The organism is Lysobacter sp. Root604 (assembly GCF_001427505.1).
Lineage (GTDB): Bacteria > Pseudomonadota > Gammaproteobacteria > Xanthomonadales > Xanthomonadaceae > Lysobacter.
Genome location: NZ_LMGS01000009.1, coordinates 179,608 through 236,090 on the forward strand (window position 1 = coordinate 179,608; position 56,483 = coordinate 236,090).

The window sequence follows — 56,483 nt, forward strand, 5'->3', positions numbered from 1 at the left end:
ATCATGGCCAGCAAGACCCCGTTTACGCTGGACGAGCAGCTGTGCTTCGCGCTGTACGGCGCCGGCATCGCGATCAATCGCGCCTACAAGCCGCTGCTGGACGCGCTGGGACTGACCTACCCGCAGTACCTGGTGCTGAGCGCGCTGTGGGAACACGACGGGCTCACCGTCGGCGCGATCGGCACGCGCTTGGCGCTGGAGCCCAGCACCATCACCCCGCTGGTCAAGCGCCTGGAGCTGGCCGGCCTGGTCGAGCGCCAACGCAGCGCGCAGGACGAACGCCAAGTGCATGTGCGCCTGACCACCGCCGGGCGCGAGCTGCGCGCGCGCACCCGCTGCCTGGCCGAGACCCTGGGCGAACGTTCGGGCATGAGCGCGCAGGAGTTGGGTGCGCTGAACAAACAGGTGCAGCGCTTGCGTGACGCACTGTCTAGCCCGCTGGAGTAGTTGCTCCAGCAATATAGTCTCCAAAGAACGCACACCACAGCGCGGCATGGCTTGAGCTCCATCGATCAGGCCAAAGCAAGCAGGAGACCTCTTAGATGAAGCTCGATTGGGAAGAACCTAAAGGCGAGGCTGGAAATGCTTACCAAGCAACCATTGAAGCCACTTCATCCTTCCAACGTAAAGCAGCCCCTCTCGTATTCACCTGGCTTGAATGGTGCGCGTTACTAGCCCTGATTCAGTACGTCGAACAGCGCACCGGCCTATGGCCGCTTACGATCTTGAAAGCGATACTCGGCCTCCTCTTATGGGGCTACTTCATTAATTTTTTCTCTCCTCGCAGCATCAAATGGCTATCAAAGTCCGAGTATTTCTCTAAGACAAACATTGTGCAGATGGTTATAGCTGCAAGCGCTACCGCCGGCATGGTTGCAGCGAGTTGGTGGTTCGCTGATGTGTTCACGAGGAATCCTTTCTAGATCTCACCGTGCTGCCCCTTCAATTTATGCGGCACTGCGATGCATGCAGCTACGCTAGTCGCCGAGCGTGAGGATCAGCATCATCCGGCGCTCGGGCTCTTAGGTCTGAATGCCACTCGTGCCGGCGATCCACACCTGTTTGTCGCCGGCGTCGTTGACGCGCAGGCGCAGCGCGGCCGGCGTGCCACGTCAGTCGAATTGGTAGCGCGCATCGACGTGCAGCAGTGCATGGCCCGGCGTCTGGTCGCGATTGAGCGCGTCGGCCGGACGCGTGCCGTAGTAGTTGGCGTCGGCGTGCACCGACAATCCGCGCACGTGCGCCGTCGTCGACCCGGTGTCGCGCGCCTCAGAGCTCACTCAGCATCACGTAGTAGCCGTCGGGATCGCGCAAGGCGAACTCCTCGGTGCCGGTGTTCGGATTCACGCCGGGCTCCTCTTCCAGGGCCGCGACCAGCGCACGCGCGCGCGGCAGCGCCGCGGCGAAATCGTCGACGCGGAAGAACAGCAGCAAGCCGTTGCCGGGTTCGGCGCGCTCGCGGCTGGCCAGAGTCGGATGCTCGTGCGCGCCCCACTCGTGCAAGCACAGCAGCACCGTGCCGTCGGTATCCAGGATCTGTCCGAAGTAGCGATGCGCCGGCTCGGTGGCCGGCAGGCCCAGCAGCGACTGATACCACTTGAAGCTGGTGGCTACGTCGGTGACGCCGATGATGGTCCAAGTGCGTTTCATGCGACCCTCCTTGTTGCAACGGTTATTCGCTGCGCCAGCGCACCCGTCCCGGCAGCGCCGCAGGCAGCGGCATGGCTATCGGGGGCGACGCCCGTACACGCGATGGAGCGCATCCCGCCAGTCCAGCAGGTCGGCGAATTCCGCGGCCAGCGCGGCATCGTGCCAGCACTGGCGCTGGACCGGACCCAGCGCTTCGGGTCCGGCGCTGGGCACCACCGCTTCCAGCAGCACCGACATGCTGATGTCGGCGTAGCCGAAACGATCGAACAAGTAGCCCGTGCCCGCGCGCGCGAGCCCCGCACGCAGCGCGAGCAGCGATTCGCGGTGCGCGTTGGCTTGCACCAGATGCGCGTACTTGCGATCCAGACGTCGCGCCACCCGGCGCGCGACCGGCCTGAGCAACGCGCGACTGCCGCCGCGCAGCAGCGGCACCGACTCGTCCAGGGCGCGGTCGTCGGCGAGCACCGCGCGTACCACTCGCGTTCGTGCGGCGGCCAGGCCGCGTTCGCTGATCTCGTCCCAGGGCCGCGCCTCGGCGAGCGCGCCCAGACGTGCGTCGCCCGCGCATTGCGCCGCGTACTCGGCGATGTTCCAAGAACCGCGGATCGCCTGCGCAGGCGTCAACAGCACCGGCACCGACACCGGCTGGCGCCAGAGTCCCAGCCGCCAGCGCAGCCAGGGCTCGCTGATGCCGGGCGTGTATTCGCGATAGGCGTAGTCGACGCCGCAACGGTCCAGCGCCCAGCGCGCCTTAAGGGTCCATGGAGAGAATGCCTCGCCTACCAGCAGCGCCATATCGTCCACCTGGAGTCGTCCCGCCGCCGGTCTTCACCGCAGCCGACACGTCGGCCAACCCGTCCCGCCACGAGTATGCGCCTTGTCTTGCGGGCGCGATCGTCGCATCCTGATCCGGTGAAGAAATCGCCACCGACCGCCGCCGAACTCGCCATCCTGCGCATCCTGTGGCGGGACGGGCCGGCGACGGTGAAACAGGTGCATGAAGCGGTGTACGCCGGCACCGACACCGGCTACACCAGCGCCTTGAAGATCCTGCAGAACATGCTGGCCAAGGGCTTGGTCTCGCGCGCCACCGACGCGCGCCAGCATGTCTACAAAGCCGCGGTGTCCGAGCGCCCCACCCTCAACCGGCTGGTGCGCGGCTGGATGGACAGCGCGTTCTCCGGTTCGTCGCTGGCCTTGGCCATGCAGGCCCTGGACGCGCGCCCGATCGATCAGCAGGAGCTGGCCGAACTCAAGGCGGTGATCCAACGGCTGGAAGCCGGTTCCGACTGAGCATGGCCCCGGCGACGCTGGCGTACGTCTTCGAGCTGCTGGCGTTCGCTCTGGGCGGGACGCTGCTGCAAGGCGTCCTGCTGTGGTCGTCGTGGCGCCTGTCCAGCCGGCTGATTCCCGTTGCCCGCCCCGGCCTTCGCTATCGCGTGGCCAGTGCGCATTTCGCGCTGCTGGCGGCCCTGCCCGTGCTCACGATCGTGTCGTTCCATCTGTTGTTCGCGACCATGGGCGGCGAGATTTCGCGCGAGAAGCCGGCCATCGATCTGCCGCCGCCGACGGTGAGCGCGGCCTACCTGGGCCTGCTGACGTCGGTCGCGGCATGCTGGCTGTGCGGCGCCGGCTGGCAGGCGATCGGGTTGTTCGGCGAACTCGCGCGCCTGGCGGCCATGCCGCTGCACGCGGCGCCGGCCGCGTTGGTCGCTACCGTGGATCGCTTGCGCGTCAACGACGGCGGGCACCGTCGGCTGGAGACGCGCATCGCCGCGGTCGCCGGGCCGCAGGTGATCGGCTTCCGGCGCGCGGTCCTGATGGTGCCCGCGGATTTCATGACCCGCCTGCCGGCGGCGGAGCGCGAGGCCGTCCTGCTGCACGAGCTGGCGCACGCGCGCCGGCAGGATTTCGCCTGCAACCTGCTGCAGCGCCTGGGCCTGACGCTGGTGTGGTTTCACCCCGCAGCCTGGGCGCTGTATCGCAGCCTCGCTTTCGAGCGCGAGGCCGCCTGCGACGCGGCCGCGGTGCGTCGGGGTGCCGCGGCGAAGACGCTCGCGCAGGGACTGCTGCGCCTGGCGGAAGACCGCCATGCGCATCCGGTCGCGATGGCGTCTTCCGGTGGCGCCGCGCTGAGCGTGCGCCTGCATCGGTTGCTGTCGCCCGAGCGCGCCGCGCCGTCGCTGCGCGCACGCGCGGGCGGCGCCTTCGGCGTGCTGGCGGTGCTTGGCGCCGCGCTGGCCCTGGCCGCGCCCGGCCTCAACGCCGCGCGCATGCAGGACCGCTATATCGCCAGCGGGTTCGGCCCCACCGTGGTCGTCAACGCGCGCGACCCGGCCGGCAGCTTCGCCTTGCGCATCCGCCAGGGCCGGGTCGTGCAGGCCTCGATCGAACGCCAGGCCGTGCCCAGCGAACGCATCATCCAGCAGGGCGATACGGTCCTGCTGCTGGGCGCGAACCGACGCCCGGCGGTGTCCTTGCGGGTGTTCGCGAATGGGCGAATCCGTTGGAATGCGCGCGGCTAGCCACCCGCCCGGCCCTGATATACGATGCGCGTCGTAGATAAGTACGACAACCATCGTAGAGGGATCGCATGGACCTGCTCTCCGGCCTGACCCGTTCCGCCCTGGCCGTCGCCCTGGCCGCCTTGTTGCTGCCGTCGCGCGCCACCGCCGCTCCCGACCCCGCCGACGCGGCCCGCGTGTTCGCCGAGGCGAAAGCCCTGTGCGAGCGCGACGAGGGCGCGCTGTGGGGAACCTCCTTGTGCGGCCCGATCCTGCTGGTCGACTACACGGATCGTTCGGTCGTGGCCAACGTCGCCGACAAGGAAGGCCGGCTGGTGGCGTCCGGCGCGCTGTTCGCCGGGACCTTGCCCGAGAGCGTGATCATCGCCAACACGCCCACCGAATGGGCGGGCGTGCGCTGGACCCAGCTGCTGTGGCCTTTGCCCACGGAGGCGGACAAACGCCAGGTGCTGATCGCGCACGAGCTGTTCCATCGCATCCAGCCGACGTTGGGCCTCACTCGCAACGAAGTCGGCAACCGGCACCTGGACACGCTGGAAGGCCGCTATCTGTTGCAGCTGGAATGGCGCGCCCTGGCGCAGGCCCTGAAAGCGACGACGCCCGCGCTGCGGCAGGCGGCCCTGAGCGACGCGCTGCTGTTCCGGCACGAACGCTATCGCCTGTTCGCGCAGGCCGCGCTGGAAGAAGGCCAGCTCGAGATCAACGAGGGCGTGCCCGAATACACCGGCGTCAAGGTCGGCCTCAACGATCCCAAGGCGCGCATCGCCCACGCCGAGTACGACCTGTCCGCGTTCGTGCAGGCGCCCAGCTTCGTGCGTTCGTTTGCGTACGCCACGGGCCCGGCCTATGGCCTGCTGCTGGACGAGGCCGATCCGGCTTGGCGCGACAAGCTCGGTTCCGGACAGCGCCTGGACCAGTTGTTGAGTGCGGCGATGCGCCTGCCCGATCCGGACCCGACGACGCTAGCCGCGCGCGCCACGCACTACGACGACGGCGCACTTCGATCGGCGGAGGAGGCGCGCGACCGGCAAAAGCGCGCGCAGGCGGCGGAGCTGACGGCGCGCCTGGTCGACGGCCCGGTCCTGATCATCGCGCTCAAGAAGAGCAATCGTCAGTTCAATCCGCAAACCCTGATCCCGCTGGGCGAGCTGGGCATGGTCTACCCGACCCTGCGCTTGACCGGCGAATGGGGCGCGCTGCAGGTCGACAGCGGCGGCGCGTTGCTGAGCGCCAAACAAGCGACGGTGTCCGTAAAAGGCGCGGACCCGTCCGGAATCAAGGGCGAGGGCTGGCGGCTCGATCTGGCGCCCGGCTGGTCCGTGCGACCGGGCGCGCGCGCCGGCGACCTGATCGTGGCGCAGACGCCGACGGATGCCGCCGGCACACCATAGCCGGCGCGGCGACGAGCGCTGCGAGCGCCTCGCGGTCGGGGCGCGCTGCACGGCGCCGCGGCCGAGCGCGGACCTCCACTACTCCCTGAGGTAGTAGGTCACCGAATCCGTTTCCGGGATCGCCACCGTCAGGCCGCGCACCTTGCCCCAGGCGTCGCGACGGAAGTCGAAGACGATGGTGTAGAGCCCGGCATACACGTAGCGCGCCGGCCCCAGCGACTGCAAGCGCACCGGCTGCTCGCGTCCGGCCATCAGCAACTCGACGGTGTCGCCGGCGACGTTCACGCGGAAGCCCGGGTAATCGAAGTTGTCGGCGGTGGCGCGGCGCAGATCCATCGGCGTCTGCGGGTCGAGCCGATAAGCGCCGACAAAATCCGGCGACGGCGGCAGACGCGGGGCCACCGCCCGTACCGGCGGGCGAGCGCCCGGCATGATCGCGTCGGCCAGGGCATTGCGGATTTCGTCGATCAGCACGCCGCCGTTGCTGGCGTTGGTCAGCACCACGTAGCCGTCGCCGGTTTCCGGATAACCCTCCATCAGGGCCAAATAGCTTTCGTTGGCGCCCATGTGGAAGAAGTAGCGGCTCTGGCCCGAACCGCCCAGACGCGGCCCCAGGCCGAATACGCTGGGCGAGACCTCGGTCATCATCGCCGTCGCCAAGGGCTGCGGCAGGAAATCGCCGCGCCCCTGATAGCTCTTGATCAAAGCGCCGACCAAGCGGCCCAGATCGTTCGCGCTGGTCCATAGCCCGGACGCGCCGCCCTCGCCGAAACTCTCCCAGCCGCGCGGCAGCGCGACCCGGTCGCCATCGAGGTCGTGGGCCTTGGCGATGTTGCCGCGCGCGGCCGACAGCGGGCTTTCGAAGGTGCTGCGGCGCATGCCCAGCGGCGCGAACACCTGCGCCTGCGCCAGCGCCTGCAAGGACTGGCCGGACACGTCTTCCAGCGCGAGTTGCTCCACGGTGACGCCGCCGCCGGAGTAGTCCACGACCGCACCGGGCGCATGCTTGAAGCGCACCGCTTCGCCCTTGGCCGGCGCCTGGCCGTCCAGCACCTGCACCAGCGTCGGCAGCGCTTCGTGCGGCTGGTAGTCCGCGAAGCCGTGCACGCCCAGGCCCGAGGTGTGCGACATCAGCATGCGCAGGCTCACCCGCGGCGGCGGTGCGTCCGCGGCGGCGGCCGGCAGCTTCCAGCGCCGCAGGTAGTCGCCGACATCGCGGTCCAGATCCAGCCGCCCCTGCGCGACCAGGCGCAGGGTGGTGGTCGCGGTGGCGACCTTGCTGATCGAGCCCACCGAGAACAGCGTGTCGCCGTCCACCTTGTCCTGGGTGCCGGCCTCGCGCACGCCGTAGCCGGCTGCGCGCACCACTTCGCCGTTCTTCACCAGCGCGATCGCCACGCCGGGCACGTGGTAATGGCGCATGCGCTCGGCCAGCGACCAACGCGGCGGCGCCTGGCCGGCGGCGATCACGCTGGGACGCAGGCCGTGATCCAGAGCGGCGAAGGGATCCGGTTCGGTCGGCGGCTGCGCGTGCACCGTCGCCGCGACGACGCACGCGGCCAAACCCAAGCAACGCAGGCGCAGACCGATGCCGGTGCCGCGCGCAGAGTTCGAGGGACGACAGGCGGACTCGACGGGCATGGCGGCTTCCTTCTTGCGAGCTGACAGGCGGCCACCCTAGGTGCCGCGACGAGCTAGCCTACGGGCCGCGAGGCGTGGGCGCGCACCGGCCCGTCGCAACGCCGGAACTTTGCGCTAGGTCGCCGGCACGGCCGCGCGCCGCGATGCGCGCCGTCCGTACATCACCACTACCGCGGCCGGCAGGTACATCATCATTCCGTACATCAGCGCCGGCACCGCGATCTGCTCGGACTTCATCAGGCTCAGCGCCAGCAGGGCGGCCAGGGTCGCGTTCTGCACGCCGACCTCGATGCCGATGGTCAGCGCATCGGGCAGATCCAGGCGCAGCAGGCGGCCCAGGGCGACGCCGCCGGCGGTGGCGCCGCAGGCCAGCGCGAACGCGGGCAGGCCGACGCCGCGCAGCAAGGTCGGCAGATTCGCCCATTGCTGGACGATCAGCGCGACGATGATCGCGAACAACACCAGCAACGCGAACGCGCCGGTCCATTTCTCGATCCGCAGCGCGAACGCCGGCGCCAGGCGGCGCACGCCCATGCCGACCAGGATCGGTACCAGCACCAATGCGGCCAGATGCAGCGCGGTGCTGCGGAACGGCACCTGCAGATCGGCGCGCTCGCCGGCGAACCACTGCAGTGCCAGATTGACCAGCAACGGCACGCTCAGGAAGGTGACCAGGCCGCTGATCACGGTGAGGCTGACCGCCAGGGCCACGTTGCCGCGCGCCAGGTAGGTCAGCGCATTGGAGGAAGAACCGCTGGGACAGGCCGCGACCAGGACCAGGCCGACCGCGAATTCCGGCGGCAGCGCGAACGCCCAGGCGATGAAGAAGCCCAGCGCCGGCAGCCACAGATAGTGACCGAGCACACCGACCAGCACCGGCTTGGGCCGTTCGCCTATGCGCAGGAAATCCGCGAGCGTCAACGACATGCCGATGCCGGTCATGATCAACGCGATCGCGATCGGCAGCAGCACCTGCAACAAACGGCTGTCTTCCATGCCTGCTTACCCTTGGGCCGGAGAGTGGGAATCCGCTGATTCTGGATTGACGCCCGAACCGGCCCCGAAGGTCAACTGTCGTAACCGGGGTTGAAGCGCTGCAGACGCCGCAGCAGCCCCGGCCACACCAACGCGCCGCCCAGGCCGCGCGTGACCTGCGCGGCCTGGGCCTGCATGCCGTCGACGATGGGCTGCGGCACGCGGACGAGCGCGCGATCGCCGGCCAGCGCGCGCACCTGGATCATGCAGGCCGCCTCGAAGATGTACAGCGCCAGGAAGGCATCGGCGATGCTGCGCGCGGCGGTCAGCAGGCCGTGATTGCGCAGCATGAGGAAGGTCTTGTCGCCGAGGTCGCGCACCAGCCTGGGCTTTTCGTCCTCGTTGAGCGCCAGGCCTTCGTAGTCGTGGTAGGCCAGCGACGACAGCACCAGGGTCGACTGCTGCGACAAGGGCAGCAGGCCCTGCTGCTGCGCCGAGACCGCGATGCCGTTGATCGAATGGACGTGCATCACGCACTGCGCGTCCTCGCGGGCGGCGTGCACGCAGCTGTGGATGGTGAAACCGGCCGGATTGACCGGATGCGGCGAGTCGTCGAGCTTGTTGCCTTGCAGGTCGATCTTGACCAGGGACGAGGCGGTGATCTCGTCGAACATGTAGCCGTAGGGATTGATCAGGAAGTGGTGCTCCGGGCCCGGAATGCGCGCGCTGAGGTGGGTGAACACCAGGTCGTCCCAGCCGAACAGGGCGACCAGCCGGTAAGCGGCGGCCAGATCCACGCGCAGGGCCCATTCTTCCGCCGAAAATCCGGCACTCGTAGCGTGCGTATTTGTGCTCATGGCTTCGCCTCGGACCAGAAGCGCAGCACGCTAGCAGCCGCGCTGGACGGAGTCCGTCGGATTGCCGACACTCTGGCCATGCCCTTGTCGAACGCGAACGCCGACCCGTGGTTGCGCGACCTGCCGCCCGAAGTGACGGCCCTGCTGGCGAGCATGTCGCTGCGCAAGCGCCTGCGCCACGGCGAGCTGCTGTACGCGCGCGGCGACGACGCCGACGGCCTGTACGGCGTGGTGAGCGGGCGGATCCGGATCAGCCTGACCCACGCCGACGGCCGCGAAGTGCTGCTGACCTGGTTCGAGCCCGGCAGCTGGTTCGGCGAGGTGTCGATGTTCGACGCCAGCCCGCGCCCGCAGGACGCGCATGCGGTCGGCGACACCGAGGTGATGCTGCTGCCGCGGGCCAAGTTCATGGCGCTGCTGGACCAGCACCATCAGCTCTACCGGGCCTTCGCCAAACTGCTGTGCCGGCGCCTGCGCATGTCGCTGGACTTCGTCGAAGACATGATGACGCTGCCGTTGTCGGCGCGGCTGGCCAAGCGTCTGCTGGAGCTGGCCGGCGTGTACGGCAGCGCGACCCAAGGCGCGGGCATCGTCATCGACCTGCACCTGCCGCAGGAGGATCTGGCGCGCATGATCGGCGCGACCCGCCAAAGCGTGAGCAAGGAGCTCAACCGCTGGGAAGCGCTGGGGCTGATCCGGGTCGAGTACAGCCGCATCGCGCTGCTGGACAGCGAACGCGTGCGCGCCCTGACCGGCGGCGCGAAGCCTTAGAGCCGTGGGGACCAAGCGCCGCGCGCGTGCGCGGCGATACTCAGGATTTGCCCGGTGCCGCCGGCGGCTTGATCCGCACCTTGTCGCCTTCGCCCAGCAGCGCGTTCGGCGCCTGCACCACGGTATCGCCCGGCGCCAGGCCGGACACGATCTCGATCTCGCCGCCGAGGTTGCGGCCCAGGGCGACGCTGCGGAACTCCAGGGTCGCGTCCTTGCGCAGCGCCGCCACGCGCGGGCCGGCACCGCCCTGGATCACCGCCGAGACCGGCACCAACACCGCCGGCGCGGCGCGCGCGACCTTCAGGCGCACTTCGCCGACCATGCCGGCGGGAATGCGGCCATCGGCGTTGGGCAGACGCAGCTCCACGCGCATCGCGCCGAGATCGCGCGACAGGCTTTGCGCGCTGCGCGCGACTTCGGCCTTGAAGGTCTCGCCCGGTAATTCCGGAAAGCGCACTTCCGCCTGCAGGCCGGCGTGCACCTGCAGCGCGGCGCTTTGCGGCACGTCGATCACGATCCGCAGCGGGTCCAGCGCATTGATCTCGAACATCGGCAGCGCCGAGGCCGCCGAATCGGCGACCACGCGGTCGCCGCGCTCGATATTGCGCGCCGAGACCACGCCGGCGAACGGCGCGCGCACGCTTTGGAACGCGCTGCGCTCGCGCGCGCTGGTCAGACGGGCCTCGGCGGCCGCGCGCGCGGCGGCGGCGGCGTCGCGGTTGGCCTTGCGGTCGCTGTACATCTCCTTGGAAATCGCGCCCGAGCCGACCAGCACCTGGGCGCGGTCGAAGTTGACCTGGGCCAGCTCGCGATCGGCGTTGGCCTGGTTGAGATCGGCCGCGGCCTCGCGCACGGCCTGATCGACTTCCGGCGCGGAGATCGTCGCCAGCACCTGGCCGGCGGCGACGCGATCGCCCAGATCGACCTGGCGCTCGCGCACGAAGCCGGTGGCACGCGCATAGATCTGCGCCGACTCGCCGGCGTAGGCGCGCGCCGGCAGGCGCAGTTCGAGTTCGCTGTCGGCCGGTTTCACCGCCACCGCCAGCACTTCCGGCAAGCCCTTGGCCGGCGTGGTCTCGGCTTCGCTGCGGCTGCAGCCCGCGCCCAGCGCGAGGGCGATCGCCAGACTCAAGGCGCCCGCGGCGCGGGCGGAGCGAGCGAGCGTGCGGTCGGAATGGATGAGCAGATTCATGGGGTCGCTCCTGCCTCGGCGGCGCCGGCGGCGGTGGGTACGGCGTGCGCGTGGCGCGCCGCGCGTCGTTTGATGTGGCGGCCGAGCACGGCCAGGATCGAAGGCACCAGCACCAGGGTGGCGGGGGTGCCGAACAGCAGGCCGCCGATCACCGCGCGGCCCAGCGGCGCGTTCTGTTCGCCGCCCTCGCCCAGACCGATCGCCATCGGCACGATGCCCAGCACCATCGCGCTGGCGGTCATCAGTACCGGGCGCAGGCGCACCGCGGCGGATTCGTAGGCGGCCAGTTCGGGATCGTGGCCTTCGGCGATCAGGCCGCGCGCGAAGCTGGTGATCAGCACGCTGTTCGCGGTCGACACGCCGATCACCATCATCACGCCCATCAGCGCCGGCACGCTCAGCGGCGTGCCGGTCGCGAACAGGCCGAAGGCGGCGCCGGCGATCGCGATCGGCAGGCCCGACATCGCCACCAGCGGCTGGATCCAGGACTGGAAGTTCACCACCAGCACCAGGAACACCAGCACCGCCGACATCAGCAGACCGGCCGCGAGTTCGCCGTAGGCGCTTTGCATCTCGCCGGCCTGGCCCGCGATCTCGATGCGGTTGCCGGGCTTGAGGCGGGCTTCGAGTTCGTGGGTGATCGCGGTCAGACGATCGTAGACCGAACCCAGGTCGGTGCCCTGCACGTTGGCCAGCACGCTGATGGTCGGCGCCAGGGTGGTGCGGCCGATGCTGGCCGGCACCGTGCGCGGGGTGACGGTGGCGATATTGCGCAACAGCACCGCCTGGCCGTTGGCGCCGATGCGCAGCGGCGTGTTCAACAGGGTGTCGATGTCGCCCAGGCGCGCGGGCGGCGCCTGCACCTGCACGGTGTAGGCGATCGCGTTGACCGTGTCGGTCCAGTACACCGGCGACACCGTGCCGGCCGAGCCCAGCACCGCCAGCACGGCGCGGCTGGCCTGCTGGGTGTCCAGGCCGAGCTGGGCGGCGCGGGTGCGATCGATCTTGACCTGATACTCGGGCAGATCCAGGACCTGACGCAGGGCCACGTCGACCGCGCCCGGCACCTGGCGCAGGCGCTGTTCGATCTCGCGCGCTAGGGCGAGGTTGCCGGCGCTGTCGCGGCCGACCAGGCGTATCTCCAGCATGGTTGCGGCCGAGCCGGACAGGGTGCGGCTGGTCGCGTCCGGCGGACGCTCGAACACTTTGACGTCGGGGAATTTCTGCGCGATGCGTTCGCGCAGTTGCTGCAGGTACAAGCGGCTGGGCGCGTGCGGCGAGCGCAGCTGCAGCATCACCTCGGCCTCGAAGGAGCCGACCACGGCGCTGTCGACCATCGCCAGGTTGACCGCGTCGGGCACGCCGATCTGTTCGTAGACGGTTTCCAGTTCCCGCGCGGGAATGATGTCGCGAATCTCGCGCTGGATCTGGGTGAGGCGCGCCGCGGTCTCTTCCAGGCGCATGCCCGAGGGCATCCGCACCTGCAGACGCAGCTGGCCGGCATCGACCTGGGGGAAGTACTCGCGGCCCAGCATCAACGCCGAGGCCGCGCCCACGCCGACGGTCAGCAGCGCGGCCAGGGCGAGCACGCCGCCGTGGTGGCCCAGCCGCACCAGCAGGTCGTGATGGCGCTCGCGCAGCGATTCCAGGGTGTGCTCGACGCGGTGGTTGATTGCCAGCAGCGCGCGCTCGGCGCGCCAACGCGGGCGCGCGCGGCTTTCGATGTCGGCCGGCAGCAGCAGATAGCACAGCACCGGGATCAGGGTGCGCGAGAGCAGGAACGAGGCCGCCATGGCGAAGATCACCGCCAGCGCCAGCGGCGTGAACACCCAGGCCGACAGGCCGGTCATCAGCAGGATCGGGGTGAGCACGATGCAGATCGCCACCGTGGAGACGAACTCGGGGAACACCACCTCGCGCGCGCTGTCCAGGATCGCGGTGCGCACGTCCTTGCCCAGGGCGATGTTGCGGTTGGTGTTCTCCACGTCCACCACCGCGTTGTCGACCAGGATGCCGATCGCCAGCGCCAGGCCGCCCAGGGTCATCACGTTGAAGGTGTAGCCCAGCAGGTGCAGCAGCGACACCGAGGCCAGCAGCGCCAGCGGAATGGCCGACAGCACGATCAGACTGGAGCGCCAGGAGCCGATGAACACCAGCACCACCAGGGCCACCAGCAAGCCGACCAGCAACGCCTCATGCTGGATCGAGCCGATCGCGTGATCGACGAACACGGATTGGTCGAAGATCGGTTGGATGCGCATGCCCGGCGGCGCCGAGGCTTCGATTTCGGGCAGGCGCGCGCGCACCGCGCGCACGATCTCGACCGCGGACGCGCCGCCGAGCTTGATCAGCGCCACCGACACCGCGCTGGAACCGTCCATACGCGCCACGTTGGTCTGCAGCGCGCCACCGTCGCGCACTGAGGCCACGTCGCGCACGTAGATCACGCTGCCGTTGCGCGCGGTCACCGGCAGATCGAGGAAGTCGGCCGCGGTCGCCGGGCTGGTGTCGAGCGAGATCTGCAGCTCGCGCGCGCCCTCGCGGATCGCACCCGAGGGCAGGGTCGGGCTGCCGCGTTCCAGCGCCGAGGTCACGTCGCTGGGCGTCAGGCCGTAGGTCTGCAGCGCCGAGGGATCCAGATCGACCATGATCTGCCGCGCCGCACCGCCATAGGGCAGGGTCAGGCGGATGCCGGGGATGGTCTGGATCTGCGAGCGCAGTTGCAGGCGCGCGTAGTCGTACAACTGCGCTTCGGTCAGCGAGTCCGAGGACAGCACCAACTGCAACACCGGCGTGCTGGAGACGTTGTTGCGGATCACCAGCGGCGGCGAGGTGCCCGGCGGCATGCGCCGCAGGATGGTCTGCGAGACCGCGGTGATCTGGCCCAGGGCGCGGTCCAGGCTGACCGTGGGCTGGAAGTCGATGCGCACGATGCTGGCGCCGTTGATCGACTCCGAGCGCACCTCGCGCAGGTCGTCGACCGTGTTCATGATCGCGACCTCGGAGAACGAGGTGAGCTTGGCGGCCATGTCCGCGGCCGGCAGACCGTTGTAGGTCCAGATCAGGTTGATCGAGGGGATGCCGACCTCGGGCAGGATGTCGGTGGGCATGCGCCGCGCCGACAACGTACCGAACAGCAGGATCAGGATAGCCAGCACGCCGATGGTGTAGCGGCGGTCCAGCGCGTATTGAACGATCCACATCGCGGCGTTTCCCGGTGCGAGGGAACCTCGGCCGGGGGCGTCGGGGCGAGGCGCGCGCGCGCCGCGCCGGGGCGGGCCCGGTCGGGTCGGGGGGTGAGGCGTACGTTAGGCCCCGGGGGGCGTCGGCAGTTAGTACGATGCTGTCGAATCGTTGCCCAATCCTGCAATTTCGCCAACCGGGCCTGCCGAACGACAGGATCCGCAAACATAATCGCAGCGTCCCTGCCGGATGCTGGAAGCCATGAACGCCAACACTTCCGCCGAGTCTGTCGCCCGCAACGGGGTCTGCGCCCCGCAGGCGGAGCTGGCCGACCGGATTGCCCGATTGACCCCCGAGGACGGCGTGCACCCCACCGCCGTGCCGCAGCTGTACCTGATCCGCTCCAGCACCCCGACGCCGTGCAAGCCGACCCTGTACGAGCCGCGCCTGTGCATCGTCGCCCAGGGCAGCAAGGTCGCGATGCTGGCCGGCGAGACCTATCACTACGATCCGCTGAACTATCTGGTGGTGTCGGTGACCCTGCCGATGATCGGGCAGATCACCCAGGCCACGCCGGAGAAGCCCTACCTGTGCCTGCGCCTGGACATCGATCCGGACGAGATCGCCGCGCTGATCCTGGACGCCGGCCCGCAGGCGCCGTCGACCGGCATCGACCGCGGCCTGTACGCCGCGCGCGTGAACGCGCCGCTGCTGGACGCGGTGTTGCGCCTGATGCGCTTGTTGGAAACGCCGGCCGACCTGCCGGTGCTGGCGCCGATCGCGCTGCGCGAGATCTTCTACCGCGTGCTGGTCGGCGACCTCGGCCATCGCCTGTGCGATCTGGCGGTGGCCGACACCCGCTCGCACCGGATCGCGCGCGCGGTCGAGATGCTGCGCCAGCAGTACCTGCAGCCGCTGAGCATCGACGACCTGGCGCAGTCGGTGCACATGAGCACCTCCTCGTTGCATCACCAGTTCAAGGCCGTGACCACGATGTCGCCGCTGCAGTTCCAGAAGCAGCTGCGCCTGCACGAGGCGCGCCGGTTGATGCTGATCGACGGCATCGAGGCGGTCGCGGCCGCGCACAAGGTCGGCTACGAGAGCGCCTCGCAGTTCAGCCGCGAGTACAAACGCCTGTTCGGCGCGCCACCGCGCTCGGAAATCGGCCAGGTGCGCAGCGCGCGTTTGGGTTGAGGCCGCCCGCTTAGTCCATGCACACGGCCTCGACGTTGTGGCCGTCGGGGTCGATCAGGAAGGCGGCGTAATAGGTCGGGCTGTAGTCCGCGCGCAATCCCGGCGCGCCGTTGTCGCGCCCGCCGGCCTGCACGCCGGCGGCATGGAAGCGGTCGACGCTGGCGCGGTCGGGCGCGCGTAGGGCGACGTGGCTCTGGCCCACCGCGTTGGCGTCCTCGTACAGCCACAGCGCGGGCGCGCCCTGCGGGCCCAGGCCGGCGCCGCCCTCGTAGCGCGAGTCCAGGCGATGGCCAAGCGCGCCTAAAGCGGCTTCGTAGAAACGCAGGCTGACGTCGAGATCGCGAACCTTCAGGCCGATATGGTCGTACATGGCGGAACCTCCTTGGATGGAGGCTCAGCCTGCGACGTAGGCGCCGATGCGTTCTTGGAGAATCTTGCGGTCGCCGCGCGCGGCGCGGCGGAAACCGCGCGGCGACACCCCGGCGGCGCGGCGGAAGGTACGCACGAAATTGGACAGGTCGGCGAAGCCGCTGTCGTAGGCGACCTGCGTGATCGGCCGGCCCTCGTCGGCCAGCAGGGGCACCGCACGCCGCAGGCGCGCGCGCAGCAGGTACTGATGCGGGGTGACGCCGAGGACGGCCGAGAACAGGCGCAGGAAATGGAAGGCGCTGAGGCCGGCGCTGGCGGCGGTGCGCTCCAGATCGACCGCCTCGTGCGCGTGCGCGTCCAGCCACAGCGCGGCCTCGATCGCGCGCCGGCGATCGCGCGCCTGGGTGCGTGGGGCGCCGGTGTCGCCCGCGCCGACCGCGCTCAGGTAGCGCTGGGCGAACAGCAGGCCGAGCTCGTCCACGCCCAGATCGCTGCGTCCGTCGGCGGCTGCTTGCGCCAGTTCGCCCAGCACCATCAGTTCCGGCAGCGGCGGCAGGCCCGCGGCGAGCCAGTGGCTGGCCGCGCTACGACGCGCACCGGCCAGCTCGTCGACCAGCTCCTCGGCGAAGTGGAAGGACAGGCATTCGTCGCCGCACAGGTGGTGATCGTGGCTGCACAGGTATTCGTCGCCGGGGCGGCCGACCAGCACCGAGCCGGCGATTAGTTCGTAGCGGCGCCCGCGCGTCTGGTAGCCGAAACTGCCGCGACGCACATAGGCCAGCGAATGGCGGCCGTGCACCTCGACGAAGGGCGCATCCTGCGGGCCGGACTGACAGCGGTAGTCGACCACCGTGAGCGGGCCTTGCAGCAGCGTGGTGACGTGCATGGGGGGATGCTAGCACCGCGGATGTAGTGGCGCAGGGTCGGCGGTCTTGGTGGACGCAGCGCGTGCACAGCGGGAGCAAATCCCCCTCAATCCCCCTTTTTCGAAGGGGGAGGCCGATCCTTCGCAGCAGCGGCGCGGAGCCGCGCAGGGCTACGGTTCGTGCCGCTACGGCGTTTGCAGTCGGACGCGGTCCGCGCCGCTGCTGCGAAGGGTCGGCGGCGCGCGCCGCCTGCCGGGCCGGAGGCGTGCCTCCGGCCCGTCATCGTCAATGCTCGTAGGCCGATTCGCCGTGCGAGGTGATGTCCAGGCCTTCGCGCTCGGCTTCCTCCGCCACGCGCAGGCCGAACACCAGCTTGACCGCGGCGAACGCCAGCACCGACACCAGGCCCGACCACAGCACCGTGATGCCCACGCTCAGCGCCTGCACTCCCAACTGCGCAGCGATCGTGTCGTTGCCCGCGCCCAGGCCGTAGCCGCCCAGCGAGGGCGAACTGAACACCGCGGTGAGCAGCGCACCGACGATGCCACCCAGGCCATGCACGCCGAACACGTCCAATGCATCGTCCGCGCGCAGCAGACGCTTGAGGCCGTGCACGCCCCACACGCAGACCACGCCGGCGATCGCGCCGATCGCGATCGCGCCCATCGGCCCGACCGTGCCGCAGGCCGGGGTGATCGCGACCAAGCCGGCGACCACGCCCGAGGCGCCGCCCAGCATCGACGGCTTGCCCTTGATCACCGCCTCGACCAGGCTCCAGGCCAGGGCCGCGGCCGCGGTCGCGAGCAAGGTGTTGAGGAAGGCCAGGGCCGCGCCGGCGGTGGCTTCGAGGTTGGAACCGGCGTTGAAGCCGAACCAGCCCACCCACAACAACGAGGCGCCGATCATGGTGTAGGCGACGTTGTGCGGCTTGATCGCCTCGCGTCCGTAGCCCACGCGCTTGCCGACGAAATAGGCACCGACCAGGCCGGCGACGCCGGCGTTGATGTGCACCACGGTGCCGCCGGCGAAGTCGATCGCGCCCTTGGCGAACAGATAACCGTCGGGCCCGTACCAGACCATGTGCGCGATCGGCAGGTAGGCGAAGGTGAACCACAGCGCCGAGAACAGCAGCACCGCCGAGAACTTGATGCGCTCGGCGAAGGCGCCGACGATCAGCGCGCCGGTGATGCCGGCGAAGGTCGACTGGAAGGCGACGAACACGTACTCCGGCAAGGCCACGCCGGCGGTGAAGGTCGCGGCCAGGGTTTCCTTGTTCACGCCGGCCAGGAACAGCTTGTCGAAGGTGCCGATCCAGGGGCCGCCACCGCCGAACGCCAGCGAGTAGCCATAGGCCACCCACAACAGCACGATCAGCGAGAACACCGCCAGCACCTGCATCAGCACCGACAGCACGTTCTTGGAGCGCACCAGGCCGCCGTAGAACAAGGCTAGGCCGGGCACGGTCATCAACAGCACCAGCAGGGTCGAGGTCAGCATCCAGGCGACGTCGCCCTTGTCGACCACCGGCTCGACCGCGGCGGCGGCGTCCTGCGCGCGCGCCGCCAGCGGAGCCAGCAGTGCAGCCAGGGGCAGCGCGCCCAGGGCCAGGGTTGGCAACGACCGCTCGCGCGAGCGGGACTTCAATGCATGCGTCTTCATATCGGATCTCGCGTCAGGGTCAGAGGGCGTCGTCGTCGAGTTCGCCGGTGCGGATGCGCACCGCGCTCTCTACCGGCAGCACAAGGATCTTTCCGTCGCCGACCTTGCCGGTGCGCGCGGCGTTCTGGATCGCTTCCAGCGCGGCCTCGAGCAGGCCCTCGGGGACCGCGCATTCGATCTTCAGCTTGGGCAGGAAGTCGACGACGTACTCGGCGCCGCGGTACAGCTCGGTGTGTCCCTTTTGCCGTCCGAAGCCCTTGACCTCGGTGACGGTGATGCCGGAAACGCCGACCTCGGTCAGCGCCTCGCGCACCTCGTCGAGCTTGAACGGCCGGATGATGGCGGTGATCAGTTTCATCTCGCAGCTCCGTAGGTGCGTTGGCGCATCAGAACGCCTTGGTGAGGGTGAGGGTGAACGCGTCGCCGGCGATGTCGTTGCCGTGCGCGTTGGTGTAGAGCGCCTGCTCCGCATCCGTGTCGGTGTAGGCGGCGGCGATCGAGAACCCGTGGTCGAAGGCCTTGGTCACGCCGACTTTCCAGTCGGTGTATTCGTAGGCGTCGTTGTTCTTGATCCACTGCTTACCGCCGTGCAGGTTCAAGGTCCAGCCGGGCTGGAAGGTCCAGTTGACCGAGGCGTCCAGATAGCCGCTGCCGTCCGAATCGGCGTAGCCGAACAGATCGGTGAGGGCGTGTGAGTACTTCAACCCCAGGGCGACGGTCTCCACCGGCGTGACGGTGGCGCCCACATAGAACTCGGCTGTGTTCGGGCTGTTGAAGCCGCCCGGGTAGTCGCCCGGATACCAGTAGTACAAGGCGCCGATGTCGTAGGCGAAGATGTCGCCGGCCTTGCCGCGGTAACCGGCGTAGGCGTCCAGCTCCAGGCTGCTGGAGATGTCGTCGCCGACGACGACGGTGTCGGACAGCCAACTGACGTTGCTGCCCCAGGCGCCGACGTAGAAGCCGCTGTCGGCGGCGTATTCGATGCCGCCCTGCAGGGCCGGCTCCTGGTTGGTCTGCGACACTCCCCTAAAAATGTAATCGCTGGTCAAGCTCACCGAACCCGAGGTACCGGCGTGCGCGAGTGCCGGTGCGCCCAGGCAAGCGGCGAACACGGACAGAGCGAGCGCGGCGTGCGCGGTCGCGGTGGTGCAGGCGTTGGTACGAGACGACATGACGCAGGCTCCTCATAAGCGGTGGCCCCTCCCCGGTCAGTGCTTCGTGCTGTTGCGGCGCGGGCGTTTCGTCATGGCCCTGCCTTTTTTCGGGACGCAGTCGCCTTGCGGCGGGGCGAGCCCGTCGTTGAGACCTCCTGGTTGTGGTGGTGGACTGAAAAGCGAACGGCCCGCAGCTTTCGCCACGGGCCGTCGGGTGCGTCTACAGGTGCTTGCTCATGAAGACGCTGTTGGGGTCGTCGACGTAGTCCGCGAAGGGTCCGCAGGGTTCGAAGCCGTAGCGCGCATAGAGCCTGCGCGCCGGCTCGAAGCCGTCCATCGAACCCGTCTCCAGGCTCAGCCGCCGATAGGCGCGCCGCCCTGCCTCGTCGATCAGATGATCCAGCATCGCGGCCGCCACGCCCTTGCGCAGATGCCGCGAAACCGTGCGCATCGATTTGATCTCGCCGTGCCCGGCATCGAGCTGCTTGAGCGCGCCGCAGCCGAGCAATTGCCCGTCCCGCCAGGCGCTCCAGAAACTGATCTCCGGCCGCCGCAGTCCGTCCAGGTCCAGCGCGTGGATGCTCTCCGGCGGCGACAGTTGGGCCATGCCCTGCAGGTGTTCGCGCAACAGCGCGATCACCTCGGGATGGTCCAGTTCGCCTGCGCGGATCTGCATCGGTACTCCTGACGGCGGTGCGGCAACGCGGGACGGCGGCGCGAGCCGCCGTCCCTGTCGCGCGTTAGACGGCGTAGTACATCTGGTATTCCAACGGATGGGTCGCAGCGCGGAACTTGGTCACTTCCTGCATCTTCAGCGCGATGTAGCTGTCGATGAAGTCGTCGGTGAACACGCCGCCGGCCTTGAGGAAGTCGCGGTCCTTGTCCAGCGCTTCCAGGGCCTGGTCGAGCGAATGGCAGACGGTCGGAATGCCCTTCTCCTCTTCCGGCGGCAGGTCGTACAGGTCCTTGTCGCTGGGCGCGCCCGGGTCGATCTGGTTCTTGATGCCGTCCAGGCCGGCCATCATCAGCGCGGCGAAGGTCAGGTAGCCCGACTGGATCGGATCGGGGAAGCGCATTTCGATGCGGCGCGCCTTCGGGTTGGCCACGTACGGAATGCGGCAGCTGGCCGAACGGTTGCGGGCCGAGTAGGCCAGCATCACCGGCGCTTCGAAGCCCGGCACCAGGCGCTTGTAGCTGTTGGTGCCGGAGTTGGTGAAGGCGTTGATCGCGCGCGCATGCTTGAACACGCCGCCGATGTACCACAGCGCCAGCTGCGACAGGCCGCCGTAGCCGTCGCCGCTGAACAGGTTGACGCCGCCCTTGGCGAAGGACTGGTGCACGTGCATGCCGCTGCCGTTGTCGCCGACGATCGGCTTGGGCATGAAGGTCGCGGTCTTGCCGTTGCGGTGGGCGACGTTCTTGATGATGTACTTCATCGTCAGCAGCTCGTCGGCCTTGGCGACCAGCGAGTTGAACTTGGTGCCGATCTCGCACTGGCCGGCGTTGGCGACTTCGTGGTGGTGCACTTCGACTTCGATGCCGACCTGCTCCAGGGTCTTGCACATCTCGGCGCGGATGTCGTGCAGCGAATCCAGCGGAGCGACGGGGAAGTAACCGCCCTTCACGCCCGGACGGTAGCCGCTGTTGCCGCCTTCGTATTCCTTGCCCGAGTTCCAGGCCGCTTCTTCCGAATCGATGTGGAAGAAGGTGTGGCCCATTTCATTGGCGTAACGCACCGAGTCGAAGATGAAGAACTCGGGCTCCGGGCCGAAGAAAGCCTGATCGGCGACGCCGCTGGACTTGAGGTAGGCCTCGGCGCGCTTGGCGACGCCGCGCGGATCGCGCGAGTAGGCCTGCATGGTCGCCGGGTCGAGGATGTCGCAGGTCAGCACCAGGGTCGGATCGGCGGTGAACGGATCCAGGAAGGCGGTGGTCGAATCGGGCAGCAGGATCATGTCCGACTCGTTGATGCCCTTCCAGCCGCTGATCGAGGAGCCGTCGAACATCTTGCCGTCCTCGAACAGCGCCGGCTCGACGATGGACTTGGGGAAGGTCACGTGATGCTGGACGCCGCGCATGTCGGTGAAACGCAGATCGACGAATTCGACCTTGTGGTCCTTGATGAGCTTTTCGACGTGTTCGAGGGACATGGATTAGGGTCCGGGATTAGAGATTCGGGAAGGGGGATTCGTGCAAAACTTCAGGGCGTGGAGCCGCCTGCTTACTAGCTAAAGCAAGCAGCGTGCCAAGTCCCTACTGTTCTTAAGAAATTGATTTATATAGAATTAAAGCCTGACGCACCGCAGCAATGATTTATACTGGTGCGTAAATGAAAGCAGTTGCACCAGTTCGGTGCAACTGCTCCGAACGGCCCCTCAGTCGCTTTGCCCGCTCTACGAATCCCCTATCCCGAATCCCGGCCGTCCAATGACCGATCTGCTCGCCGCGCTGCTGCTCGGCATCATCGAAGGCATCACCGAATTCCTGCCGATTTCCAGCACCGGACACCTGCTGATCGCGCAGCACTGGCTGGGGCACCGCTCCGACCTGTTCAACATCTCGATCCAGGCCGGCGCGATCCTGGCGGTGGTGCTGATCTATCGCCAGCGCCTGTGGCAGCTGGCGACCGGTTTCATGCAGCGCGAGAACCGCGACTACCTGCTCAAGTTGATCGTCGCCTTCGGCGTGACCGCGGTGCTCGGCATCGTGGTCAAGAAACTGGGCTTCGAGTTGCCCGACAAGGTGCTGCCGATCGCTTGGGCGCTGGTGCTGGGCGGCGTCTGGATGCTGCTGGCCGAACACTACGCGGCCAAGCGCGCGCAGACGCTGGGCGAACGCACCAACATCACCTGGACGGTGGCGATCCTGGTCGGCGTGGCGCAGGTGATCGCCGGCGTGTTCCCGGGCACCTCGCGCTCGGGCGCGACCATCTTCGTGGCCTTGCTTGCGGGCACCACCAGCCGCGCGGCGGCGACCGAATTCGCGTTCCTGGTCGGAATTCCGACCATGTTCGCGGCCACCGCCTACGAGCTGCTGGACGTGATCGGCACGCCGGCGGCGGCCAACGAGGACTGGACCGCGCTGGCGGTCGCGTTCGCGGCCTCGGCGGTGACCGCGTTCGTGGCGGTGAAGTGGCTGCTGCACTACATCCAGAGCCACCGCTTCACCGTGTTCGCCTACTACCGCTTCGCACTGGGCGCGGCGCTGCTGCTGTTGATGCCGTCGGGTAGCTGAGGGGCGCATTTCACCCGCCCTTTTCGTGAGCTGAACGATCATGAATAGGCGCAACCCCGCGCAACGCGCCGATGCGTTGGTATCGGCTCGTTAATCGCAATGGAAGACCGAAACATGAAGATGCTCGCCCCCGCCCTGCTCAGCCTGGCCCTGGCCGCCTGCGCGTCCGATACCGTGCCCGGCGGCAACGCCGCCGCCACCGGCAGCGAGGCCGGCACCAGCACCGCCAGCGCGGCGCTCAGCCTGGACGCCTACCACTGGCGCCTGACCAGCGCGAACGACAGCAGCGGCAAGGCGATCGCCGCGCTTGCGCCGGACCCGAAGCGTCCGCTGCAACTGGACTTCAACAGCGGCCGGGCCAGCATCAGCGGCGGTTGCAACCGCCTCGGCGGCAGCTACACGCGCGACGCCAAGACGCTGAGCTTCGGCGACATGGAGCAGACCTTGATGGCCTGCCCCGACACTCGCCTGATGGAGCTGGATCGCGCGATCGGCGAACGCTTGCGCGGCGCGCTGCCGGCGCGGATCGAGGGCGGCAACGACGCGCCCAGCCTGCAGTTGACCGCCGCCAACGGCGATCAGCTGCGTTTCGAAGGCAGCCCGACGCCGGCTACCCGCTACGGCGGCGAAGGCACCACGGTGTTCTTCGAGGTCGCGCCGCAGCGCGCGCCGTGCTCGCATCCGCTGATTCCGAACATGCAGTGCCTGCAGGTGCGCGAGCGCCGCTACGAAGCCAACGGCGTGGCGATCAAGAGCGACGCCGCCTGGGAGCCGCTGTACCAGGACATCGAGGGCTACACCCATGAACCGGGCGTGCGCAACGTGCTGCGGGTGAAGAAGTACGACATCAAGAACCCGCCGGCCGACGCCTCGTCGGTGGCGTACGTGCTGGACATGGTGGTCGAGAGCGAGCTGGTTTCGAAGTAGGTCCGCGCGCCTTGATCGCACTCGCCCCTGTGCGGGCGAGTGCGCGCCATCGGCTAAGGCGAAATCTCGGCCGTCGTGGTTACGGCGTTGGGGCGAGCCGCTTGCGGCAGAACACCACCGGCGAATTCATCGCTGATCGAATGGCGCGGCTTGCCCGCCGGCATGCCGTCGCGCGGACGGTCGATCACGTAAGTCTTGGCCAGGGAATCGTGCCAGCCCCGGCGGATGTGATCCTCGCTCATCAACAACGAGAACGCATCGAACGGAATCAGCCGACCCAAGCTGCGCAGAAAAGCGCGCCAGAACGTGGGCTGCCGACCGTACTGGTCGACGACGCGGGTCTGGGTAATCAGTTTGCCGATGGTGAAGCCGAACGCACCTTCCATGAAAGTGTAGTAGACGACGAGCGTGGCGTAGGTCAGCGCGTAGTCCATGCTCCAATGCAGCTCGTCGAACCACTTCATGGCCGACTCGCCGCCGATCAGAACCGCGACCACGCCGATGCCGATCCAGATCACGTAAAACACGATCTTGTCGATCAGCCAGTTGAAGAAGCGCCGCACCTTGGTGGTGGACTCGATGTCCAGCATTTGCGGCGCGTCGGAGATCGCCGCCGTCGAGGCGCTGTAAGGATTGTGCTCGTCCATCGTTCCCCCCCAGGAATGAGGGGAAACTAACAGTTCCGATACGGGGCGGCTAGAGGAACGCGCCCTCGTGCCTGCGCGAACGCAGGTCGGTTACGCGAGCGCGGGATTCAGGCTGTAGGTGCCATACGTCGCCGCCTCGGCCAGCACATGCCCGTGCATCGCGCGCAGCACGTCGGCGGCGCCGAAGCCTTGCGGCAGGTCCAGGCGCTCGACGTCCAGCGCGAACACGCGGAAGAAATAGCGGTGCAGGCGCAGGTCGTTGGGCGGCGGGAACGGGCCGTCGTAGCCGCGCCAGTCGCCGGCCATGTCGGCGTTGCCGGCGAACCAGCCGGTGTAGTCGTTCAAACCCTGGCGCGCGCCCGACGGGCCGTTCGGATCGGCCTTGCCGTGCGCGACCACGCCGTCGCTGCAACTGCCGGCGACGATCTCGCGCAGCTCCGGCGACAGGTCGACCATCGCCCAATGGCAGAAGTCGGCACGCGGCTGCGCGACCGGAATCTGCACGTCGTCGCGGCCGACCATCTCGGCCACGGTGGGCACGTCGGGGTCGATGCACAGCAGCGCGAACGAACGCGTCTGTGCGGGCACGTCGGTCCAGGCCAGGTGCGGATTGCGATTGGGCGCGAAGCCGAAACCGTCGGCGGTGGGCTGGCCGGCGGCGAATTCGGCGGCCAGACGCTGACCGCGTTCGAAACTGTCGCTGTGGATACGCATACCGCCTCCAGAGAAGGATTCGCGATCGATGCCTGCATGTCGCGGCATCGACTGACGGGACAAATTACACCAGAGCGATACGCAGTCCCATGTCCGCCTTCATCGCGAGCAAGGCTTCTGCGTTGCCTTTGGCGTCGTCGACGGGGTGATGCGTGTGACGGGTGCGGCGCAGGTGCTTGAAGTTCTTGGCGGTGTCGCCGACCAAACCCTTGTACAGCGAGCCCAGGTTGGTCGAGCTGTGGCCGAAGGGGTTGGCGCCCAGGAAATGATGGAAGTACCAGTTGATGAACTGCCAGTCGAAGCCGTTGTTGTCCGAGACGAACATCGGCCGGCCCTGGACGTTGCCATCCAGCCATTGCCGGAACGCGCGCATCGCCGCTTCGGGTTCGTCGAAGGTCAAGGTGGTTTCGCGGCTGTTTCCGCTGACGGCCAGAGCCTCGGGGATCCAGCGTTCGGAGATCGGCCGCAAGGTCGCGTAGAAGCTGCGATCCAGACCGGGTTCGACCACGACCGCGCCGAACGAAATCATCGAGTAGTCGCCCGGGATGGGACCGTCGGCTTCGATGTCTACCATGATGTAACTCAATATCGTCTCCTCTGCTTACAGCCGCCGGAGCCCTCTCCGGCGACCCGACGCGGGATGCATGCGCATCCCGCGTCCGTGTTTCAGGCGTCCGCTTGGAACGCTGTAGAACTCAGGCTTCCGGATACCCCAGACGCTTGGCCACCGGCGTCAGCGCCGCGAAGGCTTCGGCCAGCGGCTCGGCGAAGGCGCGCCAATAGCCGGGAGCGAAACGCTGCGGGCCCACGGCTTCGGGCGGCATCGGCGCGATGGTGATGTCCAGCGCCTGGGCGATCGCGTCGGCCATGGCCTGCGGGTCCTGCGAGATGGCGTCCAGCTTGACCAAACGGTGCGGGAACAGGTCCTGTTCGTGCAGCGCGGCGACCTGGTTGAGCACCATCGCCAGCCAGCGCGCGCCGGCTTCCGGCGACTCCAGCTTGAACGGTGCCGGCGAGCCGTAGGCCAGCCAGTCCAGCAGCATGTCGCGCGGATCGCGCAGCACGATCATCAGCACCGCTTCGGGCAAGTGCGGGCGCAGCGCCAGCAGCAGCGCGTTGTCCCACCACAGCAGCCAGTCGAAGATCGCGCCGTCGTTGATGCCGCGGGTCGGCAACGCCGCGCGCCACAGATTGACCAGGTAGGCCGGGTCCATCGTGCCGTTGAGCAAGCTTTCGGCGGTGCCGTAGCGCTGCAGCGGATCGTTGGGCGGGTTGGAACCGAAACGATCGGCGCGCAGCGGGCCTTGGGCGAGGTCGAAGGTCAAGGCGATGCGTTCGACCAGCGAACCCGGCGGCCCCCACAGCAGCAACACGCCGGGCGCGTTTTCCGGCAGCGGGGTCAGGTCCGGCCAGTTGGTGCGCGGCGTGGTCACCGGCGGCAGCGGCAGGCGCTGCGATGCGGCTTCGGCCTGCAGTTCGGCCCAGGTCGCGGCGGCGGCGCCGGGCTGGCCGGCGTTGTCGAGCGTGCGCGCGAGCAAGTGACGCAGGGTCAGCTTGACCTGTTCGTCCGGCGCGCGCGCGAGCAGGCTTTCCACGCGCGTGACCGCGGCGTCGGGATCGCTCTGCATCAGGCTGTCGATGATGCGCAGCTCCGAACGCGTGTCGCCCGGATTGAGCTCGACGATGCGATGGGCGATGGCGTCGGCCTGTTCGCGCTCGCCGGCGTGATCGTGGATGGTGGCGCGCGCCTCCAGGGCCGGGATGTAGTCGGGCATCGCCGCCATCCAGCGCTCGACCACGGCGCGCGCTTCCTCGCCCGCGAAGGGTTCGAACAGCAGACGCGCACGCCACAGATCGTCGGTTTGCGGATGCGTGGCCAGGGCCGCTTCCAGGGTCGCGCGCGCGTCGTCGGCGTCGCCGAGACGGCGCCAGACTTCGATCAGCGCCGACAGGGTGCGGCGGTCGCGCGGTTCGGCGGCGAGCGCGTTGCGCAGGCGCGGCAGCGCGCTGTCGGCGCGGCCGGCTTCGAGTTCGATCTCGCCCAGCCAGCGCTGCAGGCCGGGGCTGGGATCGGCCTCGACCAGCGTCGCGAGTTCATCGGCGGCTTCGACCGCGCGGCCCTGCAGGCGCATCAGCTCGACCAGCAGCACGCGCAGCGAACTGGTGGACGCGGGCGAGCGCTCCATCATGCCGCGGAAGGCTTGCTCGGCGAAGGCGTAGTGGCCCTTGGCGAGATAGGCGAAGCCCAGCGCGTGGCGCAGTTGGGGCTCGTCCGGCGCGCGTTCGGCGGCGCCGCTGAGCAGGGCCAACGCGGCGTCGGCGTCGCCGCGACGCAGCAGCAGGGTGCCTTCGACGGCGGCGACTTGCGGATGATCCGGCGCGATGCGCGCGGCGGTGCGGATCAGGCGTTCGGCTTCGTCGAGATCGCCGCGCGAGATCGCCAGCTGCGACTGCACGATGTAGGCGGGAAATTGATTCGGGTCCAGGCCGATGGCCTGCGCGAGCGCGGCCTGGGCCTGATCGAGCTGACGACCGTCCAGCAACAGACCGGCGCGCTCCAGATGCAGGTTGGCGTCCTCGGGCGCGATCGCCAGGGCGCGATCGATCGCGGCGATGGCGCCGTCGCGATCGCCGCTGGCGCGCAGCGCGGCGGCGTGCAAACGGTGAGCGTGCGGGTCTTGCGGCTGCGCCGCCACCAGTTCCTGGGCGGCGGACAGTGCCTCTGCCGCCGCGCCGCGGCGCAGGGCATCGAGGGTGGTCTCGTACATGGGTTCGGGACTTCAGGCCAAACCCGCATTGTAGCGGGAGGATCGGGGCCGGGCGGGCGGCGGCGTATGGGCGCTGTTGGCCTCTCTCCCGCTTGCGGGGCGAGGGCTGGCGCTTGCGAGCGGCAGGCGCGCGCCGCACGGAACGCCCCACCGCGGCGCGGGCGGGCCGGGGCGTGGGTTTGTGAGGGTCGACGCAGGCCGCGGGCTTCAATCTCGTGCGCCGCTCTCACCCGTCCGTCGGGCGCCTTCTCCCGCAAGCCAGAGCAGGGACCGTCGCGGAGTGCCTAGGCCGAAGCGACGGATTCCAGCCGATCGGCGATCCAGCGCTCCGCGAACCCGTCCAGGCGCGCGCTTTCGAGGAAACCGCAGTGTCCGCCCCAGGGCGCGATCTCCAGGCTCGCGTTCGCCGGCAGCTTGAGCGCGCGGAAGCCTTCGACCGGGATCACCGGGTCGTCCTCGGCCATCAGGATGCTCACCGGCACCTGCAGCCGCGACAGCCGGTCGGCGGCCACCGAGTAGCCGTCGAAGTAACGATCCAGGGTGCCGTAATCGGTGTGGCGCTCGACCATCCACTGGGTCAGCGGACGCATGCGCAGGCCCAGGGTGCGATCGTCGAAGTCGTGGAACTGCGGAAACAGCTCGCGCTTGCGCGCCAGCGAGTCGCGCCATTTGCGCTCGAAGTACCACAGATAGATCGGCAGCCCCTGCTCCATCGATTCCATGGTCCGGGCCGGATCCAGCACCGGGCACACCGCGGCCGCGTGGGTCAGCGCCAGTCCGGCCTCGGGCGCCTGCAGGGCCAGGCGCAGGGCGAAGTTGCCGCCCAGCGAGTAGCCAGCCACCGACATCGGACGGCACGGGAAGCGGCGCGCGACATCGCAGGCCGCGTGCAGCACTTCGCCGATGCGGTTGGAGTGGAACAGGCCTTCGTTGAGATGGTGGGTGTTGCCGTGATCGCGGAAATTGAGCCGGAACACCTCGAAGCCGCGGCCGAGCAACTGCGCCGCGGTCATGCGCATGTAGTTGGAGTCGGCGCTGCCTTCCCAGCCGTGCAGCAGCAGCACCAGTCCGCGCGGTTCGATCCCGGGCACGACGCTGTGCAGGCCGTGCAGGCGCACGCCGTCGCCGCCGTCGATCAGGTGTTCGGTAGTGGTCGCGCCGAGTTCGGCCAGGCGGCGTTCGGCGCGGCGCCGGCGCAGCGGACTGGAGCCGAGCACCGACTGCAGGTGCGCATTGCGCAGCCAGCGTGGCGGACGGTAGTCGGCGGCGGTCAGCATCGGGGAGGTGGCATCGAGTGGGCGTGCGCGGTGGCTGCGCGCAGCGCCATCGTAGGGATCGCCGGCCCCGGCGTTCAACGCCCCATCGCCTCGACGATGCGCTGGCGCGCCAAGTCGGCGATGCGCCGGCGGCCGTCGGTCTCGCCGGGCAGGATCGGCTGCAGGAAATGGATTTCGGCGCTGCGCGAAGGTTCGCCCAGCAGGCGCACGAAGTTGGCGAAGAAGCTTTCGCGGTTCTGGAACGCGACCACGGCCTGGGCGTCGCCGCCCTCGCCGTAACACAGCGCCACCGGCTGCACCGGCACGCCGGCTTCGACCGCGGCCAGGAAGATGCGCGCATGGAAGGGACCGATCTCGCCGCCGCCGCGGGTACCGCCTTCGGGGAACACGCCGACCGAGCGGCCCGCGCGCAGGCGCGCCAGCATTTCGTGCAGCACACCGCCCAGCGACTCGGTGCTGCCGCGGTGATGGAAGATGGTCTCGCCGCGCGCGGCCAGCCAACCCACCACCGGCCAGCTGGAGATCTCGCGCTTGGCGACGAAGCCCATCATGCGCTGGCTGTGCAGGGCCTCGATGTCGATCCAGCTGACGTGGTTGGCCACGAACATCGCCGCCCCCGGCAACGGCGTGCCGACCCGGCGCAGGCGGAAGCCGAAGATGCGCATCAGCCCGGCCGACCAGGCCCGGATCGCGCGATGTTCCAGGCGCTCGTCGCCGACCCGGATGCCGGCGGTCAGGGGCGAGATCAGCAGCAATACCAGCGGCAGGTCGATCAGCAGGTGCCACGACAACAGCGGCACACGGATCAGGTAACGCAGCGCGCGCGCGGACGACGCGCCGGAGCGCGCGGCCGCGCCGGCGTGGGGAGACGGCGCATTCATTGTGTGCACGATACCGAAGCGCCGAGGGCGTGGCGAGCGCGGCGCACCGATCGCGGCAGACGCCGGTTCAGATCGCGATTACCGCCACCGTCAGGCGCGAGACGCAGACCAGGCGCGCGGCCTCGTCCTCGATCCGGATCTCCCAGACCTGGGTACGCCCGCCCAGATGCAGCGGCCGCGCGGTGCCGGTGACCGTGCCTTCGCGCACGCCGCGCAGGTGGTTGGCGTTGATCTCGATCCCGACCACGCCCTGCCCTTCGCCCACCGCCATCATCCCGGCCGAGCTGCCCAGGGTCTCGGCCAGCAGCACCGAGGCGCCGCCGTGAAGCAGGCCGTAGGGCTGGTGGGTGCGGGCGTCGACCGGCATGGTTGCGCGCAGGTAGTCGGGGCCGATCTCGGTGAAGACGATGCCCAAGGGCTCCATCGCGGTGTTGCGCGAGCTGGCGTTGAGCTGTTCCAGGGTGCTGGGCTTGCGGAAGACGGGGCGGTCGCTGGCTTTCATGCCGCCACGATAGCCCAGGCGCGGCCCGGGAAAAAAAGAACGCAGGGTCAGCCTGGGGATTCCTTAGCCGGGAATCGGGGCTGTCCTGCGTTTAGGGGGTAGGACGGTGCTGCTGGTGGGAACTACGGTCGGCGGGCTCGGCCTTCTGACCGGCGCACTGCGTGGAGAGGGGCGCAGCGCGCCGGTCCCGGCGTTATGGAGCGGACCGACACACGACCAAGAGGACACCGTGGATTACGCGAAGCGGAAGCGGGGCTGCGCCCAGTCGTTGGTGTAACGACGGCTGCTGGCGTAGCCGGAGCTGTTGCCGTAGCCAACGCCGAAATCGCGTTCGCGGTGGACGTGGCGGACCGGAGCGGCGGGCGCCGTGCGGTTCTGGGAACTCGTGGAAGCGACGTTGCGGTCGAAGAGCTTGGAGACGTTCATGGTGGTGTCCTTGGTCGGTGGGGGAGTGATAGTGCTTCGGTGTGTTGGTAGAGTACAACACCTGAGCCCTTGTTCCATATGCCGGAAGTCACCCCACCTAAGACCTAGCACCTGCGGCGGGGCTGCAACACTGGAACTTGCTCATAGAGATGAGGTTTGCGGGCCAGGGGTTGCATCGATCCGCCCATGACTGACGACCTATGCCGGCGGATGTGACGGGCCGGGAGGGGCTGTGGCGGGGGCTGGGGCCGAATGGGGCTCCACGGTCGTCGCGGTAAAGCAAATCCCCCCTAGCCCCCCTTTTTCAAAGGGGGGAACTGATTCGCGGCGGGTGGGGGCGCGCGTTTCAAAGGGGGAACTGATTCGCGGCGGGTGGGGGCGCGCGTTTCAAAGGGGGAACTAATTCGCGGCGGGTGGGGGCGCGCGTCGGGGCGCAGCGTTTCGGAGCCCGTGGCGGCGCTAAGCGGCCACAGGCTTTGCTTCCCCCCTTTGAAAAAGGGGGGCTAGGGGGGATTTGCTTTTAGCGGCCGCAGGCCGCCCCAGCCGACTAAAGAATCGGCGCCAGCCCCGCCCCGAAGGCGGTGAACATGCGCGTGATCAGGCGCTTGGGCCCCAGGCTGACCTCGGGGAAGTCGCCGACCGGGCGATAGCAGGCGCGGAAGCCCGGCTGATTGCGGTACAGCGGAAGCGGGCAGTTCGGCCCGGGCACGAATTCGTAGCTGGTGGCGTAGCGGATCGGCCACAGGTCGAACAAGGGCAGATGCTCGGACACCTTGGTGATCGAGTACTCCAAGCCGGAGAACACCGGCGGCTTGTCGCGGCGCGCGATCACCCACGAGTTCGCCGGCGCGATGTCGCGACGGATGCTGGCGGCCAGTTCGGCGGCGAACGCGGCATCGTCGATCACCACCGCGCTCTCGGTGTTGTAGCGGTCGCCGCGCGGATCGAAGTTGTGGGTACCGACCACGCCGATGCGTTCGTCGATCACCATCGACTTGGCGTGCATGCCGATGCGCACGCCGGCGCGCTTGAGCGGCACCGGTTCGTTGGCGCGCCGACGCGCGTAGCGCATGGCCGCGTACTCGCGCGACAACGGCGTGCGGTACTGGGCGCGCGAGATCACGCTGGAGCGGTCCAGGCGCTCGCGCCGCAGCGCCGCGGGCTCGGGCTGCGGCGGCAGGTCCAGCCCCAGGTCCGGCAGCGGCGCGCCGGTGGCGGCGATGTCGATCGGCGCGTCGGCCGGAAACGGCTTGTACTCGTAGATGTCGAAGCCGAACTCGCGCAGGTAGCGGCGCTTGTACTTGTACGACAGCGCGTAGGCGATGAAGGCGTCGGTGGCGGCCAGGCTGTTGGTGGACACGATCACGCGCGGCGGCTGCGGGCGTTTGCGCAGGTCGCGGAACAGGTCCTGGGCCGCGTCCGACAGCACCAGATAGGGCGTCTGCAGCAGCACTTCGCGCTGCGACGATTCGATCAGACCGCGCAGCGAGGCGGAGGACTGGGACCCGTCGATGCCGTTGCCGCGGTGCTTATCCGGCGAGTCGGCGATGTAGCTCACCGCGCCCACCGGCAGCGCGCGCGCGACCAGGCGCGAACGCACCAGCTCGGCGTCGCTGGCGTCGCGGCGCATGGCCTGGGCGCGCTCGGGGCGCTCGTAATTGGCCGGCGGCAGCGCCGGCACGCCGCTGCGCAGCAGATAGGTGCCCACGTCCTTGAGGCGCTCGACCGGCACGCTGCGGCGGTCGTCCCAGAAGCGCACGAAGTCCTGATCCATCACCTGCGCGGTCGGGCCGGCCACCAGCAGGTCGCGGTCGCGGAAGTTGTACTCGTCGTCCCAGTCGTAATAGTCGTCCTGGTAATTGCGCCCGCCGGTGATACCGACCGCGCCGTCCACCAGCAGCAGCTTGGTGTGCATGCGCTGGTTGAGGCGGCGCCAGCAGCAAGCCGCGGCCAACAGGTATTGCGGGTAGCTGATGCGCGCGCGCTTGAGCACCGGGTTGTACAGGCGCACTTCGAAGTTGGCGTGCGCGCCGGACAGCGCGGCCAGGGTATCGAGATGCTTGAGCGCGGCCAGCTGGTCCAGCAGCAGACGCACGCGCACGCCGCGGCGCGCGGCCGCGATCAGCTCGTCCAGCACCAGCCGGCCGGCGTCGTCTTCGTCGTAGATATAGGTCTGCAGGTCGATCGCGGTGGTCGCGCTGCGGATCAGGTTGATGCGCGCCAGCAGGGCGTCCTGGCCGTGGTCCAGGATCAGGGCGTAATGGCGCGGCGCGTCCGCGCTCGACTCGTCCAGCGCGCGCGTGGCCAGGTCGCGCAGCGGCGAAGCCTGAGCGCAGGCGTGGGGCGCCGCGCAGTCGATCTGGGTAGGCCGCGCGGCCAGGGCGATCTGCGAGGCGCGATCGCGCTGCACCCGCGACAGGCCGGCGCAGGCCGACAGGCTTAGCGCCAGCGCGGCGATCGCGATCCGTTGCCAGCGCTTCACGGCGTCGCGCTCCCGGCCAGGTCGTGCTTCAGGCGCACGCGCAACGTGAAGCGCACGCGGTCGCTCAAGGCCAGCTGCCAGCCGTCCAGGCCGTAGTCGTCGCGACTGACGCTGCCATGGGCGAGCACGTCGCAGTCCTTGCCGGGTCGCAGACAGGTCGAGGGCGCCAACACGAAGGTTTCCATCCGGCTGACGCCGTGCAGGGTGAGACGGCCGCGCAGCTTACCGCCTGCGCGCACCAAATCGGCGGGGTGTGGCTCGGACAGGAACTCGATGCGCGGGAAACGCGCCGAGTCGAAGAAGCGCCGGCCGCGCGCGAGTTCGGTGTAGCGGGTCGAATCGCCGACCTGGACCGCGCCGGTGGCCAGGGCGATGCGGACCTGGTGGCGGCCGTCGGGCAGCACCACGACTTCGCCCTCGTAGCTGGGGAAGGCGCCTTCCACTTTCTGGCCCCAGCGCGTGCGCAGCTCGAAGCCGAAGCGGGTGTAGAACGGATCGAAGCCGGACGACGACGGCGCCGGCGTCTGCGCCGCGAGCGGGGCGCAGACCAGGGCGCAAAGCAGGAAGCCGATCGCGGCGGAGGTGCGTGCGGCCTTAGGTCGCTGCGGCCTCACGGCCACCAGAAGGCGCTGAGCTGGGCGACGCCCGGCTCCAGGCTGGTTTCGGCCGGCACGTTCAGCACCGCGATGCCGCCCGGCGGCATGCCGCGGTAGTCGCCGGACTGGCCGCTGTGCAGCAGCGCGGCCAGACGCTCCAGGCCGGGGTTGTGGCCGACCAGCATCAGCCGCTCGGCTTCGACATGCAGATCGGCCAGGGCGATCAGGGTGCCCGGGGTGGCTTCGTAGATCGAGGGTTCGATGCGCTGATCGACGTAGCCGATCGCGGCCAGCACCGCCTCCAGGGTTTCGCGGGTGCGGCGCGAGGGCGAGCACAGCACGCAGTCGGGCACCAGCTTGTTCTGGGCCAGCCAGCGGCCGGCGGCCTCGGCCTCGGCCAAGCCCTCGGCCGACAACGGGCGGTCGAGATCGGCCTGGCCTTGGGCGGCCGGCTCGGCATGGGCGTGGCGGAGCAGGATCAGTTCGCGCATGGATTAGGCCGCTGACGAGTGGAAGGGGACGCGCGACGCGCGAACGCGCAGCACTTGGGAAGGAGGATGCCTGTCGGCGACGCAGAAAGGTAGCCGTCGGCTTGCGCCGGCCATGTGAACGCAGCGACGCGGGGCACGCTCAATACGCCACTGCCTTCATGGGGTGCGCGCGCTGCCGCTCGGGCCTACTTCTTCAACCACTTCAGCAGCGACTGCCAGTCGGCCTGGTGTTCGCGGATCTGCGCGGAGTGGTAATCGAACAGGCTTTTGCCCAGCGCGGTCATCACCACATAGGCCTGGCTGTCGCGCAGTTGCCCGACCACCGGATACGGCCATTCGCTGAGCAGCTCCACCGCTTGCTGGGAGGCGTTGGTCCAGGGCTTGAGCTTGTTGCCGACCAGGCCCACGCGCAGCTGGCCGCGGCGCACGCGCGGGTGCTTGGCCAGGGTGTCCAGAAACGGGACCGTCGCTTCGATGTCCAGGGTCGAGGGCTGCACCGGCACGATCACCGCATCGGCGACCTCGAGGAAGGCCTCCAGGTCCTCGGCCATCGCGCCGGCCGGGGCGTCGATCACCACCCGCTGGGTGTCCTCGGGCAGGCCCTTGCGCCAGGCTTTGCGGCGGGTGCCGTCCAGCGGCAGGACCGCGCTGTCCAGGGTGGCGCGGCGCTGCGCCCATCGGGTCGAGGACCCTTGCGGATCGGCGTCGACCAGCGCGGTGCGCAGGCCTTCTAGCGCCGACTGCGCGGCGAGATGGGTGGCGATGGTCGTCTTGCCCACGCCCCCCTTGGAACTGGCCACCAGCACGGTCTTCATGCGAGCTCCCTCTAGGCGGAAGCCGCAGCGTACACCGGGGGTGGGGTTGGAGCTATCGCGGGTCGGGGGCCGGGGGCGGCGTGGCCCGGGGCGGACGGCGGCCGGTCTGGATCAGCGCACGCTGCATGGGATTGTCCGGCAGCCAGCCCGGTGGCGGGTCGACGCGTTGGCCGCGCTCGACCAGCCAAGCCTCTGCGGCCGGCATTTCGCCCTGTGCGAACACCCGCAGGGGCCAGTCCGGCGGCGTCGGCTGGCCGTTCTCTCCCGGGAAGTGATGGCGCAGCCAGCTCAGGCGACGCAGGCGCTCGCGCCAGGCGACACCCGCGGAGGTATTGGCGACCAGCGGCACGCCGAAGTGCAGCCCGATCACCTGATCGATCATTTCGCTGCCGCTGGCCATGTGAGCGAGCAAGCCGATGCAGGACTCGCGCCTGGACGGCGGTGGTTGTTCGCACAGTTCCGCGATCGGCGAGATCGATGGAAACCCGTTGGCCATAGCGGTATTCATTGCCGCAACGCCGATAAGGTTCTCGCGCGTGGCCGGCACATCGGACGCCGCGGCGTACGCCTTCTGTGCGCATGCGGACACCGCCAGTGGCGGCAGTTCGTCCAGGGCCGCGTACATGACGCTACCGAGCTCACGGAAATGGATGCGGTAGCGATCGGCGCGCGCGGCGCGCCGCAGCAAGGCTTCCTGAGTGGGCAGGTCGTCGCCGCGCTCGATGGCGCGGGCGAGGCTGGCCAGCCACACGGCCGCGTTGTCGGGGTCCAGCTGTTGCAGTCGAGCCACGGCGCGGTCCGGATCGCAATCCTCCCCTATGCCGGCGCAACCGCCGCTGGCTGCAATCCACTGTACCAACGGCTCGTCCGCCCCCAGGCGCAAGGCCGTGGTCATCGCGGCGGCGCCTTCGCCATGCGCTTCCTCGTAGAGGGAGTCGTTCAGTACCGCGCTCCCCGACGTGAACAAGAACGCCGCGGTCAGCGCCGTGCGCGCATCCGGATCGACCATGGTGCGTCGCGCCCGCTCGCTGGTGGCGGCGGCGAACGCGCGTTTCCATTGCATCGGGTCGCAGTCGGCCGACGCGGCCGCTGACGCGGTCTTCGTGGCCGCGTCGCCGAGCCGCGCCGCGGAGGCCTCGTCTCGCTGCGCCGTCGCGCTCGGCGGCGGCGCCACGGTCGCGAGCTGCGCCGATTCCCACCACCCGGCCCGGCGCGCGCCCACGAACGACACCAGCGCCAACGCGATCAACGCGACGACCGTCGCCCAAACCTTCCGCATCCCCACTCCCTTACCGGCGACCGGCCGCAGGGCCAGCCTACCGGCATCGGCGCCCTCGGCGGTCGGATCGCGCGCGACGGCCGCCTGCGCGCCGCCGCTCAGCGGACCTGCACGAACCTACCGCGGTGCCAAGCGGTACCCATCCGCGGCGCCGGAATCCGCTCGGCCGGTGAGGATCAAGGCACGACTGCCGGGATCGGGCGGCAGCCAGTCCAGCGGCGGAATGCCGGCTTGGCCGGTTTCGGCCAGCCAGGATTCGAATCCGGGGATCTCGCCCTCGCGCAGCAGGCGCAGGGGCTGCTCCGCGCGCAAACGATCGGCGGACTCGGACAGGCGCAGGGCCAGCCAGCGATGGCGACGCAGGCGTTCGCGCCAGAGCGCATCGGAATCGTCGGGGATCGAGCCCACCAGTAGCGCCGTGGCCAGGCCGCGGCTGGCGACGTCGTCGGCGTCGGTCGCCATCCGGCTCAGCACATCGATGCAGGCTTGGCGACGCCGCGGCGGAGGCTGCGCGCACAGTTCGGACAACTCGGTGAATACGGGCGTCGGCAGGGCGCTTACGAAGTCCTGCGCCAAAAAACCGATCGCACCGGCCTGGGTGCCGGCGAAGCCGGTCTCGGGCCGCATGCGCGCGGCGGTGCAGGCGCCGATCGCCGGGCCGGGCACGCGCAGCAGGAGCTGGGTCGTCTCCTGCGCGTACTCGGTATTGAACAGCCGGTACTGGCGCGCGCTGGCCGCACGCTGCAGCACGGCGTCCGCGGCCGCCGCGTCGTCGCGATTGCGCGCCTGCAAAGCCAGCAACCAGACCGCGGCGTTGTCGGGCTCGAGTTGTTGCAGGCGCCGCAAGGCCGGACCGGGGTCGCAGTCGGCGGACGCGGCCGGACAACGCAACGCTTCGACCCAACGCACCAGCGGGTCGTCGGCGCCGAAGCGCACGGCATCGGCGTAAGCGGCGGCGGCCTGGATGCGGGCCTCCGTGTCGTCCGCGTAGTGACCGAGCAGGCTAGCCGCGATCAGGCGGGCGCGCGCGTCGGGTTGGGTCAGCAGGCCGCGCGCGTAGGCCTCGCTGGCCTCCCGGTACTGGTCGATCCAGACCCCGGGATCGCACGCGGCAGCCGCCGGTGTGGCGGCATGAACCGCCTCGCGGGCGGCGATTCCGGCGCGGCCGAGTCCCGGACCGCGACACCCGCGCCGCGCGCTTGCGCAGGCGGCGACGAGAGCAGGCGCAGGCCGATGACGGCCAGGATCGCGCAGCCCGCCAGCAATGCGATCCCTATCCACGACCTTCGTCCCCGTTCCTTCATCGACCTCGTCCCTGTATGCCGCTGATCGCGTCCACCGCGATCCGCAGCAAAGCACAGCCGCCGCGCGCGGCCAAGGCGCCAGCCCCGCCCGTCGGCATGCGCTGCGTTGAACCGGTGGCGCACATCGCGGCGTGCGCAAGCGCTCGTCGATGCCCTTTCGTGGCGCACTTTCTACACAGTTTTTGTGTGCATTGGCCGCAGTAGCACCCCATGCGACGCGACATCCCAGCAAAAAATTTTCCAGTAGAGAAATTTTCGGGTAGGGGTAGCCGACCTCATCGCGTTGAACAAAGTGTGCCGAGCGACAGCGCCGCCCTTCGATCGCGACGAAGAGCGTCGCGCTCGGCACGAACGATCGCCCACGCCCATCCGCCGTCTCCCTTATGTGCGCACGAACGTGCGGCGCAGCGATCCCCTACGGCCCGTCATCAGGAACACCTCGAATGAAGAAGGCGATTTTGAAGAAGAACGCAGCGATCGGTTTGGCGGCGGCCTGCGCCGCCGTGCTGCTGTGGACGCAACGCGATGCGACTCCGAACCCCGACGCCGCATCGCAGCCGAACGGCAACGCCAATAGCAGCACCTACGCCAGCGGCATCGCCGCACCGCCGGCCTCGCTGCGCGTGGCCTACACCGCGCCGACGCCGCGCACGCCCGCGCAGGCCAAGCTGGGCGCCGGCCAGTTGCTGGAAGCCGTGCAGACGCTGCCGCCGGAGCTGCGCGCGCAGGCGCTTGCCGCGGCCGCGCAGGGCACCCCGTCCGCGCAGGCCGCGACCGCCGCTTCGGTGCGCGCGCAGATCGCCGCGCTGGACCGCGCCGGCATCCCGCAGCGTTGGCGCGAAGGCGAGAAGGTCAAGGTCAACGTCGACCTGGCGCTGGACTACGCCGCCATCCAGAACCCGCACCTGCTGGCCCAAGCCTCGGGCGCACTGCTTGCCGTGCTGCGCGCCGGCGGCATCCAGGCCCAGGACATCCCCGGCTCGCCGGTGCTGGAAGCGCTGGTGCCGCTGGCGCAACTGGAATGGGTGGCCGGCCAGGACGCCGTCGCGGGCGTGGGCCTGATGCACATGGCCGACACGGTCGCGTTCTCCGACGGCGCCACCGCCAGCGGCATCGACCAGCTGCGCGCGCTCGGCAATGCCGCCGAACTGCCGCAAGCGCTGCGCAAGAGCCTGCAGGGCGAAGGCCTGACCATTGCGATCATGGACCAGTTCGGCAATACCGCCGGCGAAATCGCGGCGCTACAGACCGCGAACGAGTGGCCCAGCAACACCGCCGCCGAGCCGGACAACCTGGTGATGACCCCGCCGACCGGCAAAGCCTTCGGCGCGGGCGGCGCGAAACACGGCAACGCGGTCACCGAGATCGTCTACGACATCGCCCCCAAGGCCAAGTTCAGGGTCTACGACGCCGGCGCCAACGCCGACTGGGTCCGTGGCATCCAGAATGCAGCCAATCTCAACGCGCAGAACCAGCCGCAAGGCGAACCGCGCGCCCAGGTCATCACCGCCTCGCAGGGCGGCATCGCCGGCGCGCCGGGCGACGGCACCGCCACCTCGGGCGTCTACAAGGGCCTGTACGACGCGATCGACGCGGCCAGCCGCAACGGCGTGATCGTGATCAACGCCGCCGGCAACCACGCCCAGGCGCATTGGGACGGCGACAGCGGCGGCGCCGCCATCGCCAACGTGGCGCAGGACTTCGACACCGCCACCGCGGGCGTCCAGGACACCAACACCCTCTCGATCAATGTCGGCCAGGGCGCCGCCTTCGCTCAGTGCTACCCGCTCTTCACCGCGGCCGGCGCGGCCGTCGCCAACCAGTTGCCCATCACCGCCTACCTGAGCTGGAACGACTGGGCGTCCAACGGCAACCTCGTCGATACCGACTACCGTCTGGAACTGGTGCGCTGGCGCGACCAGACCCAGACCTTCGGGCGCGATCCGGTCACCGGCCGCTGGGGCAACATCGTCACGCCGGCCGGCTGGGTCGCGGCCACGCAATCCGATCAGTCGCAAAACGGCGGTGTCGGACAGGAGCCGCTGGAAGGCTTCAGCTTCGTGCCGTCCTCGAACATGGCCACCGCGCGCTGCGTCGACGCCTACCGCGGCCTGAGCCTGGGCGGCGCGGCCATCTCCGGCGGCGGCATGTTCGCGTTGCGCGTGGTGCGCAAGAGCGCCGGCGCGGCCAACTTCCTGCGCATCACCACCGGCAAGCTGCCGCTGCAGTACGCCCAGAACGAGCGCTCGATCCTGCATCCGGCCGACTCGGCCAGCGTGATCACGGTGGCGGCGTTGAACGCGGCCGATTCGGCGTTAGAAGCGTACAGTTCGCGCGGGCCGGTGCTGGCCGCGGGCGGCGCGCGCCCGGCCGGTCAGGCGGCGGGCAACGCCAAGCCGGACCTGGGCAGCTTCGCCAATGTCGACACGGTGTCCTATGGCGACAACGCGTTCAACGGCACCTCCGCCGCCGCTCCGCACATCGCCGCGCTGGCGGCGCTGGGGCTGCAGCATCAGCGCCAGCGCAGCAACGCCACCGAGCCGGCGGCGCTGCCCGCGAACGCCACCACGCAGCAAAAGGCCGACCGTGCCGCCTTGTTGAGCCAGCGTCGCAGCCTGCTGGCCGATGTGACCTACGACGCGCTGGTGCAGGTGTCCGGCACCCAGGGCAACGATCTGGGCGCGGTCGGGTTCGACAGCAGTTTCGGCAACGGGCGCCTGAAGTTCCACGCCCAGTCGCAAGCCTGCTTCCTGTCGGCGCTGTACGCGCCGGCCTATCGCAGCCTGCTGCCGGCACAGGCCTCGCCGCTGCCCGCGGGCCAGCTGAGCTACGACCAGCTGCGCACCAACAACAGCGCGACCTGCTCGACCGTGAACTGAGCCAGACCTAGTCCGCGGCCCGTGCGCGGGCAGGTCGACGGCGCCGGAGCGATCCGGCGCCGTTTTTTTTCCCTAACCCACCGCCACCCGCGCCCACAGCGGCAGCGTCGCCAGCGACAGCAGCAGGCCGTAGCCGACCATGGCCGCGGCCAGGCGCGGCGCCAGCTGCTGCGCGATCGCCAGGGCGCCGGCGGTGACCATCGGCGGCATCGCCGATTCCAATACGGTCGTGCGCGCCATCTCGCCGTGCAGGCCCAGCAGCGGCACCAGCACGCAGGCCAGCGCCGGCATCACCGCCAGTTTCAAAGCCAGCCCCGACAGCAGCGGCTTGAGTTCGTCGCGCGGCAAGGTCAGTTTCACCGACAGGCCGATGGTGAGGATGGCCAGCGGCAGCAGCGCGTCGGACAGGCGTTGCAGGCCGCCGGCGATCCAGCTCGGCGGCTGCGCCGGCATCACCGTGAAGCCGATCAGCAAGGCCCACAGCGGCGGAAAGCGCAGCACCCGGCGCAGCATGTCGCGCGCGTTCGGCGGGGTGTCGCCGCCGTAGCGCGCGAGCACCCACAGGCCGAAGGTGGACAGGATCAGGAAGGCGCCGAACTGGTCGTAGACCACCGCATAGGGCAAGGCGTGCTCGCCGATCAGGGCGCGGGTGAGCGGATAGCCCAGGAAGCTGGTGTTGCCCAGGGCCGCGGTCAGCAGCAGCACCGCGTGTTCGTCGCGGCGGAACTTGAGCCAGCGCGACAGCGCGCCGACCAGGGCCACCGTCGCGCCCAGCAGCAGCCAGGGCACCGCGGCCACGCCCAGCAGCGCCGGCTCCAGCTGCAGGCGCGGCGCGTAGCGCAGCACCGCGGCCGGCAGACAGACGTACAGCACCACCAGGTTCAGGGTCTGGGCGGCGTTGTCGGGCAGCGCCCGCAGGCGCTGGAACAGATAGCCCAGCGCCAGCAGCGCCAGCACCAGGGCAAAGGCGTCGAAGGCCATCGCGTTCGCGGTCGGCGCGCCGCAGGGCGCGATGGGCCATGGTCGCGGTTGCGGCCCGCGCGCTCAAGCGTTCGGCGGCGCGCGCCGATATCATGGCGGCGACCTCGAAGATCCCTCCATGACCGACCTGCAAGACCTGACCGCGCTGATTCGCGCCAATACCTCCCTGATCGTGATCGAGACCCGCGACGAAACCCGCGTGGTCGAACTGTTCCGGCAGGCGCTGATGCAGGTGTGGCGCGCGCTGTACCGCTGGTCGATCACCGAAGGCCTGCGCCGGGTCGATTTCGACCGCGACGACGAGGAGACCCGGGTCGCGCCCGACATCTCGGCGACGTTGCAGGCGATCCGCGACGCCGACCAGCGCGGCATCTACCTGCTGTTCGACGCCCACCCCTACCTGGGCTATGCCAGCACCCAGCGCCAGCTGCGCGAGATCGTGCAGCGGCGCGGCTGCCAGCCGCACGTGCTGGTGCTGATCGGGCACAAGGTCGAGCTGCCGTCGGACCTGGACTCGCTGGCGGTGCGCTACACCCCGCGCCTGCCCGACGCCAACGCCCTGCTCAAGCTGGTGCGCGAGGAAGCGGCGAACTACATGCGCGAGCACGGCGGGCGCCGGGTCGAGGCCGATGCCGAGGTGGTCCAGCAGATCGTGCGCAACCTGCAGGGCCTGGACCCGGTCGACGCGCGCCGGATCGCGCGCCATCTGATCTTCCGCGACGGCGCGATCGCCGCCGACGACCTGCCCGAGCTGGCCAAGCTCAAGTTCGAACTGCTCAACCGCTCCGGGCACCTGCATTACGAATACGACAGCGCGCGCATGAGCGACGTCGCCGGCGCACGCCGGCTCAAGCGCTGGGTCGAGCAGCGCCGTGCGGTGTTCACCGGCGGCGAGCCGCCGCCGGGCCTGGACCCGCCCAAGGGCGTGCTACTGCTGGGCGTGCAGGGCTGCGGCAAATCCATGCTGGCCAAGGCGGTCGCGGCCGGCTTCGGTGTGCCGCTGGTGCGGCTGGATTTCGGCACCCTGTACGACAAGTTCCACGGCGAGACCGAGAAGAACCTGCGCTCGGCCCTGGCTTCGGCCGAACAGCTCGCGCCCTGCGTGCTGTGGATCGACGAAATCGAGAAGGGCCTGGCCAGCGATGGCGGCGACGGCGACGGCGGGGTGTCGCGGCGCGTGCTGGGCTATCTGCTGACCTGGATGGCCGAACGCAAGTCGCGCGTGTTCCTGGTGGCCACCGCCAACCAGATCGACGCGCTGCCGCCGGAGCTGCTGCGCAAGGGCCGCTTCGACGAGATCTTCTTCGTCGACCTGCCCGACGCCTCGGCGCGCATCGAATTGTTCGCCCTGCATCTGCGCAAGCGTTCGCTGGAACCGGACGCTTTCGACCTGCCCGCGCTGGCCGCGGCCAGCGACGGTTTTTCCGGCGCCGAGATCGAGCAGGCCATCGTCGCCGCGCTGTACGCCGCGCACGCGGCCGGCGCGCCGATGGCGGATTTCCAGCTGCGCGCCGAGCTCAAGCAGACCCGGCCCTTGTCGGTGATGATGGCCGAGCAGGTCGAGGGTTTGCGCGAGTGGGCGCGTTCGCGGACGGTGCCGGCGGATTGATCGGCGGCGCGGGCGATCGTGGTGTCGCGGCGATGCGATTCGCTTAGGGCTCAACGCATCCTACGAAGCTGGGCCTGAGGCGGGCGCTCTTCGAGTGGTTCGTGAGAAACGCGTGTGTCGTAGGGTGCGGCGGTAGCCGCACCGTCGCATCGCTACGAATTCGCGCGACGATGCGGTTCGCCTTTGGCTCAGCGCATCCTACGTGGCGCTTGGCGATGCGACGCGGTGAGCGCTTACGCCTGCGGCCGCACCATCAACGCCTCGAACCCCGCGATCAGCGCACGCAGGCCGTAGTCGTAATCGGCCTCGGTATCGTTCTGGCTCAACACCGTCTGCGCTTGCGCCAGCAGCGGATAGCGCTGCGGATCCGGCGCCATCGGCGCCTGCCCGGGGCCGCGTCCGGCTTCGGTCGCGGCCTGTTCTTCCAGCAGCCAGCCGATCGTGTAGTAGCTAAGCGAGATCATCGCGCGCAAAGCGTCCGCCGGAGCGAAGCCGGCCGCGACCAGATACGCCAGCTGCGCCTCGCCGTCGCCGAATTCGCCGGCCTGCGGGCGCGTGCCGATGTGCACGCGCGCGCCGTCGCGGTGCGCGCGCAGGCAGCGGCGGAACTCGTGCGCCTGGGCGGTCATCCAATCGCGCCAGTCCGGGTAAGCGGCGCGGTCCACCGGACGCTGCTCGGCCAGCATCGCGTCGGCCAGGGCGTCGAGCAGCTCGCGCTTGTTCTTGAAATGCCAGTACAGGCTGGGCTGCTGCACGCCCAGCGCCTCGGCCAGGCGGCGCGTGGTCAGGCCGTCCATGCCGACCTCGTCCAGCAGCTTCAGGGCGGCGGCCACCACCTTGTCCCGTTGCAGTTTCATTGCGCTCCGGCCATGGGCCTTGCCCCCCTATCGACGATAGATTAGCATGTGCACAATCTATCACTGATAGGGAAACGCCATGAGCACCCTACCCTCCGGCCGGCCTGCGCCGCCGACCCGGTCCCCCGCCCGCTACGCCCTGGCCCTGATCCTGGCCACGGTCGCGCTGGACGCGATCGGCCTGGGCCTGATCGCGCCGGTCCTGCCGCAGCTGCTCGACTCCTTCGGCCTGCAGCGCAATCTGGCCCTGCACGCCGGTGCCCTGACCGCGCTGTACGCGCTGATGCAATTCGTGTGCGCGCCGGCGCTGGGTGCGCTCAGCGACCGCTATGGCCGCCGCCCGGTGCTGCTGTTCTCGCTGCTTGGCAGCGCCTTGGACTACCTGCTGATGGCCTGCGCGCCCTGGCTGTCGCTGCTGTATCTGGGCCGCGCCATGTCCGGCATCAGCGGCGCCAGCGGCTCGGTCGCCGGGGCCTACATCGCCGACATTTCCGACGCGTCCCAGCGCGCGCGCCGCTACGGCTGGATGGGCGCGAGCTTCGGCCTGGGCCTGATCGCGGGGCCGGTGATCGGCGGCCTGCTCGGTGCGATGTGGTTGCGGGCGCCGTTCGTGGCGGCGGCGGTGCTGGCAGCGCTGAACTTCTGCCTGGCCTGGCTGGCGCTGCCCGAGCCGGCGCGCGAACGCGGCCGCGCGCCGGCGCTGCGCGAACTGGTGCCGTGGCATTCCTTGCGCGAACTGGGCCGGCTGCCGGACCTGGCGCCGCTGCTCTGGCTGTACCTGGCCATGCAATTGGCCGGGCAGGTGCCGGGCACGCTGTGGGCGATCTACGGCCACGACCGCTTCGGTTGGAATCCGACCGCGGTGGGCCTGTCGCTGGCCGCGTTCGGGGTGATGCACGCGCTGTTCCAGGCGCTGGCGACCGGCCGCATCAGCGAACGCTTCGGCCCCGCGCGCAGCCTGGTCGGCGGCGTGGTCAGCGATGTGCTGGGTTACCTGACCTTCGCGTTCGCGCGCAGCGGCTGGACCGTGGCGCCGGGCCTGCTGCTGGCCGCCGGCGGCGGCATCGGCGGGCCGGCCTTGCTGGCGATGTCCAGCACGCACACCGACGAAGCCCGCCAGGGCGCGTTGCAAGGCGTGCTGGCCAGCCTCGCCAGCTTGGCCGCGGTGATCGGCCCGCTGGTGTTCGGCGCGGTCTACGTCGCCGGCGTCGGGCATTGGAACGGCTGGGCCTGGGTCGTGGGTGCGGCGCTGTATCTGCCGTGCATTCCGGCTTTGCGCGCGCTCTTGCGTGGCGCGCGCGGGGTGGCCGCACGGGGCGTTAGCGCCGACGCCACGACGGGCTGAGGCCGGTGGCGTGTGGTGGCGTGCAGTTGCGAGCTTGCGCGACGATGTCGGCGGATGGGGCGCGCGGGCGCTCGTAATGGCGCGGCGATGCGGTTCGCCTAGGGCTCAGCGCATCCTACGGGACTGGAGGCGCGGCTTGAAAAGCAAATCCCCCTCGATCCCCCTTTGCAAAGGGGGAGGCAGAGCGGTGATCGAAGCTGGGGACCGGATCAGCCGCCGTTGCGCTTCACGTACACCCAGGCGCGCCGGCCCGAGGCCAGCGGCGCCTCGACGCGTTGGTAGGCGTCGACTTCGTAGGCGTCGGCGTGGCGCAGCTCTTCGGCGGTGATCGCGAACACCGTGCCGCTAACGCGGTCGGCCGGGTCGTCGCTGCGCTCGACGATGGGGTGATGGGCCTGGCCACTGATGGCCACGACCTGCGCGTCTTCGATCTTCAACGCGCTGCGCCGATAACCGACCAGGGCATCGGCCTCGCCGTGCAGCAGGCGGCCGAAGGTGGCGCGCTGCACGCCTGCGTCTTGCAGGGTGCCGTAGGAGAACAGGGCCTGGTCGCGGGCGTCGTCGGTGCTCATCTTGCGTTCTGGGCGAGCGCGGCGCCGCCCTAGGCGGCCGCGAGATCGAAGGAAATGCTGATGCGTTCGCCGCTGCCCTGGTAAGGCAAGGTGCGGTGGAACACATAGGACGGGAACAGCAGCAGGCGGCCCACCTGCGGGCGCACCAGACGCAACGCGTCCGCCGGCCATTGCGGCAGGCCCGCGTAGGGCCGGCCGAATTCGATCCAGCCGGCGTGACCGGAAGCGGCGTGATCGGGATCGGGATCGGCTTGATCGGGAGCGGCGTCGGCGATCGCCTCGGGCAGTTCGACGTAGTACGCGCCCGACAACCAGGAATCCTCGTGGATGTGGGTGTCGATGTAGCCGCTCTCGGCGGCCTGGGTCGCCCACACGTGCAGGCGGTAGCGCAGCGGCACGTTGCGCAGGAATACGTCGTCGTGCGCGTCCGTGCCGGCCTGGCGCTGGCGCGCATCGGAGATGAAGGCGTCGATCGCCGCGCGCAGGCGCTGCTCGAAGCCGACGATGGCCGGGGTGCGATCGGCGAGCAGATCGCCGCTGAGATAGGCCTGGCGCGCGGCCAGACCGGCCGGCTCCCAACGCTGCTGGCTGTGGCGGCGGATGTCCTGGGCCAACTCGGCATGGAAGGCGGCGGCATCGGCATACGCGGGCGGCGGCGCGAGATCGATCGCGTGGATGTGACGTTGCAGCCCCAGCAGGTCGACCGCGTCGGCGACGCGGCCATCGGCGGCCAGCGCCACGCCGAGGTGGGCGATGCTGCGCTGGTCGTCGCCTTGCTGCCGCAGCGCCGCGCTCAGCTGCTCGTGCGCGGCCTGGGCCCGGCCGGCGTGCAGCAGTGCGATGCCGTGCTGGCGTTGCAGCACCGGCGTGTCCAGGCCGCGACCGATCGCGTCGGCGTAGATCGCGGCGGCATCGCTGCCGCGACCGTTCAAGATCAATTGATCGCCGAGGATCTCGACGCTGCCGGTATGATCCGGCTGCAACTGCAAGGCCCGGCGCGCATGCGCTTCGGCGCGTACCGGCTCGCCGAGCTTGCGCAGCAGCACCGCGGCGTTGCGATGCGCCGCGGCCAGGTTCGGGTCCAGTTGCAGGGCGCGTTCGGCCGACCGCAGGCCCTCCAGCAAGGAAGGCCGATCGAACAGATTGGACAGCAGCACAGCCAAGGCCTGGTGCGCTTCCGGGTCCTGCGGCGCCAGCCGCAAGGCGTTGCGCGCGGCCGCGATCGCCTGCGGATATTCCTGCAACCGGCTGTGCGCCGCGGACAGGTTGTTCCAGGCCTCGGGCCAGTTCGGATCGCGCTCGGTCGCGGCAGCGAAGCCGGCGGCGGCGGTGGCGTAGTCGCCCAGTTGGAAAGCCGCGTTGGCGTAGCGGAACGCCGCGCGCGCGTCCTGCGGCAGGCGCTGCATGGCCAGTTGCAGCAAGGGCGCCGCGGCCGCGGCCTGGCCGGCGTGCAGCAGGCGCGTGCCCAGGTCCAAGGCGGCCGGGCCGTCGTCCGGGCGCAGTTGCTGCGCGCGCGTCGCCGCCGCCAGCCCGCGTGGCGCGTCGCCCAGCGCCTGCGCGGCGACCGCGAGCATGCGCCAGGCATCGAAGTTGTTCGGATCCTGGGCGAACACCGCTTCGCAGCGCAGGCGTGCCTGCGCCGCGTCGCCGCGTTGCAAGGCCGCGTAGGCTTCGCGCAGCAGACCTGCAACGGCGTTCATGCGGGCGTGCCGCCGCCGACCGCGGCACGATCGCCCGAACGCCGTAGCGCGAGCGGCCTGCGATCGCTCATCAGTAGCCCGCCGCCTGGCCGTCCTTGCGCGATTCGCTGGCGCCGACGTAACCGCCGTGGGGATTGACCATGATGGCCTGGTAGCCGCCGTAAGGGCCGTTGGCGAAACGCACGCTATGGCCCTTGCGCATCAGCTCGCGCACGGTTTCGTAGGGATAGCCGGTTTCCAGATCCAGCTCGCCGCCGTCGCTCATCACCGTGGCCTGTCCGGCCGGCTCGGTGGAACCGTCGTGCTGGATGCGCGGCGCATCGCCGGCTTCCTGCAGGTTCATGCCGAAGTCGATCAGGTTCATCACGATCTGCGCATGGCCCTGCGGCTGCATCGCGCCGCCCATCACGCCGAACGACAACCAGGGCTTGCCGTCCTTGGTCACGAACGCGGGAATGATGGTGTGGAACGGGCGCTTGCCCGGCGCGAACGAATTCGGGTGGCCTTCCTTGAGCACGAACTGCTCGCCGCGGTCCTGGAAGATGAAGCCCAGGCCCGGCGCGGCCATGCCGCTGCCCATGCCGCGGTAGTTGGATTGGATCAACGAGACCATCATGCCGTCGGCGTCGGCCACGGTCATGTAGATGGTGTCGCCCTCGTCCAGTTCCTTGGGCGTGGCCGGCTGCACTTCGCGCGCGGCCTTGTCCATCGAGATCAGCTTGCGGCGTTGTTCGGCATAACGCTTGGAGATCAGCTGTTCGACCGGCAGCTTGCCGAAGGCCGGATCGGCGTACCAGCGCGCGCGGTCGGCGAAGGCCAGCTTCTTGGCTTCGGCGAACAGGTGCACGTGCTCCGGGCTGCCGAAGCCGTAGCCCTTGAGGTCGTAGCCTTCCAGGATGTTGAGGATCTGCAGCGCGGCGATGCCCTGGCCGTTGGGCGGCAGTTCCCAGACGTCGTAGCCGCGGTAGTTGCTGCTGACCGGCTCGACCCACTCGCCCTGGTGCGAGGCCAGATCGTCGTAGCTGAGGTAGCCGTCGTTGGCCTTGAAGTAGGCGTCGATGGTGCGCGCGATATCGCCCTTGTAGAACGCGTCGCGGCCGCCGTTGGCGATCTTCTCCAGGGTCGCGGCCAGGTTGGGGTTCTTCCAGGTCTCGCCGGTGCGCGGGGCGCGCCCGTCGATGGTGAACTGCTCCTTGAAGCCGGGCCACTTCGACAGGCGCGGCACCGAGGCGTTCCAGTAGTAGGCGATCACCTCGTGCACCGGATGGCCTTCGCGCGCGTAGCGGATCGCCGGGGCCAGGTCGTCGGCCATGGACTTGCGGCCGAAGCGGCCGTGCAGGGCGAACCAGGCGTCGACCGCGCCGGGCACGGTCACCGGCAACGGTCCGTAGGACGGCACGTCGCTGAGGCCGCGCTTGCGGAACTCGGCCAGGCTGAGCGACTTGGGCGAACGCCCGGAGCCGTTGTAGCCGTAAAGCTGCTTGGTCTTGGGATCCCAGACGATCGCGAACAAGTCGCCGCCGATGCCGCTACCGGTGGGCTCCATCAAACCAAGCGCGGCGTTGGCGGCGATCGCCGCGTCGACCGCGCTGCCGCCCTGCTTCATCACGTCCAGCGCGATTTGGGTGGCCAGCGGATGCGAGGTCGCGGCGATCGCGTGCGGCGCGTAGACCTCGCTGCGGGTCGCGAAGGGTTTGCCGGTGACGCGGTCGGCGGCGGCAGCCGGCGCGGCGTGGCCGGCGGCGAGCAGCACGCCGAGCAGGAGCAGCGGCAAGCGGTGGGGCACGAGGCGTGAGGTCATGGCGCGGCTCCGCGGATCGGACCGCGACGATAACGCAGACCGGCGCGGGAGGGAGCGGCACGGTCGCGCGGAGGGGGACCCGACGGCGGCGTATGCGGGGGAGCGAGCGCAGAACCTGTGGTCTGGAGTGCAGGCGTACGGCGCGGGCGTTCGAGCTTGCGTGGTCGCGGCGCGCGCCGCTCCCACCACCAAAGCGCGGCGATGCGACGCGGGCTCGGTCGCCCGCGCCGAGATCAGCTCGACGGCAGTTGCGCCGCGAGCAGACGCAGGTGCTGCAAGGCGGTGTCCAGATCGGCCGCCAACGGCAGGATCGCCGGCCAGTCGCCGTGGCGGCCGGCCGTTTCCAGCGCCGCGGCCGCCTGCGCCAGTTCGGTCGCGCCGACCATGCGCGCGGCGCCCTTGATCTTGTGCGCCTGGCGCGTGAGCGCGACGGTATCGCCGCCCTCGCGCGCCGCGTGCAGCCCCGCCGCGTCCTGCGCGGTCGCGGCCAGGAATTCCTCGAGCAGGGCACGCGCTTCCGTGGGCGCGCCGCCGGTGAGCGCGCCCAGCACCTCGGCGTCCAAGGTTCGGGCCTGATCGAGCTGCGGCAAGGCCGTCGTCGCGCCCGTCTCGGCGGTCGCGGCATCGACGCCGTGGGGCAGCGTATGCGGCAGCCAGCGCTGCAGGCAGGTCGCCAGCACCGGCACCGACACCGGCTTGCTCAGGTAATCGTCCATGCCCGCCGCCAGGCAGCGTTCGGCCTCGCCCTTCAGCGCCGAGGCGGTCAGGGCCACGATCGGCGTGCGCTCCAAGCCTTCCTCGACCTCCGCCGCGCGGATCGCGCGCGCCAGGGCATAGCCGTCCAGGCCGGGCATGTGCACGTCCGACAGCAGCAGGGCGTAGCGGCCGCTGCGCCAGCGTTCCAGCGCCTGCAGGCCGTCCTCGGCCGCCTCGCTGGCGTAACCGGCCAGGGCGAGTTGGCGCGCGATCACCATGCGGTTGGTCGGATGGTCGTCGGCCAGCAGCACCAGGCTGCGCTCGCGCTCGGCCTGCTCCAGGCTGGGCATGGGGCGCGGCGCGATCGTGGCCGGCGCCTCGGCGCCGTCGGGCTCGGCGGGCAGTTCCGATTCCGGCGCGCGCGCCAGGCTCACCGTCAGACGCATGCTGGTGCCCAGGCCGGGCCGGCTTTCCATGCTCACCTCGCCGCCCATCAGCTCGGCCAGGCGACGGCAGATCGCCAGGCCCAGGCCGGTGCCGCCGTAACGGCGCGTGGTGTCGCCCTCGGCCTGGCTGAATGGCTGGAACAGATGGCGCTGCTGCTCTTCGCCCACGCCGATGCCGGTGTCGGTGACGCGGAAGCACAAGGTGTCGCGCACCGTGCCGTCGGCGTCCTTGGCGCTGGACTGCCATTCCAGCGCCGCCTGAACCAGGCCTTCGGCGGTGAACTTGAGCGCGTTGGACAGGAAGTTGCCGACCACCTGGCGCAGGCGCAGTCCGTCGGCGCGGTGCGCCGGGCCGACGCGCGGATCGATTTCGCACAGCAGGTTCAGGCCTTTGCTGGAGGCGGCGCCGGCGTAGTTGGCGACCGTGCTGCGCAACAGCGCCGGCAGCGCGACCACGCTGGGCGACAACTCCAGACGGCCGGCCTCGATCTTCGAGAAATCCAGGATGTCGCCGATGATCTGCAGCAGCGAGGCGGACGACTGCTGGATCACGTTCAAGGCGCGCCGTTGATCGGGATCCAGGCGCGAGTGCGCGAGCACTTCGATCATGCCGGTCACGCCGATCATCGGGGTGCGGATCTCGTGGCTCATCGCGGCCAGGAACGAGGACTTGGCGCGGCTGGCCTCCTGCGCGCGCGCCTCGCTCGCGCGCAGCTCGCGTTCCAGGCGCCGGATCGCGCTGAGGTCGGCGGCGACCAGCAACAAGCCGCCGTCGCCGCCGTCGGGCTCGTTCATCGCCGACACCGCCACCAGCGCCGGCACCCAGGTGCCGTTGCGATGGCGCAGCATCATCTCGCGCGGCGCGGCGCGCATCCGCGCCAGCTCGCGCAGCGCGGTCCAATCGGCCTGCACCGGCCGCCCCAGCCGGTCGCCGAGTTCGAACGCCAGCGTCTGCAACGCCTTGGGTTCGAACAGCGCGTGCAAGCGCTCGCGCGCGAGCAGATCGCTGGCGTGCCAGCCCAGCAACTGCTCGGCGAAGGGATTGACCTGGCTGAACTGGCCGCGCGCGTCGACCGCGACGATCGCGGTCTGGGCCGCGTCCAGCAACGAACGCTGGAACTGTTCGCGACGCTCCAACTCGGCGCGCGTGCGTTCGTTGCGAATCAGCTGGCCGGTGAGTTCGTTCTCGAAGCCCAGCACGTCGCGGCGCATTTCCATGAAGGCCTGCATCACCGTGGCCAGCTCGCCGCGCGGCTCGTGCTTGGGCGTGGCGGTGTAATCGTGCTCGCGCATGCGCCGCGCCAGCCAGGTCAGGCTTTCGACGCCGCGGTAGGCGTTGCGCAACACCCGGCGCCCGACCACCGCCGCGATCAGCAGCGCCAACACCGACAGCCCGATACGCAGCATGCTGGCTTGGCGGTTGCGTGCGATATCGTTGCGGACCACGCCGTCGGCCTCGACCATGGCCAGGTCCGACAGCAGCTTCAGGCGCTGGGTGACCGGATCGATGGCCGGGTACAAACGCGTGTCGGCGAAACGGCCCAGGGCGTCGATATCCTCGCGCACCAGGATCGCGCGCAACTCCGCCGCGGCCGCGTCGGCGGCCACGCGCGCGTCGGCGGCGGCGCGGAAGTGAACCTGCTCCTCGGGCGTGCGCGGCAGCCGCGCCAGTACCGCCCAGCTTTCGTCGATGCGTTTGCGCGCCTCGTCGATGGTGGCCACGCCCTCGCGCCAGGGCACCAGGTCGTTGCGCACGCGAAAGGTGGTGTCGACCACGTCCAGGCCGTAGGCATCGGAGACCATCTTGATCCGGCGCAGGCCGCGCAGGGAATCGTCGCGCAGGGTCAGCAGCGATTCGCGGGCGCGGTACTGGGCGACCTCGTCGATCACCAGCACCGCCGCGCCGGTCAGCAGCAGCAGGCCGAACAGCGCCCACAGCTGGCGCCGGATGCTGAGCGTGCCCAGCCAGGCGCGCATGCGGCGCGCTCTACTCCGGCCGCCGCCAGCGACCGAGCACGCTGGGCAGATCCTCGCCGGGCACCGGTTCGGCGATCAGATGGCCCTGGGCCATGCCGCAGCCCAGCTCGGCCAGCATCTGCCAGTCGTCGACGGTTTCCACGCCCTCGGCGACCACGTCCAGCCCGAGCTTGCGCGCCAGGTCCAGGCTGGCCTCGATCACCGCCCGCTTGCGCGGCTGCTCCTTGGCGCCGGAGACGAAGCCCTGATCGATCTTGAGTTCGGTGAACGGAATCTGCGACAGCTGCGAGAGCGAGGAATAGCCGGTGCCGAAATCGTCGATCGACAGGCCGAAGCCTTTCAGACGCAGGCGCGCCAGCACGCCCAGTCCGCGCGCGGCGTCGCTCATCAGCGAGCTCTCGGTGATCTCCAGCACCACTTCCTCCGGCTCCACCCCGGCCTCGCGCACCAGGTGCTGGAAGCGGTCGGCCGCGCCGCTGTCGGCCAGGGTCGCGGGCGAGACGTTGACCGACAGATTCAGGCGGATGCCCTGCTGATCCCAGCTGCGCTTCCAGCGGCAACCCTCGACCAGCATGTGATCGGTGAGCAGATCGACTAGGCCTTCGCGCTCCATCATCGGCACGAAATGCATCGGGCGCACGATGCGGCCGTCGGGACGGCGCCAACGCGCCAGCGCCTCCACCCCGACCGGCTTGCCGTTGCCGAACTCGACCTGCGGCTGGAACCACGGCCCGATCTCGCCCGCCGCCAGCGCCTCGCGGACCAGCAGCGGCGTGACCTCGACCGGCTCGTCGGCCTCGGCCGCGTGCAGGGCGTGCTCGTAGCCTTCCAGCGCCTGCTGCAGCTTGGCCAGGGTCAGCGGCTTTTCGACATTGCCCAGCACGCGCAGGCCGTAGGCGCGCGCCATGGTCTGCACGGTATTGAGCAGGGCCGGATCCAACGCGCTGACCACCGCCACCGAGCGCGCCAGGCTGCGCTGGGCGACGTGGTCGATGAACTCGATGCCGTCCATGCCGGGCATGTCCAGATCGACCAGGATCACGTCCGGCGGCGTGCGCACTTCCTCCAGCAGGCGCAGCGCGCCGGCGCCGTCGGCGGCTTCGAGCACGTTGACCACGCCCAGCTCGGCGAGCAGGCGCAGCGCCATGCGGCGCTGGAACCCGTGATCCTCCACCACCATCACGCTAAGCGTCGTAATCGACATGCCGTTCCCTGGTGAGAGCCCTGCCGTGGCCACGATGCGGGGCGGCGCGATCGCAACGGCCCGACTGTATCCGTGCATAGCGTTCAACGGGAACGGCGCCGACGAACGGTCGCGGCTCCGGCATGGACGAGGGCGCAGGGCCCGCAGGCCCGCCCCGCCTGCCTCTCAGGGCGGCGATGCCGGTCGTCGGGCGGACGCTGACGCCTGCGGCGCATAAAAAAAGCGGAGCCGAGGCTCCGCTTTTTTAGGTCCCAGGTAGGTCCGCGCTCAGGGATACTTGGGCGGATTGGCGGCCCAGGCCGCCTGCACTTCCGCCAGCATCTTGCGCTCGGCCTCGGTCCAGGCCGGCAGCAGGCGCGCGTACTGGGCGGTGGTGTTCCACTGCAGCGGCTCGGTGCGCACGGCGGCGGCGTACCACTGCACGGCCTCGTCCTTGCGGCCCATCGACCACAGCACCAGGGCGAAGGTCGGCGGCATCCAGCTGGCGGTCACGCCGCGCGTGGTGGCCAGGGTGCGCCATTGTTCGAAGGCGCCCTTGTCGTCGCCGGCGCGATACAGGTCCCAGCCGTAGTTCCACATCACCGAGCGCCAGATGCCGTCGGTGGCGTCCAGGCCGGACAGCGCGCGCGCGTACAGCTGGCGGCCGAGCTCGACGCGGCCGGCTTCCATGGCCAAGTGCGCGAGCTGCGCGGCCTCGGCGTCGGCGCCGGCCTTGCGTTCGATGATGCGGCTGAGCTTCTGCATCGCCGCTTCGCCGGTATCGCGCACCACCACCACCGGCTTGGTGGTGTTGGCATCGGCGTCGAAATAGAACTCGGCGGGCTTGGGCAGCGGCTGAGTGGCGGCGGTCTGGGCCGCGGCGGTTCCGGACACGGCCAGCAGGGCCGTCAACAACAACACACTACGAATACGCATGATCGATGAATCCCCCGTAATACCCCGCCATGCTAACCCGAGCGGGGTCCGGATCGCGCCGTTCATCACGCTTTCTGCGCTGAATCGGGCAGGGCGACGCCCCGGCGCGGGCCGGGGCGTGCAGACCGGGGGCCGGCCTCAGCGCGGCTGCAGGGTCACCCGCTCGATCGCCCACAAGGGGTCGTGACTGCCGCTGGCGAACACCAGGCACAAATCATGGGTGCCCGCGGTCGGCGCGATCTTGGCGCGCAGCGTGGTGAGACCGGCGGTGCGCCGCGCCGAGCCCAGCGGCAGCACCGCGATCGGCGCGCCCTCGCAGGTGTCGGCGCGCACTTCCAACGCGCCTTCCGGCCCGTTGGCGGCGCGGGTGACGACCTTGGGCGTGTCGTGCCAGAGCTGGAAATTGAAGGGCACCTGGCCGACCCGGACCTCGATCGCGCCGACCTGGTCCAGGGCCGCGCCTTCATAGATCCAGCACGGGTCGAACACGTCGGCCAGTAGAGTCGCTCGCGGCGAACGCCCGCCGATGCCGTCGGCTGGCGCGTCGTCCTCCATGCGCAGGTTCAGACCGCCCTTGCACTGGCGCAGGCGGTTACCGGTGCGCTGGCTCAGTGCGGCCAGATCGGCCGGGGCGTAGCGCCGCGGTGCCGACAGCGGGCGGCCGTCGACATAGGTCGCGGCCTGGAACACGGTCGGCGGGCGCAGCGCCAGCGGCGCGGCATACAGCGGCGATTGCGTGCTCAGTTCGCCCTTGCCTTCGAGATAGCGGATCTGGCCGAAACCGACCTGATTGGACAACTTCAGCAGCGGCTGGCCCTGGCCGTCGCGCTCGACTTCGAAGCGCACCGCGAACGCCGCATCCGAGGCTTGAACCTTCTGCGCCTGATAGCGCCCCATCTGCGGCACCAGCCGGCGCAGGAAGCCGTCCCAGTCGCGCGCGCCCTTGGGCGACCACACCGCTTCGGCCAGCGCGGCCGTGCGCGGGAAGTAGGCGCGCTCGACCGCGTCGAAGCTGCGCTTGTGCTCGGTCCACAGATTGGCCTGCGCGCCGAGCACGTGCTTGGCCTGTTCGGGCGTGAGCTCGGCCGGCACCGGCTCGAAGCCGTACACCGATTTCAAGGTCATCGCGGCCAGGCGCCCGGTGGCTTCGTCGTCGTTGTCGCTTTGCACGTGATCGAAATACAGGTCCGGCGCCGGCGCCAGCACCACGTCGTGTCCGGCGCGCGCGGCCTCGACCGCGCCCTTGATGCCTCGCCAGGACATCACCGTCGCGCGCGGCGGCAGGCCGCCTTCGAGGATCTCGTCCCAGCCGATCAGGCGGCGATTGTGGCTGCCCAGGTAGTTCTCGATGCGGGCCACGAACCAGCTCTGCATCGCCATCTCGTCCTTCAACCCCAGTGCGGTCTTCTGCGCCTGGATGCTGGGCGAGGCCTGCCACTGGTCCTTGGCCGCCTCGTCGCCGCCGATGTGGATGTAGCGCCCGGGGAACAAGGTGGTGACTTCGGCCAGCACGTCCTGCAGGAAACCGAAGGTGGCGTCCTGGGTGTTGAACAGATAGGTGTGCACGCCCCAGTCCGGCGACACCGGCGGCGGCGCCTTGAGCACGTCACTCACGCCCAGCTCGGGATAGGCGGCGATCGCGGCCTGGGCATGGCCCGGCATTTCGATCTCGGGGACGATGGTGACGTAGCGTTCGGCGGCGTAACGCACCACGTCGCGGATCTGGTCCTG

50 protein-coding genes (1 of these 50 running past the window's edge) are annotated in these 56,483 nt (G+C 69.7%); 12 read left to right on the forward strand and 38 right to left on the reverse strand.

The annotated features are described in order from the left end of the window. The first annotated feature begins 3 nt into the window (after positions 1–3). On the forward strand, positions 4–447 hold the full coding sequence (locus ASD69_RS09200; RefSeq protein ID WP_056177118.1) for a MarR family transcriptional regulator: 444 nt from the start codon (positions 4–6) through the stop codon (positions 445–447). 95 nt (positions 448–542) lie between these two features. Further along, the gene (locus ASD69_RS21860) at positions 543–923 is read left to right on the forward strand and encodes a hypothetical protein (protein ID WP_157499128.1); all 381 of its coding nucleotides are present in this window, start codon (positions 543–545) and stop codon (positions 921–923) included. A gap of 189 nt (positions 924–1,112) precedes the next feature. Here the strand turns inward: ASD69_RS21860 and ASD69_RS22895 are convergent, their stop codons facing one another. The 3 genes from ASD69_RS22895 to ASD69_RS09210 all read right to left on the reverse strand — a co-directional run bounded on the left by ASD69_RS22895 (position 1,113) and on the right by ASD69_RS09210 (position 2,445). Further along, positions 1,113–1,238, reverse strand: coding sequence for a hypothetical protein (locus tag ASD69_RS22895; protein ID WP_255357233.1), 126 nt, complete (start codon positions 1,236–1,238; stop codon positions 1,113–1,115). Positions 1,239–1,269: 31 nt separating this feature from the next. Beyond that, positions 1,270–1,650, reverse strand: coding sequence for a VOC family protein (locus ASD69_RS09205; protein WP_056177120.1), 381 nt, complete (start codon positions 1,648–1,650; stop codon positions 1,270–1,272). A gap of 75 nt (positions 1,651–1,725) precedes the next feature. Then, on the reverse strand, positions 1,726–2,445 hold the full coding sequence (locus ASD69_RS09210; protein ID WP_056177122.1) for a glutathione S-transferase N-terminal domain-containing protein: 720 nt from the start codon (positions 2,443–2,445) through the stop codon (positions 1,726–1,728). 117 nt (positions 2,446–2,562) lie between these two features. Here ASD69_RS09210 and ASD69_RS09215 point away from each other — a divergent pair, with 117 nt between their 5' ends. From ASD69_RS09215 to ASD69_RS09225, 3 genes are all read left to right on the forward strand, one after another. Beyond that, entirely contained in the window at positions 2,563–2,943 is a 381-nt protein-coding gene (locus tag ASD69_RS09215; protein WP_200943975.1) for a BlaI/MecI/CopY family transcriptional regulator, read from the forward strand. Between the two features lie 2 nt (positions 2,944–2,945). Further along, entirely contained in the window at positions 2,946–4,175 is a 1,230-nt protein-coding gene (locus ASD69_RS09220; RefSeq protein ID WP_056177126.1) for a M56 family metallopeptidase, read from the forward strand. 68 nt (positions 4,176–4,243) lie between these two features. Next, positions 4,244–5,566, forward strand: a complete 1,323-nt coding sequence (locus ASD69_RS09225; RefSeq protein ID WP_082576397.1) for a hypothetical protein — start codon at positions 4,244–4,246, stop codon at positions 5,564–5,566. Between the two features lie 78 nt (positions 5,567–5,644). Here the strand turns inward: ASD69_RS09225 and ASD69_RS09230 are convergent, their stop codons facing one another. The 3 genes from ASD69_RS09230 to ASD69_RS09240 form a co-directional block, all read right to left on the reverse strand. Then, on the reverse strand, positions 5,645–7,207 hold the full coding sequence (locus tag ASD69_RS09230) for a serine hydrolase domain-containing protein (protein ID WP_056177127.1): 1,563 nt from the start codon (positions 7,205–7,207) through the stop codon (positions 5,645–5,647). A 114-nt stretch (positions 7,208–7,321) separates the two neighbouring features. Beyond that, entirely contained in the window at positions 7,322–8,203 is an 882-nt protein-coding gene (locus tag ASD69_RS09235; RefSeq protein WP_056177129.1) for a bile acid:sodium symporter family protein, read from the reverse strand. A gap of 71 nt (positions 8,204–8,274) precedes the next feature. Beyond that, the gene (locus tag ASD69_RS09240; RefSeq protein ID WP_056177131.1) at positions 8,275–9,039 is read right to left on the reverse strand and encodes a class II aldolase/adducin family protein; all 765 of its coding nucleotides are present in this window, start codon (positions 9,037–9,039) and stop codon (positions 8,275–8,277) included. A 78-nt stretch (positions 9,040–9,117) separates the two neighbouring features. On the opposite strand from ASD69_RS09240, the gene ASD69_RS09245 reads away from it, so the two are divergent. Next, positions 9,118–9,810 (forward strand): Crp/Fnr family transcriptional regulator, encoded by a 693-nt coding sequence (locus tag ASD69_RS09245; RefSeq protein ID WP_056177134.1) that lies wholly within the window; start codon positions 9,118–9,120, stop codon positions 9,808–9,810. Positions 9,811–9,850: 40 nt separating this feature from the next. Here ASD69_RS09245 and ASD69_RS09250 read toward each other — a convergent pair whose 3' ends face one another. Both ASD69_RS09250 and ASD69_RS09255 read right to left on the reverse strand, forming a co-directional pair. Beyond that, the gene (locus tag ASD69_RS09250; protein WP_056177136.1) at positions 9,851–11,002 is read right to left on the reverse strand and encodes an efflux RND transporter periplasmic adaptor subunit; all 1,152 of its coding nucleotides are present in this window, start codon (positions 11,000–11,002) and stop codon (positions 9,851–9,853) included. After that, complete coding sequence (locus tag ASD69_RS09255) at positions 10,999–14,205, reverse strand: efflux RND transporter permease subunit (RefSeq protein ID WP_056177138.1); 3,207 nt, start codon at positions 14,203–14,205, stop codon at positions 10,999–11,001. Before ASD69_RS09255 ends, ASD69_RS09250 begins: the two co-directional genes overlap by 4 nt. Before the next feature lie 241 nt (positions 14,206–14,446). Here ASD69_RS09255 and ASD69_RS09260 point away from each other — a divergent pair, with 241 nt between their 5' ends. After that, positions 14,447–15,379, forward strand: coding sequence for an AraC family transcriptional regulator (locus ASD69_RS09260; protein WP_056179714.1), 933 nt, complete (start codon positions 14,447–14,449; stop codon positions 15,377–15,379). Positions 15,380–15,389: 10 nt separating this feature from the next. Here the strand turns inward: ASD69_RS09260 and ASD69_RS09265 are convergent, their stop codons facing one another. The 7 genes from ASD69_RS09265 to glnA all read right to left on the reverse strand — a co-directional run bounded on the left by ASD69_RS09265 (position 15,390) and on the right by glnA (position 21,577). Next, positions 15,390–15,749: a VOC family protein gene (locus tag ASD69_RS09265; protein WP_056177140.1), complete on the reverse strand. Its 360-nt coding sequence runs from the start codon at positions 15,747–15,749 to the stop codon at positions 15,390–15,392. 24 nt (positions 15,750–15,773) lie between these two features. Next, positions 15,774–16,634, reverse strand: a complete 861-nt coding sequence (locus ASD69_RS09270) for an AraC family transcriptional regulator (RefSeq protein WP_056177143.1) — start codon at positions 16,632–16,634, stop codon at positions 15,774–15,776. A gap of 265 nt (positions 16,635–16,899) precedes the next feature. Next, positions 16,900–18,201 (reverse strand): ammonium transporter, encoded by a 1,302-nt coding sequence (locus ASD69_RS09275; protein WP_343123562.1) that lies wholly within the window; start codon positions 18,199–18,201, stop codon positions 16,900–16,902. Between the two features lie 91 nt (positions 18,202–18,292). Beyond that, a complete protein-coding gene (locus ASD69_RS09280; RefSeq protein ID WP_056177145.1) occupies positions 18,293–18,631 on the reverse strand; it encodes a P-II family nitrogen regulator in 339 nt (112 codons plus the stop codon). Positions 18,632–18,659: 28 nt separating this feature from the next. Further along, positions 18,660–19,445, reverse strand: a complete 786-nt coding sequence (locus ASD69_RS09285) for a TorF family putative porin (RefSeq protein WP_082576399.1) — start codon at positions 19,443–19,445, stop codon at positions 18,660–18,662. A gap of 202 nt (positions 19,446–19,647) precedes the next feature. Further along, the gene (locus ASD69_RS09290) at positions 19,648–20,103 is read right to left on the reverse strand and encodes a GNAT family N-acetyltransferase (protein WP_056177147.1); all 456 of its coding nucleotides are present in this window, start codon (positions 20,101–20,103) and stop codon (positions 19,648–19,650) included. A gap of 64 nt (positions 20,104–20,167) precedes the next feature. Beyond that, complete coding sequence (glnA, locus tag ASD69_RS09295) at positions 20,168–21,577, reverse strand: type I glutamate--ammonia ligase (protein WP_056177149.1); 1,410 nt, start codon at positions 21,575–21,577, stop codon at positions 20,168–20,170. Between the two features lie 277 nt (positions 21,578–21,854). On the opposite strand from glnA, the gene ASD69_RS09300 reads away from it, so the two are divergent. Further along, entirely contained in the window at positions 21,855–22,661 is an 807-nt protein-coding gene (locus ASD69_RS09300; protein WP_056177151.1) for an undecaprenyl-diphosphate phosphatase, read from the forward strand. A gap of 114 nt (positions 22,662–22,775) precedes the next feature. Continuing rightward, complete coding sequence (locus tag ASD69_RS09305) at positions 22,776–23,588, forward strand: META and DUF4377 domain-containing protein (protein ID WP_235567193.1); 813 nt, start codon at positions 22,776–22,778, stop codon at positions 23,586–23,588. 53 nt (positions 23,589–23,641) lie between these two features. Here the strand turns inward: ASD69_RS09305 and ASD69_RS09310 are convergent, their stop codons facing one another. The 14 genes from ASD69_RS09310 to ASD69_RS09375 form a co-directional block, all read right to left on the reverse strand. Then, positions 23,642–24,178, reverse strand: coding sequence for an RDD family protein (locus ASD69_RS09310; protein WP_162250638.1), 537 nt, complete (start codon positions 24,176–24,178; stop codon positions 23,642–23,644). Positions 24,179–24,325: 147 nt separating this feature from the next. Continuing rightward, positions 24,326–24,949 carry a YbhB/YbcL family Raf kinase inhibitor-like protein gene (locus ASD69_RS09315; RefSeq protein ID WP_056177157.1) on the reverse strand — a complete coding sequence of 208 codons (624 nt, stop codon included), beginning with the start codon at positions 24,947–24,949 and terminating at the stop codon, positions 24,326–24,328. A gap of 64 nt (positions 24,950–25,013) precedes the next feature. Beyond that, positions 25,014–25,535: an exonuclease domain-containing protein gene (locus ASD69_RS09320; RefSeq protein WP_056177160.1), complete on the reverse strand. Its 522-nt coding sequence runs from the start codon at positions 25,533–25,535 to the stop codon at positions 25,014–25,016. A 109-nt stretch (positions 25,536–25,644) separates the two neighbouring features. Then, entirely contained in the window at positions 25,645–27,717 is a 2,073-nt protein-coding gene (locus ASD69_RS09325; protein WP_056177162.1) for a tetratricopeptide repeat protein, read from the reverse strand. 284 nt (positions 27,718–28,001) lie between these two features. Next, positions 28,002–28,991: an alpha/beta fold hydrolase gene (locus tag ASD69_RS09330; RefSeq protein WP_056179725.1), complete on the reverse strand. Its 990-nt coding sequence runs from the start codon at positions 28,989–28,991 to the stop codon at positions 28,002–28,004. Positions 28,992–29,068: 77 nt separating this feature from the next. After that, entirely contained in the window at positions 29,069–29,875 is an 807-nt protein-coding gene (locus ASD69_RS09335; protein WP_056177165.1) for a lysophospholipid acyltransferase family protein, read from the reverse strand. 67 nt (positions 29,876–29,942) lie between these two features. Further along, entirely contained in the window at positions 29,943–30,377 is a 435-nt protein-coding gene (locus tag ASD69_RS09340; RefSeq protein WP_056177167.1) for a hotdog fold thioesterase, read from the reverse strand. A gap of 234 nt (positions 30,378–30,611) precedes the next feature. Beyond that, positions 30,612–30,803 (reverse strand): hypothetical protein, encoded by a 192-nt coding sequence (locus tag ASD69_RS09345; RefSeq protein WP_056177169.1) that lies wholly within the window; start codon positions 30,801–30,803, stop codon positions 30,612–30,614. A gap of 547 nt (positions 30,804–31,350) precedes the next feature. Beyond that, positions 31,351–33,285 carry a phospholipase D family protein gene (locus ASD69_RS09350; protein WP_056177171.1) on the reverse strand — a complete coding sequence of 645 codons (1,935 nt, stop codon included), beginning with the start codon at positions 33,283–33,285 and terminating at the stop codon, positions 31,351–31,353. Further along, positions 33,282–33,899 carry a YceI family protein gene (locus ASD69_RS09355; RefSeq protein WP_235567194.1) on the reverse strand — a complete coding sequence of 206 codons (618 nt, stop codon included), beginning with the start codon at positions 33,897–33,899 and terminating at the stop codon, positions 33,282–33,284. Before ASD69_RS09355 ends, ASD69_RS09350 begins: the two co-directional genes overlap by 4 nt. Then, on the reverse strand, positions 33,896–34,372 hold the full coding sequence (locus ASD69_RS09360) for a histidine phosphatase family protein (RefSeq protein WP_056177173.1): 477 nt from the start codon (positions 34,370–34,372) through the stop codon (positions 33,896–33,898). Before ASD69_RS09360 ends, ASD69_RS09355 begins: the two co-directional genes overlap by 4 nt. A 185-nt stretch (positions 34,373–34,557) precedes the next feature. After that, positions 34,558–35,187 (reverse strand): ParA family protein, encoded by a 630-nt coding sequence (locus ASD69_RS09365; RefSeq protein ID WP_056177175.1) that lies wholly within the window; start codon positions 35,185–35,187, stop codon positions 34,558–34,560. A gap of 52 nt (positions 35,188–35,239) precedes the next feature. Beyond that, on the reverse strand, positions 35,240–36,436 hold the full coding sequence (locus ASD69_RS09370; RefSeq protein ID WP_157499129.1) for a hypothetical protein: 1,197 nt from the start codon (positions 36,434–36,436) through the stop codon (positions 35,240–35,242). 147 nt (positions 36,437–36,583) lie between these two features. Next, a complete protein-coding gene (locus tag ASD69_RS09375; protein WP_157499130.1) occupies positions 36,584–38,119 on the reverse strand; it encodes a hypothetical protein in 1,536 nt (511 codons plus the stop codon). Between the two features lie 94 nt (positions 38,120–38,213). On the opposite strand from ASD69_RS09375, the gene ASD69_RS09380 reads away from it, so the two are divergent. Continuing rightward, positions 38,214–40,649, forward strand: coding sequence for a S8 family serine peptidase (locus ASD69_RS09380; RefSeq protein WP_056177181.1), 2,436 nt, complete (start codon positions 38,214–38,216; stop codon positions 40,647–40,649). Positions 40,650–40,721: 72 nt separating this feature from the next. On the opposite strand, the gene ASD69_RS09385 is transcribed toward ASD69_RS09380, so the two are convergent. Further along, the gene (locus tag ASD69_RS09385) at positions 40,722–41,630 is read right to left on the reverse strand and encodes an AEC family transporter (protein ID WP_056177183.1); all 909 of its coding nucleotides are present in this window, start codon (positions 41,628–41,630) and stop codon (positions 40,722–40,724) included. Positions 41,631–41,748: 118 nt separating this feature from the next. On the opposite strand from ASD69_RS09385, the gene ASD69_RS09390 reads away from it, so the two are divergent. Further along, positions 41,749–43,239, forward strand: coding sequence for an AAA family ATPase (locus tag ASD69_RS09390; RefSeq protein ID WP_056179731.1), 1,491 nt, complete (start codon positions 41,749–41,751; stop codon positions 43,237–43,239). A 233-nt stretch (positions 43,240–43,472) separates the two neighbouring features. Here ASD69_RS09390 and ASD69_RS09395 read toward each other — a convergent pair whose 3' ends face one another. Beyond that, complete coding sequence (locus ASD69_RS09395) at positions 43,473–44,096, reverse strand: TetR/AcrR family transcriptional regulator C-terminal domain-containing protein (RefSeq protein WP_056177185.1); 624 nt, start codon at positions 44,094–44,096, stop codon at positions 43,473–43,475. Between the two features lie 79 nt (positions 44,097–44,175). Between ASD69_RS09395 and ASD69_RS09400 the strand changes: the two genes are divergently transcribed. After that, positions 44,176–45,441, forward strand: a complete 1,266-nt coding sequence (locus ASD69_RS09400; RefSeq protein ID WP_056177187.1) for a TCR/Tet family MFS transporter — start codon at positions 44,176–44,178, stop codon at positions 45,439–45,441. A gap of 209 nt (positions 45,442–45,650) precedes the next feature. On the opposite strand, the gene ASD69_RS09405 is transcribed toward ASD69_RS09400, so the two are convergent. The 7 genes from ASD69_RS09405 to ASD69_RS09435 form a co-directional block, all read right to left on the reverse strand. Further along, entirely contained in the window at positions 45,651–46,013 is a 363-nt protein-coding gene (locus ASD69_RS09405) for a gamma-glutamylcyclotransferase family protein (RefSeq protein WP_056177190.1), read from the reverse strand. A 29-nt stretch (positions 46,014–46,042) separates the two neighbouring features. Beyond that, positions 46,043–47,713, reverse strand: coding sequence for a putative 2OG-Fe(II) oxygenase (locus ASD69_RS09410; RefSeq protein ID WP_056177192.1), 1,671 nt, complete (start codon positions 47,711–47,713; stop codon positions 46,043–46,045). Between the two features lie 70 nt (positions 47,714–47,783). After that, positions 47,784–49,514: a gamma-glutamyltransferase gene (gene ggt, locus ASD69_RS09415; RefSeq protein ID WP_056177194.1), complete on the reverse strand. Its 1,731-nt coding sequence runs from the start codon at positions 49,512–49,514 to the stop codon at positions 47,784–47,786. Between the two features lie 233 nt (positions 49,515–49,747). Beyond that, positions 49,748–52,633 carry an ATP-binding protein gene (locus ASD69_RS09420; RefSeq protein WP_056177196.1) on the reverse strand — a complete coding sequence of 962 codons (2,886 nt, stop codon included), beginning with the start codon at positions 52,631–52,633 and terminating at the stop codon, positions 49,748–49,750. 10 nt (positions 52,634–52,643) lie between these two features. After that, on the reverse strand, positions 52,644–53,837 hold the full coding sequence (locus tag ASD69_RS09425; RefSeq protein ID WP_056177199.1) for an EAL domain-containing response regulator: 1,194 nt from the start codon (positions 53,835–53,837) through the stop codon (positions 52,644–52,646). 267 nt (positions 53,838–54,104) lie between these two features. Further along, positions 54,105–54,752, reverse strand: coding sequence for a tetratricopeptide repeat protein (locus ASD69_RS09430; protein WP_235567195.1), 648 nt, complete (start codon positions 54,750–54,752; stop codon positions 54,105–54,107). A 138-nt stretch (positions 54,753–54,890) separates the two neighbouring features. Continuing rightward, positions 54,891–56,483, reverse strand: the 3' portion of a protein-coding gene (locus ASD69_RS09435; RefSeq protein WP_157499131.1) for a family 20 glycosylhydrolase. It continues 801 nt past the right edge of the window; the window shows 1,593 of its 2,394 coding nt (coding positions 802–2,394); its start codon lies off the right edge, out of view — the gene reads right to left on this strand; its stop codon occupies positions 54,891–54,893.

What these genes read in the sequence shown, in the direction of transcription:
- ASD69_RS09230 (WP_056177127.1), bottom strand. Translation starts at nt 7,207, where the DNA reads ATGCCCGTCGAGTCCGCCTGTCGTCCCTCGAACTCTGCGCGCGGCACC.
- ASD69_RS09365 (WP_056177175.1), bottom strand. Translation starts at nt 35,187, where the DNA reads ATGAAGACCGTGCTGGTGGCCAGTTCCAAGGGGGGCGTGGGCAAGACG.
- ASD69_RS09310 (WP_162250638.1), bottom strand. Translation starts at nt 24,178, where the DNA reads ATGCTGGACATCGAGTCCACCACCAAGGTGCGGCGCTTCTTCAACTGG.
- ASD69_RS09205 (WP_056177120.1), bottom strand. Translation starts at nt 1,650, where the DNA reads ATGAAACGCACTTGGACCATCATCGGCGTCACCGACGTAGCCACCAGC.
- ASD69_RS09430 (WP_235567195.1), bottom strand. Translation starts at nt 54,752, where the DNA reads ATGCGTATTCGTAGTGTGTTGTTGTTGACGGCCCTGCTGGCCGTGTCC.
- ASD69_RS09255 (WP_056177138.1), bottom strand. Translation starts at nt 14,205, where the DNA reads ATGTGGATCGTTCAATACGCGCTGGACCGCCGCTACACCATCGGCGTG.
- ASD69_RS09220 (WP_056177126.1), top strand. Translation starts at nt 2,946, where the DNA reads ATGGCCCCGGCGACGCTGGCGTACGTCTTCGAGCTGCTGGCGTTCGCT.
- ggt (WP_056177194.1), bottom strand. Translation starts at nt 49,514, where the DNA reads ATGACCTCACGCCTCGTGCCCCACCGCTTGCCGCTGCTCCTGCTCGGC.
- ASD69_RS09270 (WP_056177143.1), bottom strand. Translation starts at nt 16,634, where the DNA reads ATGCACGTCACCACGCTGCTGCAAGGCCCGCTCACGGTGGTCGACTAC.
- ASD69_RS09410 (WP_056177192.1), bottom strand. Translation starts at nt 47,713, where the DNA reads ATGAACGCCGTTGCAGGTCTGCTGCGCGAAGCCTACGCGGCCTTGCAA.
- ASD69_RS09335 (WP_056177165.1), bottom strand. Translation starts at nt 29,875, where the DNA reads ATGAATGCGCCGTCTCCCCACGCCGGCGCGGCCGCGCGCTCCGGCGCG.
- ASD69_RS09345 (WP_056177169.1), bottom strand. Translation starts at nt 30,803, where the DNA reads ATGAACGTCTCCAAGCTCTTCGACCGCAACGTCGCTTCCACGAGTTCC.
- ASD69_RS09285 (WP_082576399.1), bottom strand. Translation starts at nt 19,445, where the DNA reads ATGTCGTCTCGTACCAACGCCTGCACCACCGCGACCGCGCACGCCGCG.
- ASD69_RS09390 (WP_056179731.1), top strand. Translation starts at nt 41,749, where the DNA reads ATGACCGACCTGCAAGACCTGACCGCGCTGATTCGCGCCAATACCTCC.
- ASD69_RS09225 (WP_082576397.1), top strand. Translation starts at nt 4,244, where the DNA reads ATGGACCTGCTCTCCGGCCTGACCCGTTCCGCCCTGGCCGTCGCCCTG.
- ASD69_RS09400 (WP_056177187.1), top strand. Translation starts at nt 44,176, where the DNA reads ATGAGCACCCTACCCTCCGGCCGGCCTGCGCCGCCGACCCGGTCCCCC.
- ASD69_RS09360 (WP_056177173.1), bottom strand. Translation starts at nt 34,372, where the DNA reads ATGCGCGAACTGATCCTGCTCCGCCACGCCCATGCCGAGCCGGCCGCC.
- ASD69_RS09265 (WP_056177140.1), bottom strand. Translation starts at nt 15,749, where the DNA reads ATGTACGACCATATCGGCCTGAAGGTTCGCGATCTCGACGTCAGCCTG.
- ASD69_RS09245 (WP_056177134.1), top strand. Translation starts at nt 9,118, where the DNA reads ATGCCCTTGTCGAACGCGAACGCCGACCCGTGGTTGCGCGACCTGCCG.
- ASD69_RS21860 (WP_157499128.1), top strand. Translation starts at nt 543, where the DNA reads ATGAAGCTCGATTGGGAAGAACCTAAAGGCGAGGCTGGAAATGCTTAC.
- ASD69_RS09300 (WP_056177151.1), top strand. Translation starts at nt 21,855, where the DNA reads ATGACCGATCTGCTCGCCGCGCTGCTGCTCGGCATCATCGAAGGCATC.
- ASD69_RS09405 (WP_056177190.1), bottom strand. Translation starts at nt 46,013, where the DNA reads ATGAGCACCGACGACGCCCGCGACCAGGCCCTGTTCTCCTACGGCACC.
- ASD69_RS09340 (WP_056177167.1), bottom strand. Translation starts at nt 30,377, where the DNA reads ATGAAAGCCAGCGACCGCCCCGTCTTCCGCAAGCCCAGCACCCTGGAA.
- ASD69_RS09290 (WP_056177147.1), bottom strand. Translation starts at nt 20,103, where the DNA reads ATGCAGATCCGCGCAGGCGAACTGGACCATCCCGAGGTGATCGCGCTG.
- ASD69_RS09325 (WP_056177162.1), bottom strand. Translation starts at nt 27,717, where the DNA reads ATGTACGAGACCACCCTCGATGCCCTGCGCCGCGGCGCGGCGGCAGAG.
- glnA (WP_056177149.1), bottom strand. Translation starts at nt 21,577, where the DNA reads ATGTCCCTCGAACACGTCGAAAAGCTCATCAAGGACCACAAGGTCGAA.
- ASD69_RS09210 (WP_056177122.1), bottom strand. Translation starts at nt 2,445, where the DNA reads ATGGCGCTGCTGGTAGGCGAGGCATTCTCTCCATGGACCCTTAAGGCG.
- ASD69_RS09305 (WP_235567193.1), top strand. Translation starts at nt 22,776, where the DNA reads ATGAAGATGCTCGCCCCCGCCCTGCTCAGCCTGGCCCTGGCCGCCTGC.
- ASD69_RS09395 (WP_056177185.1), bottom strand. Translation starts at nt 44,096, where the DNA reads ATGAAACTGCAACGGGACAAGGTGGTGGCCGCCGCCCTGAAGCTGCTG.
- ASD69_RS09260 (WP_056179714.1), top strand. Translation starts at nt 14,447, where the DNA reads ATGAACGCCAACACTTCCGCCGAGTCTGTCGCCCGCAACGGGGTCTGC.
- ASD69_RS09315 (WP_056177157.1), bottom strand. Translation starts at nt 24,949, where the DNA reads ATGCGTATCCACAGCGACAGTTTCGAACGCGGTCAGCGTCTGGCCGCC.
- ASD69_RS09240 (WP_056177131.1), bottom strand. Translation starts at nt 9,039, where the DNA reads ATGAGCACAAATACGCACGCTACGAGTGCCGGATTTTCGGCGGAAGAA.
- ASD69_RS09420 (WP_056177196.1), bottom strand. Translation starts at nt 52,633, where the DNA reads ATGCGCGCCTGGCTGGGCACGCTCAGCATCCGGCGCCAGCTGTGGGCG.
- ASD69_RS09425 (WP_056177199.1), bottom strand. Translation starts at nt 53,837, where the DNA reads ATGTCGATTACGACGCTTAGCGTGATGGTGGTGGAGGATCACGGGTTC.
- ASD69_RS09385 (WP_056177183.1), bottom strand. Translation starts at nt 41,630, where the DNA reads ATGGCCTTCGACGCCTTTGCCCTGGTGCTGGCGCTGCTGGCGCTGGGC.
- ASD69_RS09380 (WP_056177181.1), top strand. Translation starts at nt 38,214, where the DNA reads ATGAAGAAGGCGATTTTGAAGAAGAACGCAGCGATCGGTTTGGCGGCG.
- ASD69_RS09280 (WP_056177145.1), bottom strand. Translation starts at nt 18,631, where the DNA reads ATGAAACTGATCACCGCCATCATCCGGCCGTTCAAGCTCGACGAGGTG.
- ASD69_RS09235 (WP_056177129.1), bottom strand. Translation starts at nt 8,203, where the DNA reads ATGGAAGACAGCCGTTTGTTGCAGGTGCTGCTGCCGATCGCGATCGCG.
- ASD69_RS09250 (WP_056177136.1), bottom strand. Translation starts at nt 11,002, where the DNA reads ATGAATCTGCTCATCCATTCCGACCGCACGCTCGCTCGCTCCGCCCGC.
- ASD69_RS09200 (WP_056177118.1), top strand. Translation starts at nt 4, where the DNA reads ATGGCCAGCAAGACCCCGTTTACGCTGGACGAGCAGCTGTGCTTCGCG.